This is a genomic window from Acidaminococcus sp., from assembly GCF_057597765.1.
In genome coordinates this window covers 1-54606 of sequence record NZ_DBMBXK010000012.1, presented here as the reverse complement: position 1 = coordinate 54606, position 54606 = coordinate 1, and the positions used below count along the sequence as shown (strand labels likewise).

62 protein-coding genes, 3 tRNA genes, 3 pseudogenes and 1 other annotated feature (1 of these 69 only partly in view) are annotated in these 54606 nt (G+C 54.3%); of the genes and pseudogenes, 11 read left to right on the top strand and 57 right to left on the bottom strand.

The features are described 5' to 3' along the window. Nucleotides 1–250 carry the 5' portion of an Lrp/AsnC family transcriptional regulator gene (locus ACZOF8_RS08800; RefSeq protein WP_022488291.1) on the bottom strand. 212 nt of this gene lie to the left of the window's left edge, so 250 of the gene's 462 nt are visible here — the first part of the coding sequence; its start codon is at nucleotides 248–250; the stop codon falls past the left edge of the window. Between the two features lie 136 nt (nucleotides 251–386). Here ACZOF8_RS08800 and ACZOF8_RS08795 point away from each other — a divergent pair, with 136 nt between their 5' ends. The 3 genes from ACZOF8_RS08795 (at nucleotide 387) to ACZOF8_RS08785 (ending at nucleotide 2337) form a co-directional block, all read left to right on the top strand. Next, on the top strand, nucleotides 387–1247 hold the full coding sequence (locus tag ACZOF8_RS08795; RefSeq protein ID WP_154488276.1) for an MBL fold metallo-hydrolase: 861 nt from the start codon (nucleotides 387–389) through the stop codon (nucleotides 1245–1247). A 549-nt stretch (nucleotides 1248–1796) separates the two neighbouring features. Next, nucleotides 1797–2066 (top strand): type II toxin-antitoxin system RelB/DinJ family antitoxin, encoded by a 270-nt coding sequence (locus ACZOF8_RS08790; RefSeq protein WP_154488275.1) that lies wholly within the window; start codon nucleotides 1797–1799, stop codon nucleotides 2064–2066. Further along, nucleotides 2059–2337, top strand: a complete 279-nt coding sequence (locus tag ACZOF8_RS08785; protein WP_154488274.1) for a type II toxin-antitoxin system YafQ family toxin — start codon at nucleotides 2059–2061, stop codon at nucleotides 2335–2337. The genes ACZOF8_RS08790 and ACZOF8_RS08785 overlap by 8 nt, the downstream gene beginning before the upstream one ends. Nucleotides 2338–2606: 269 nt before the next feature. On the opposite strand, the gene ACZOF8_RS08780 is transcribed toward ACZOF8_RS08785, so the two are convergent. Next, entirely contained in the window at nucleotides 2607–3032 is a 426-nt protein-coding gene (locus tag ACZOF8_RS08780) for a hypothetical protein (protein WP_487426788.1), read from the bottom strand. 69 nt (nucleotides 3033–3101) lie between these two features. Next, nucleotides 3102–3209, bottom strand: a pseudogene (locus ACZOF8_RS08775) (ATP-grasp domain-containing protein); the annotation flags it as partial. Between the two features lie 395 nt (nucleotides 3210–3604). Here ACZOF8_RS08775 and ACZOF8_RS08770 point away from each other — a divergent pair. The 3 genes and pseudogenes from ACZOF8_RS08770 to ACZOF8_RS08760 all read left to right on the top strand — a co-directional run. Next, nucleotides 3605–3757 (top strand): annotated as a pseudogene (locus ACZOF8_RS08770) (DUF1659 domain-containing protein); the annotation flags it as partial. 14 nt (nucleotides 3758–3771) lie between these two features. After that, nucleotides 3772–3957 (top strand): annotated as a pseudogene (locus ACZOF8_RS08765) (DUF2922 domain-containing protein); the annotation flags it as partial. A gap of 46 nt (nucleotides 3958–4003) precedes the next feature. After that, nucleotides 4004–4153 carry a YvrJ family protein gene (locus ACZOF8_RS08760; RefSeq protein ID WP_083236257.1) on the top strand — a complete coding sequence of 50 codons (150 nt, stop codon included), beginning with the start codon at nucleotides 4004–4006 and terminating at the stop codon, nucleotides 4151–4153. A gap of 131 nt (nucleotides 4154–4284) precedes the next feature. Here the strand turns inward: ACZOF8_RS08760 and ACZOF8_RS08755 are convergent, their stop codons facing one another. Continuing rightward, nucleotides 4285–5085 (bottom strand): DAPG hydrolase family protein, encoded by an 801-nt coding sequence (locus ACZOF8_RS08755; RefSeq protein ID WP_022488296.1) that lies wholly within the window; start codon nucleotides 5083–5085, stop codon nucleotides 4285–4287. A 107-nt stretch (nucleotides 5086–5192) separates the two neighbouring features. On the opposite strand from ACZOF8_RS08755, the gene ACZOF8_RS08750 reads away from it, so the two are divergent. Beyond that, nucleotides 5193–5747 carry a TetR/AcrR family transcriptional regulator gene (locus tag ACZOF8_RS08750; protein WP_022488297.1) on the top strand — a complete coding sequence of 185 codons (555 nt, stop codon included), beginning with the start codon at nucleotides 5193–5195 and terminating at the stop codon, nucleotides 5745–5747. 92 nt (nucleotides 5748–5839) lie between these two features. On the opposite strand, the gene ACZOF8_RS08745 is transcribed toward ACZOF8_RS08750, so the two are convergent. From ACZOF8_RS08745 to ACZOF8_RS08690, 12 genes are all read right to left on the bottom strand, one after another. Next, nucleotides 5840–6142, bottom strand: a complete 303-nt coding sequence (locus tag ACZOF8_RS08745; RefSeq protein WP_487426787.1) for a nucleotidyltransferase domain-containing protein — start codon at nucleotides 6140–6142, stop codon at nucleotides 5840–5842. Further along, entirely contained in the window at nucleotides 6121–6447 is a 327-nt protein-coding gene (locus ACZOF8_RS08740) for a hypothetical protein (RefSeq protein ID WP_487426791.1), read from the bottom strand. Before ACZOF8_RS08740 ends, ACZOF8_RS08745 begins: the two co-directional genes overlap by 22 nt. Nucleotides 6448–6708: 261 nt before the next feature. After that, nucleotides 6709–7413, bottom strand: a complete 705-nt coding sequence (locus ACZOF8_RS08735) for a radical SAM protein (protein ID WP_487426785.1) — start codon at nucleotides 7411–7413, stop codon at nucleotides 6709–6711. A 298-nt stretch (nucleotides 7414–7711) separates the two neighbouring features. Then, nucleotides 7712–7993 carry a peptide deformylase gene (locus ACZOF8_RS08730; protein ID WP_022487524.1) on the bottom strand — a complete coding sequence of 94 codons (282 nt, stop codon included), beginning with the start codon at nucleotides 7991–7993 and terminating at the stop codon, nucleotides 7712–7714. Nucleotides 7994–8441: 448 nt separating this feature from the next. Next, on the bottom strand, nucleotides 8442–8783 hold the full coding sequence (locus tag ACZOF8_RS08725) for a hypothetical protein (protein WP_154488270.1): 342 nt from the start codon (nucleotides 8781–8783) through the stop codon (nucleotides 8442–8444). 438 nt (nucleotides 8784–9221) lie between these two features. Next, on the bottom strand, nucleotides 9222–9464 hold the full coding sequence (locus tag ACZOF8_RS08720; protein ID WP_154488269.1) for a hypothetical protein: 243 nt from the start codon (nucleotides 9462–9464) through the stop codon (nucleotides 9222–9224). Nucleotides 9465–9558: 94 nt separating this feature from the next. Beyond that, entirely contained in the window at nucleotides 9559–10092 is a 534-nt protein-coding gene (locus ACZOF8_RS08715) for a hypothetical protein (protein WP_154488268.1), read from the bottom strand. After that, nucleotides 10082–10426, bottom strand: a complete 345-nt coding sequence (locus ACZOF8_RS08710) for a DUF8054 domain-containing protein (protein WP_487426784.1) — start codon at nucleotides 10424–10426, stop codon at nucleotides 10082–10084. Before ACZOF8_RS08710 ends, ACZOF8_RS08715 begins: the two co-directional genes overlap by 11 nt. Nucleotides 10427–10731: 305 nt before the next feature. Continuing rightward, nucleotides 10732–11235, bottom strand: coding sequence for a flavin reductase (locus ACZOF8_RS08705; protein ID WP_487426783.1), 504 nt, complete (start codon nucleotides 11233–11235; stop codon nucleotides 10732–10734). 28 nt (nucleotides 11236–11263) lie between these two features. Further along, entirely contained in the window at nucleotides 11264–11908 is a 645-nt protein-coding gene (locus tag ACZOF8_RS08700) for a flavodoxin family protein (protein ID WP_022487521.1), read from the bottom strand. Between the two features lie 75 nt (nucleotides 11909–11983). Next, the gene (locus ACZOF8_RS08695; RefSeq protein WP_022487520.1) at nucleotides 11984–12310 is read right to left on the bottom strand and encodes a cupin domain-containing protein; all 327 of its coding nucleotides are present in this window, start codon (nucleotides 12308–12310) and stop codon (nucleotides 11984–11986) included. A gap of 132 nt (nucleotides 12311–12442) precedes the next feature. Next, nucleotides 12443–12991, bottom strand: a complete 549-nt coding sequence (locus ACZOF8_RS08690; protein WP_487426782.1) for a TetR/AcrR family transcriptional regulator C-terminal domain-containing protein — start codon at nucleotides 12989–12991, stop codon at nucleotides 12443–12445. 477 nt (nucleotides 12992–13468) lie between these two features. On the opposite strand from ACZOF8_RS08690, the gene ACZOF8_RS08685 reads away from it, so the two are divergent. Both ACZOF8_RS08685 and ACZOF8_RS08680 read left to right on the top strand, forming a co-directional pair. After that, nucleotides 13469–13834, top strand: a complete 366-nt coding sequence (locus ACZOF8_RS08685; protein WP_487426781.1) for an ACT domain-containing protein — start codon at nucleotides 13469–13471, stop codon at nucleotides 13832–13834. Between the two features lie 508 nt (nucleotides 13835–14342). Further along, nucleotides 14343–14753 carry a peptide deformylase gene (locus tag ACZOF8_RS08680; protein WP_487426779.1) on the top strand — a complete coding sequence of 137 codons (411 nt, stop codon included), beginning with the start codon at nucleotides 14343–14345 and terminating at the stop codon, nucleotides 14751–14753. 417 nt (nucleotides 14754–15170) lie between these two features. Here the strand turns inward: ACZOF8_RS08680 and ACZOF8_RS08675 are convergent, their stop codons facing one another. The 36 genes from ACZOF8_RS08675 to pheS all read right to left on the bottom strand — a co-directional run bounded on the left by ACZOF8_RS08675 (nucleotide 15171) and on the right by pheS (nucleotide 46566). Next, on the bottom strand, nucleotides 15171–15584 hold the full coding sequence (locus tag ACZOF8_RS08675) for an amino acid-binding ACT domain protein (protein WP_022488105.1): 414 nt from the start codon (nucleotides 15582–15584) through the stop codon (nucleotides 15171–15173). 19 nt (nucleotides 15585–15603) lie between these two features. Further along, nucleotides 15604–16644 (bottom strand): 3-deoxy-7-phosphoheptulonate synthase, encoded by a 1041-nt coding sequence (locus ACZOF8_RS08670; RefSeq protein WP_022488106.1) that lies wholly within the window; start codon nucleotides 16642–16644, stop codon nucleotides 15604–15606. Nucleotides 16645–17163: 519 nt separating this feature from the next. Then, on the bottom strand, nucleotides 17164–20091 hold the full coding sequence (locus ACZOF8_RS08665; RefSeq protein ID WP_487426778.1) for an insulinase family protein: 2928 nt from the start codon (nucleotides 20089–20091) through the stop codon (nucleotides 17164–17166). A gap of 86 nt (nucleotides 20092–20177) precedes the next feature. Then, complete coding sequence (locus ACZOF8_RS08660; RefSeq protein WP_487426776.1) at nucleotides 20178–23954, bottom strand: phosphoribosylformylglycinamidine synthase; 3777 nt, start codon at nucleotides 23952–23954, stop codon at nucleotides 20178–20180. Between the two features lie 11 nt (nucleotides 23955–23965). Next, complete coding sequence (locus ACZOF8_RS08655; protein ID WP_487426775.1) at nucleotides 23966–25147, bottom strand: GNAT family N-acetyltransferase; 1182 nt, start codon at nucleotides 25145–25147, stop codon at nucleotides 23966–23968. Nucleotides 25148–25159: 12 nt separating this feature from the next. Next, nucleotides 25160–26008 carry a DUF2156 domain-containing protein gene (locus tag ACZOF8_RS08650; protein ID WP_487426789.1) on the bottom strand — a complete coding sequence of 283 codons (849 nt, stop codon included), beginning with the start codon at nucleotides 26006–26008 and terminating at the stop codon, nucleotides 25160–25162. A 106-nt stretch (nucleotides 26009–26114) separates the two neighbouring features. Beyond that, on the bottom strand, nucleotides 26115–26723 hold the full coding sequence (locus ACZOF8_RS08645) for a histidine phosphatase family protein (RefSeq protein ID WP_288311032.1): 609 nt from the start codon (nucleotides 26721–26723) through the stop codon (nucleotides 26115–26117). Between the two features lie 93 nt (nucleotides 26724–26816). Continuing rightward, nucleotides 26817–27374 (bottom strand): elongation factor P, encoded by a 558-nt coding sequence (gene efp / locus ACZOF8_RS08640; protein WP_022487620.1) that lies wholly within the window; start codon nucleotides 27372–27374, stop codon nucleotides 26817–26819. Between the two features lie 39 nt (nucleotides 27375–27413). Further along, nucleotides 27414–28463 (bottom strand): M24 family metallopeptidase, encoded by a 1050-nt coding sequence (locus tag ACZOF8_RS08635; protein WP_487426774.1) that lies wholly within the window; start codon nucleotides 28461–28463, stop codon nucleotides 27414–27416. A gap of 113 nt (nucleotides 28464–28576) precedes the next feature. Beyond that, entirely contained in the window at nucleotides 28577–29797 is a 1221-nt protein-coding gene (locus tag ACZOF8_RS08630) for a peptidase U32 family protein (RefSeq protein WP_279127640.1), read from the bottom strand. Beyond that, nucleotides 29794–30822 carry an endolytic transglycosylase MltG gene (gene mltG / locus ACZOF8_RS08625; RefSeq protein ID WP_154488258.1) on the bottom strand — a complete coding sequence of 343 codons (1029 nt, stop codon included), beginning with the start codon at nucleotides 30820–30822 and terminating at the stop codon, nucleotides 29794–29796. Before mltG ends, ACZOF8_RS08630 begins: the two co-directional genes overlap by 4 nt. 15 nt (nucleotides 30823–30837) lie before the next feature. Beyond that, complete coding sequence (locus ACZOF8_RS08620; RefSeq protein WP_022487616.1) at nucleotides 30838–31152, bottom strand: DUF1292 domain-containing protein; 315 nt, start codon at nucleotides 31150–31152, stop codon at nucleotides 30838–30840. Between the two features lie 2 nt (nucleotides 31153–31154). Beyond that, nucleotides 31155–31574, bottom strand: coding sequence for a Holliday junction resolvase RuvX (gene ruvX / locus ACZOF8_RS08615; RefSeq protein WP_022487615.1), 420 nt, complete (start codon nucleotides 31572–31574; stop codon nucleotides 31155–31157). Continuing rightward, complete coding sequence (locus ACZOF8_RS08610; protein WP_279127644.1) at nucleotides 31574–31834, bottom strand: IreB family regulatory phosphoprotein; 261 nt, start codon at nucleotides 31832–31834, stop codon at nucleotides 31574–31576. Before ACZOF8_RS08610 ends, ruvX begins: the two co-directional genes overlap by 1 nt. 56 nt (nucleotides 31835–31890) lie before the next feature. After that, nucleotides 31891–32421, bottom strand: a complete 531-nt coding sequence (locus ACZOF8_RS08605) for a TetR/AcrR family transcriptional regulator (RefSeq protein ID WP_154488256.1) — start codon at nucleotides 32419–32421, stop codon at nucleotides 31891–31893. Nucleotides 32422–32467: 46 nt separating this feature from the next. Continuing rightward, on the bottom strand, nucleotides 32468–35095 hold the full coding sequence (gene alaS / locus ACZOF8_RS08600; RefSeq protein WP_154488255.1) for an alanine--tRNA ligase: 2628 nt from the start codon (nucleotides 35093–35095) through the stop codon (nucleotides 32468–32470). Nucleotides 35096–35235: 140 nt separating this feature from the next. Continuing rightward, the gene (gene radA / locus ACZOF8_RS08595) at nucleotides 35236–36609 is read right to left on the bottom strand and encodes a DNA repair protein RadA (protein WP_487426773.1); all 1374 of its coding nucleotides are present in this window, start codon (nucleotides 36607–36609) and stop codon (nucleotides 35236–35238) included. Next, the gene (locus ACZOF8_RS08590) at nucleotides 36610–37044 is read right to left on the bottom strand and encodes a CtsR family transcriptional regulator (RefSeq protein ID WP_022487610.1); all 435 of its coding nucleotides are present in this window, start codon (nucleotides 37042–37044) and stop codon (nucleotides 36610–36612) included. It lies immediately after the preceding gene. Nucleotides 37045–37127: 83 nt separating this feature from the next. Then, on the bottom strand, nucleotides 37128–37400 hold the full coding sequence (locus ACZOF8_RS08585; RefSeq protein ID WP_441368625.1) for a DUF1294 domain-containing protein: 273 nt from the start codon (nucleotides 37398–37400) through the stop codon (nucleotides 37128–37130). Nucleotides 37401–37659: 259 nt separating this feature from the next. Next, nucleotides 37660–37809, bottom strand: a complete 150-nt coding sequence (locus tag ACZOF8_RS08580) for a hypothetical protein (RefSeq protein WP_441368624.1) — start codon at nucleotides 37807–37809, stop codon at nucleotides 37660–37662. A gap of 428 nt (nucleotides 37810–38237) precedes the next feature. After that, nucleotides 38238–38453 (bottom strand): hypothetical protein, encoded by a 216-nt coding sequence (locus ACZOF8_RS08575; protein WP_288174580.1) that lies wholly within the window; start codon nucleotides 38451–38453, stop codon nucleotides 38238–38240. A 95-nt stretch (nucleotides 38454–38548) separates the two neighbouring features. Further along, nucleotides 38549–38785, bottom strand: coding sequence for a hypothetical protein (locus ACZOF8_RS08570; RefSeq protein WP_288174581.1), 237 nt, complete (start codon nucleotides 38783–38785; stop codon nucleotides 38549–38551). After that, complete coding sequence (locus ACZOF8_RS08565) at nucleotides 38782–39171, bottom strand: hypothetical protein (protein ID WP_288174582.1); 390 nt, start codon at nucleotides 39169–39171, stop codon at nucleotides 38782–38784. The genes ACZOF8_RS08570 and ACZOF8_RS08565 overlap by 4 nt, the downstream gene beginning before the upstream one ends. Before the next feature lie 2 nt (nucleotides 39172–39173). Beyond that, complete coding sequence (locus ACZOF8_RS08560) at nucleotides 39174–39521, bottom strand: putative phage head morphogenesis protein (RefSeq protein WP_022487553.1); 348 nt, start codon at nucleotides 39519–39521, stop codon at nucleotides 39174–39176. Beyond that, nucleotides 39518–39814 carry a hypothetical protein gene (locus tag ACZOF8_RS08555; protein ID WP_441368623.1) on the bottom strand — a complete coding sequence of 99 codons (297 nt, stop codon included), beginning with the start codon at nucleotides 39812–39814 and terminating at the stop codon, nucleotides 39518–39520. Before ACZOF8_RS08555 ends, ACZOF8_RS08560 begins: the two co-directional genes overlap by 4 nt. A 148-nt stretch (nucleotides 39815–39962) precedes the next feature. Next, the gene (locus ACZOF8_RS08550) at nucleotides 39963–40166 is read right to left on the bottom strand and encodes a CPCC family cysteine-rich protein (protein ID WP_279128333.1); all 204 of its coding nucleotides are present in this window, start codon (nucleotides 40164–40166) and stop codon (nucleotides 39963–39965) included. Further along, the gene (locus ACZOF8_RS08545) at nucleotides 40150–40356 is read right to left on the bottom strand and encodes a hypothetical protein (RefSeq protein WP_441368622.1); all 207 of its coding nucleotides are present in this window, start codon (nucleotides 40354–40356) and stop codon (nucleotides 40150–40152) included. Before ACZOF8_RS08545 ends, ACZOF8_RS08550 begins: the two co-directional genes overlap by 17 nt. A gap of 490 nt (nucleotides 40357–40846) precedes the next feature. After that, nucleotides 40847–41077: a hypothetical protein gene (locus ACZOF8_RS08540; RefSeq protein WP_022487554.1), complete on the bottom strand. Its 231-nt coding sequence runs from the start codon at nucleotides 41075–41077 to the stop codon at nucleotides 40847–40849. 278 nt (nucleotides 41078–41355) lie between these two features. After that, entirely contained in the window at nucleotides 41356–41568 is a 213-nt protein-coding gene (locus ACZOF8_RS08535; protein ID WP_022487555.1) for a DUF7675 family protein, read from the bottom strand. 350 nt (nucleotides 41569–41918) lie between these two features. Next, the gene (locus tag ACZOF8_RS08530) at nucleotides 41919–42155 is read right to left on the bottom strand and encodes a hypothetical protein (RefSeq protein WP_288174585.1); all 237 of its coding nucleotides are present in this window, start codon (nucleotides 42153–42155) and stop codon (nucleotides 41919–41921) included. A gap of 186 nt (nucleotides 42156–42341) precedes the next feature. Beyond that, nucleotides 42342–42641, bottom strand: coding sequence for an HIRAN domain-containing protein (locus ACZOF8_RS08525; protein WP_022487557.1), 300 nt, complete (start codon nucleotides 42639–42641; stop codon nucleotides 42342–42344). A gap of 112 nt (nucleotides 42642–42753) precedes the next feature. Then, nucleotides 42754–42827: transfer RNA gene (locus ACZOF8_RS08520), tRNA-Trp, on the bottom strand. A 1-nt stretch (nucleotide 42828) separates the two neighbouring features. Then, a tRNA-Gly gene (locus ACZOF8_RS08515) sits at nucleotides 42829–42903 on the bottom strand. A 2-nt stretch (nucleotides 42904–42905) separates the two neighbouring features. Beyond that, nucleotides 42906–42982, bottom strand: a tRNA-Asp gene (locus tag ACZOF8_RS08510). A gap of 105 nt (nucleotides 42983–43087) precedes the next feature. After that, on the bottom strand, nucleotides 43088–45526 hold the full coding sequence (pheT, locus tag ACZOF8_RS08505; RefSeq protein ID WP_487426769.1) for a phenylalanine--tRNA ligase subunit beta: 2439 nt from the start codon (nucleotides 45524–45526) through the stop codon (nucleotides 43088–43090). Between the two features lie 17 nt (nucleotides 45527–45543). Then, the gene (gene pheS / locus ACZOF8_RS08500) at nucleotides 45544–46566 is read right to left on the bottom strand and encodes a phenylalanine--tRNA ligase subunit alpha (RefSeq protein ID WP_303225959.1); all 1023 of its coding nucleotides are present in this window, start codon (nucleotides 46564–46566) and stop codon (nucleotides 45544–45546) included. A gap of 36 nt (nucleotides 46567–46602) precedes the next feature. Continuing rightward, nucleotides 46603–46797, bottom strand: a binding site (T-box leader). 92 nt (nucleotides 46798–46889) lie between these two features. Here pheS and ACZOF8_RS08495 point away from each other — a divergent pair. Further along, complete coding sequence (locus ACZOF8_RS08495) at nucleotides 46890–47906, top strand: hypothetical protein (protein ID WP_022487560.1); 1017 nt, start codon at nucleotides 46890–46892, stop codon at nucleotides 47904–47906. A 76-nt stretch (nucleotides 47907–47982) separates the two neighbouring features. On the opposite strand, the gene ACZOF8_RS08490 is transcribed toward ACZOF8_RS08495, so the two are convergent. From ACZOF8_RS08490 to ACZOF8_RS08475, 4 genes are all read right to left on the bottom strand, one after another. After that, nucleotides 47983–49623, bottom strand: coding sequence for an ABC transporter ATP-binding protein (locus ACZOF8_RS08490; protein WP_487426768.1), 1641 nt, complete (start codon nucleotides 49621–49623; stop codon nucleotides 47983–47985). Then, nucleotides 49616–51373 (bottom strand): ABC transporter ATP-binding protein, encoded by a 1758-nt coding sequence (locus tag ACZOF8_RS08485; RefSeq protein ID WP_487426767.1) that lies wholly within the window; start codon nucleotides 51371–51373, stop codon nucleotides 49616–49618. Before ACZOF8_RS08485 ends, ACZOF8_RS08490 begins: the two co-directional genes overlap by 8 nt. A gap of 278 nt (nucleotides 51374–51651) precedes the next feature. Next, complete coding sequence (locus ACZOF8_RS08480) at nucleotides 51652–52239, bottom strand: hypothetical protein (RefSeq protein ID WP_487426766.1); 588 nt, start codon at nucleotides 52237–52239, stop codon at nucleotides 51652–51654. A gap of 308 nt (nucleotides 52240–52547) precedes the next feature. Further along, on the bottom strand, nucleotides 52548–52991 hold the full coding sequence (locus tag ACZOF8_RS08475; protein ID WP_022488013.1) for a hypothetical protein: 444 nt from the start codon (nucleotides 52989–52991) through the stop codon (nucleotides 52548–52550). 593 nt (nucleotides 52992–53584) lie between these two features. Here ACZOF8_RS08475 and ACZOF8_RS08470 point away from each other — a divergent pair. After that, on the top strand, nucleotides 53585–54010 hold the full coding sequence (locus ACZOF8_RS08470) for a hypothetical protein (protein WP_487426765.1): 426 nt from the start codon (nucleotides 53585–53587) through the stop codon (nucleotides 54008–54010). A 385-nt stretch (nucleotides 54011–54395) separates the two neighbouring features. On the opposite strand, the gene ACZOF8_RS08465 is transcribed toward ACZOF8_RS08470, so the two are convergent. Continuing rightward, nucleotides 54396–54606 (bottom strand): hypothetical protein (locus ACZOF8_RS08465; protein ID WP_487426764.1); only part of this gene is annotated, 211 nt, incomplete at its 5' end.

Genomic DNA, 54606 nt, shown 5'->3' with positions numbered 1-54606 from the left:
CGCTGTGTGGGGTTATTTTTATAAGGGCATGTGTTTTATAACCATATATGGGGCAGTTGACATTCACGGTATAGTGATGGACAACGCCCAAATCAGTCAGGCGGTCAAGACGATTCTTGACCGCCTGACTGGTTAAGTGAACGCGTTTTCCCAGTTCAGTCATGGAAATTCTGGCCTCTTTATGCAGAATGCTGAGGATTTCATGGTCAGTTTTGTCAATTTTTTTGTTGTTGGCAGGTAAAAAATTCATGGCAATGCTCCTAACTTGAAAACTTGAAAATTTCAAGTGATTTGTATGCATCTCTTGAAATCCTGTATCGTAAGTAAAATTCTAGCAAAGTATAATCACAATGTAAATTAAATTGTGATTCAGAGGAGGAAATGAAATGAAGTGGAGAAAAACTTTAATGGCTGCATTCTTGGGAATGACGATGATGACGGGCAGTGCCTTTGCACAGGTTTCTTACCAGCATGTACGCAATGCTACGGGCAAATTGGCGTACAACGATACGGTATTTTTGATAGACCCCATGCTGGCAGAAAAAGGCCGTTATGAAGGCTTTGCTGGTTCTTTTAACAGTGAGGTGCGCAATCCCAAGGTGGACTTGCCCGAATCAAAGGAGGATGTATTAAAGAATGTTGATGCGTTAATTGTCACGCATACCCATCTTGACCATTGGGATGAAGTAGCTCAGCAGTTCATCAACAAAGATATTCCTGTATTTGTGCAGGATGATAAGGACGCTACTGAAATTCGCAAGGAAGGTTTCCGCAATGTTCAGGTGCTGGATCGGGATATCGAGTTCCAAGGGGTGCGCCTGACCAGAGTAGAAGGCACGCATGGTACGGAAGAGATGTATGCCAATCCCGCTTATAGCGTACTGCTCGGAGAAAGTATGGGCGTGGTCTTTGCTGCTCCCGGTGAAAAAACTACTTACCTGATGGGCGATACGGTCTGGACGGCCCGGGTTGATAAAACGCTACAAAATCGTCAGCCCGATATTCTAATTATGAATACTGGTTATGCTAAGTCCATCTGCTACAATGATTCCATTATTATGGGTACAGAAGATGTAGGCAGAGCGGCAACGAGAATGCCAAAGGCCAAAATTGTAGCGGTGCATATGGATGCCATTAACCATTGCACAGTATCACGCAAAAATATGCGCGACTTTGTCCATAGCAGAAAGTTAGACAAACAGGTAGCTGTACCGGATGATGGACAGATCATAAATTTTGATAAATAAGAACGTAACAAAGTGAGCTGTTGCATGTGAAATCGCGTGCAACAGCGTGATAAAATGGGGCTGTTGCACGTAATGTGACGTGCAGCAGTCCTTTTTCATGTACAAAAAGATAATCCCGGGGCTTAAATACCTCGGGCTGTTGCCGGATAATTACAGAGCAGGCCCGCAATCTTCTTAAGACGGCGGGCCTGCTTTTTTGCCCTCTGGGCGGCCGGGGATGGGCTCCCCTGCGGGGAGCCCCTACCACGTTGACGTCGGTGGCTCGTGCATCTGGCGGGCCTCCCGGCGTGAGGCCCCTACGGCATCGCAATGGACCATTTGCACCTTCCGTCCCGCTCTGCACTCTTCGCTCTTCACTCTGCACTTAGCTTTGGCAACCGGATTACCTTGGGCTGGATCTCGCCCACCTGCTCCAGTTCTTTCCGTTATATCCCTATTGTCTTCCAAAAAAACTGACAAAAAGAAGACTTGCAGGCACGCGATAAAAAGTAATTTTCTTTACATTTTCCTTAATTAACGTTACAATAGCTATGAAAGGAGATGATTGCTATGTCCGATACAAAGACCCTGAATCTTCGTGTCGATGCGGATCTGAAGCATCAGGCGGAATTGATTTTTTCTGACCTTGGTATTCCTACCTCTACGGCCATCAATATGTTCCTGCGTTCGGTTGTACGTCATGGAGGAATTCCTTTTGACTTGCGTCTTTCTGCCAACCAACTGGAGACTCTGCAGGCAATCGATGACGTAAATCATCATCGGAACCTGAGTAAAACCTATGATTCCGTAAAAGACCTTATGGAGGATCTGAATGCTTAAGATCCGCTACCGCAAGCAATTCAAAAAGGATTATAAAAGGACTGTCCAGCGTCCAGGACATAAACCAGAGCTTTTCCAGGATGTTCTTGAAATCCTGGTTAAAGAACAGGTACTGCCGGTTAAATATCGAGATCATGCCTTGTCTGGAGATTATATCGGATTCTGGGAATGCCATATACTGCCGGATTGGCTGCTGATTTACAAAATCGAAGAAGATATCCTGACATTGACTCTCACCCGTACAGGAAGCCACAGTGATTTGTTCGGATAATCAGCAGGTACTCTTTGTGACACAATATTTACCAAGATAAAATCCCTGTTGATAAAATGGGCTGACCTCCAATCATCAAGAATAGCTCCATGTCTTTTCTTGCAAAAAAAGGTCCGCAATCTTCTCAAGACTGCGGACCTGCTTTTTTTGCCCTCTGGGCGGCCGGGACGGGCTCCCCTCCGGGTAGCCCCTACGCCGTTGGGGTCAAAGAACCAACGGAAAATCAGAGAAACGGGATCGTCGAAACATCCGTTTTTAAGACGGCTGGATCAAACATTCGATTGCAGCGCCGTAGGGGCGTGCCGCAGGCCCGCCCTTCCCCGGCCCTCCCGGAGGGTTCTGTTCGGGAAAATCCCCTGGATTTTTGTCCTTTTGTTTTCCTGAACGCTGCTGTAAAATAGTATATCAACGATACCTTTCAATAAATGCCTCATAAAATCGCTACGCCGGCCTAGATCTTCAATATCTGCATCAATGAAAGCCTGTAAATCTTTTTTCATCATTTCATAAAGATGCTGGGATACTAAAGGATCCGAATAGACAGTATGCACCATGTCACCATATACACCACAAGTAATGGCATCATATGGCCGACAGCGTTCCAATGTTATGCGGCACGAACCTTCATATTCTTCATCCTGAAGAATGATTCCACCCTCTGAACCAATAAGATCATTTTTAATTGACTTCCACATTTCATTTTCTCCCTTACTCGGTTCGCAAAAATAATTCATGATAGGCGGTTATCTCAACAGCTCAGATATTTAAAAATCTTCATACTCATCCTTCGTCCCGGTCAATTCTGCCCACCGGGCTGCCAGAAGTTTTGCATAGTCAACATAGAACAGCCCGTAACTCCCCAGTGCATATCCAAACTTTCATTTTGTTCACTTCCCTTGCTTTCTGGTGATATCCAAATCTTTCTTATTCTCAGTATATCATATGAGCTGTGCAAAAAAGTGGACAGAAAGCAGGCCCGCAATCACTACGACTGCGGGCCTGCTTTTTTTGCCCTCTGGGCGGCCGGTAGGGGCTCCCCTGTGGGGAGCCCCTACGGCGTTGGGGGCGGTCCCTCTCGTTTGATCGATTGGATGGTGATTACGTGAGAACCGGCGTTGGCAGCCGGCCCGCATGGGCCGCCTCCTTACACTCTCTGTCCTGAATCATCTTGTAAACAAAGGAGGAATGAACCAATGGCAGCAGCGAAAGACCTGACTGCAGTGACCCTGCAGCTGGAAATCAGCAACGGGGTGGACAAAATGACCAGCCCAAATTCAAGAACATCAGCTATGACAACCTGGACACCAAGGCCACAGCGGGCCAGCTGGCGGAAATGGGCAAAGAATTCGGCGGGCTGATGGAAGAAGCTCCCCACGGACTGTACGTGGTGGAACGGCATCAGCTCACGGAAAAAGCGTAAAGGAGGCATGACAGATGGCAGATTCCCGGAAATTGGACCTGATTTTCAAAGACAGCAAAAAAGCCACCAAGAACATCCGCATCCCCAATCCCCGTACGGACGTGGATAAGGAAGCGGTGCTCCCGGTGATGGAAAAAGTATTGGAAAGCAAGATTTTCCTCTCCCGGAACAACCTTCCGGTGGAAACCGTCCAGGCAGCCAAGGTGACGGACGTACAGGACCTGTTGGCGGACCCGGCCGCTGACCATGGACGACCTGACCCTGCTGGCCGGCCAGGCTGCTCAGTACGGCTTCCCCATGGTCATCTCCTGGTACCTGTTGGTACGGATGGAAGAGAAACTGGAGAACCTGACCCAGAGCATCGAACGGCTGCGCATGGCAGTGAAGATGGAATAGAGAAAAAGCGTGCTGCGAAAAAAAATCGCAGCACGCTTTTTTGTCAATGGTCAAGAGAGATATCGGACCGGCTCTTGCGGGCCTATCAGATTTAAGATGTCAGACCGGCCCTACCGGACCTGACGTCTTGTTCAAAAATTCTCCTTATTCTCCCTGTAAACTTCCGGCAAAATAGCGGCCAGGTTGGTAAATTCCTTGATATTGTGGGCAAAAAGGCCCCGAGCCACTTCCACCGGTACCGAATCCCCTTCCGGCAGAGCCTTGATAATCTCCCCCTGGTGCAGGGCATATCCAATCCAGAACCGGGAGCAGAACAGGACACCCTCTTTATACGGGAACCATTTATGGGTCATGGCCGCCCCGCAATCCCCTGCCCCAATGGCGCAGACCAAGGACTGACAGGCTGCAGTCCCCATCAGGGATTCATCATACCCGAAATCTCTGGGCCGCTTGAACTGCAAATGCAGGAAGGACGGTCCGAAGCCGATATCTTCCATAATGTAATGATCCACATCCCAAGTCTTTTGGGAAACAGGGACGGAAGGGTCGCAAACGTATGCCGCATTGTTGGCACGGGCAAAATAATGATCCTCCGGGTCCCAGATTTTGTAACGGAGGTCAGAGCCTACGCTGTGCCAGGGGAACCACCAGTCCAGCATATCGCCGGTCACTCCGGGCATATAGGTTGCATTGCAGACAAACCCTGTCCCGTCAGCAGCCACGCCATAGCCCACCTGACAGAATTCCTTGTCCATCCCCTGGAGGAAACGGTTCCGCTCTGCAAAAGGAACGGCAGGGACCGGAGAAGGTTCCTCGATCAGGGCCAGTTTCGCAGCCGGCACCTCCGTCATTTTCCGCTGGAACAGGGGATAATAGGAAAGGGTTTTCTCTTCCTTGCTGACGCCCACTTTTTTCCCAGTATACAATGTCATAAAAAGACCGCCTTTCTTGTTCTATTTGCTGACTTGTGATACGATTGTATCACAGTAAGCAGGCTCCAACTACCCACTCCTGGGATATAGAACAGAAAGGCGTAAAAATGTATCATATTGCAAATGATCCCCGGGCCAGGAAAAGTGCGGAACTGATTGCCCAAAGCGTCCTGGCTCTTTCCAAGAACAAACCGGCCGACCGGCTTTCCATTGCAGCCATCCAGCGGGCATCCTCGGTCAGCCGCAGCACTTTTTACCGTCTCTTCGACACCCCGGTAGATGTGCTGCTTTGGCAGATGGACCAACTTTTTGCCGGTTTTGTCAGGGAATTGCCCAAACAAGGAACCCGGAAAGCCGTTCTTTTCTCGTTTTTCCAAACCATTATGGAACATGCAGAATTGTTCGCCGCACTGGAAAAATGCAACCGGCTGGATGCCCTGGCCCAGAATCATCGGCGGTATTTCAAAGATATGGGCTCTTTGCTCGGCATTCCTTCCCAACTGGAAGAGGCAAGTCGAGAATACCTCATTGACATCATGAGTTACCTGCTGCCGGTTGCCATTTCCACCTGGATCCATCGGGGACAAAAAGATACTCCCGAAGAAGTCTATCACTACTTTTGGCAAAGCATCCGTACCATCGCCAACCTGGATGCATTGTAAGCCGGAGGGGAATAAGACGTCAGAAACGGTCCTGCGAGCCTTGAGATGTCAGACGTCAGCTTTGTTCTGACTAAGTAGAAAGACCGATCTGCTCATCGCCAACCAGCTGACGTCTGACATCTGATAGGCCCGGATGAGCCGGTCTGACTTCTTTCTATTCCATCCTCTAAACCAAACGTGTAAGGCAATTGACTGTCTTCCAATGCCGTCTGCAAAGGAGTGAGTATATCTGTTTTACTGGCAATCGCCAAATCCACATCCGAAGTTGTTTTGTAATCTCCTCTGGCTCTGGAACCAAATAGTTTGACCCATGATAACGTATCTCGAAATCGGTCAAAAATGCGGCCGGGATGGGCTTCCCTGCGGGGAGCCCCTACACCATTGGGGTCGGGCACTCTCGTTTGATCTGTTGGACGATGACAATATGGGCATCGGGGGTACGATAAAAAACGAAACTCCCTGCCCTCCCTGGTCCCCCGACCCTGACGCTGTAGGGGCGCGCCGCAGGCCCGCCCTTCCCGGCCGTCGGTTTTCCCACGTTCAGAAGCATCTGCCCCCGGCAGATGGTCTCCTTCTTCCCAAAGTCACTCTCCTCCGGCAGCCATCTGGCCCTGATGATATCCCCGGTTTCAGAACGGATGACCATTGGTTTTATCCTGACGATTTTTCCAATTAGATTTTCCAGACCCTCTATGCTCATGGTTCTTTTCCTTTTCTACCGTTTTTAGAATATTGTCTTTCCAACTTTTCCTGCAAATCCTATTCTCTAATGAATATTATGTGTATTGTCAAAGAATAATTGCAAACATACATAGTTAAATACAGTATAACATATTATCATGGTGCCATGGTGCTGGGAACGGTGCGGCTCTCCTTCCATTACCGTGGAGTCCATCCTTTGTTTCCATAAAAATGGAAGCTGTGAAAAAATGGGCATCCCATTTTTCACGGCTCCCTGTATTCATGCGCCAAGGCTCTTTTGCAGCTTCCCGGCAATCGCCTCCAGTCTGTCCTGGGGAAGTCCCAGTACTTTGTCGAAGGGGGCTTCCGGAGTGACGACCTGGAGCACATCCGGCTTGATGGCAGCTACGGCATCTCGGAAGACACTGAGGGATGCGGAATCGTCGCTGTACCCTCTGACTACAGTGATTTCCAGGTGGAAGCGGCCCGGGTAGGATTTCCGGAATTCTGCCATATTCTCAATATGCTGACGGACCGTATAGCCTGCAAGAGGTCTCTGGGCTTTCTGGAAAGCTTCTTCCCGGCCCATTTTCAGTTCACCGATTACTTCTTCACAGGTGCCGGCGAGGGCCGCGTACTTCTGGTTTCCGTACAGATAGCCATTCGACAGGAGGCGAACAGGGACATTTTCCTTGTGGATGGTATGGATCACCTTTTCTAGGCCTATTAGAAGCAGTGCCTCGCCCAGTGAATTGATGAAAACCAGGTCCGGCTTCACCGCACGGATCTTCTGCTGCAGGTCCAGAATGGCCGCGTCCAGATTCCCCACATTCACCGGGTCCTGGGTCTGCTGATGGGGCAGCTTCCGGCTCACAGGGCAGAAAATGCAGTTAAAATTGCAGTATTTGCCAGGGAACAGGTTCAGTTCGAGAATGGTTTTCCCGTTTTCTTCATAGGGATCTTTGTAAAAAAATGATTCCATCATGACCTCCTGTAATAAAAAATGCCGCATCCTCATCTGCTAAGACCTGACGATGGGGATACGGCCCTACTTCTGACGACTCGGCAGCCGTCAGCACCGGATTTTTCAGTTACCGAAAGAGATTATAGCAGATTCTCCTTCTAAATTCAAAGGAAATTAGAAAAATTGGTTTTTGCAGATTGCTAGCGTTCATTTTCCTGGTACTCAGTCCTGTATCAGTCCCTCAAACCCATGGCTCTCGCCTGTTCCAGGTCTTTCTGTGACTGTTTGGCCGGATATCTGTCGACCGCTGACAAGACTGTTAAATCAATACGCCCTCCAAATGATCCACTTCATGCTGGATAATCTCTGCCGGGGAATCTTTGAAAGTCTTTTTCTGCTTTTTGAATTTCATATCCTGGAATTCCACTTTGATTTCCTGATACCTGGTGACTTTTCGGGTCCCTGTGAGAGACAGACAGCCTTCTTCTGTTTCGTAAGGCCCTTTCTTCTGTGTGATTGCCGGGTTGAACATCACCAGGTCCATGATTCCCAGGCTCACCACAATGATGGTCTTTGGTACTCCGATCATATTGGCTGCCATTGCGAGAAAACAAAATAAAAAAGCCTTGGCAGGAACTCCCACCACGGCTATCTTTCTTGCTGCAATCTTATACGAGCAAGTTTTTCTCTATCTGAATGTAAATTTATTTCATTACAAAAGTAACCCAAGAAGAGCTTTTTTCTCCCATTATTTGCAATGTTTTATGAACAGTTTGGGGCATACACAAGATGTGGTTGTTCGTAATTTATTAGCTACCATATCTTGTATTCAGCAGTAAAACGGACTGTTCTTACTACTGCACTTTTTGTGGGGTGAAATTTTCTCTGTTATTATAGCAGAAAAGGAGGGGGTATGGGCAGGCGGGAATGAGTCGAATGTGAAGAATACCGGCCCGTAGGGGGCGCCCGGAGAGCAGAATTTTCTTACACTCGTCCAACCGTGCATAATAATCACTCTGCAGAAGTTGGAGTGCATAAATCGATGATTTTTATCTAAAGATATCCTTCAAGTCTTTAAACTGATATTTAATAATGCCAAGTATTCTTTCATTCGAACCATGATATTTTTCTACTTCTAATATATCTAAAGCTGCTATAGCGTATTCTGCTACAACTCCGCCATAACTTGCAAAATCCGTACCTTTGGCAATCTCTTTTAAAAGACTAACGCACTCATCAGATCTATTATTATAGATGATGGCAGCTATAATACCAATGATTTTAGTTTCCGGTGATCCCTTTAAATATTGTAAAAGAACATTGGAATCTCCACGTTTGAGACCCGCAAATATATTCTGTGTTTTTTCTTGTTTTAATTGTGTTGATTTCATTTTCTCCAACACCTCGATTTTTTATATGCAGTCTTTTTAATTTTCTACTTCCTGAAGGTTTTTCTTGCTTTATGTTCATTATAGCAAATGCCCTATCCAAAAATCACGACAGAAAAAAGCCCGTAATCCCTCGACTGCAGGCCTGCTTTTTGCCCCCTGGGCGGCCGGGGATGGGCTTCCCTGCGGGGAGCCCCTACACCGTTGGGGTCATAGGTTCGTGCATCTAACGGGAACGCCGGGCCTGCGAGTCCTACGGCATTGCAATGGCTCGCGGCTCGTCTTTCTGCACCCAACTCCGACGCAGACGTGGTAGGGGTTCAACCAAGGCAAATCAATCCTGGCCACCACAAACTCAAAGTCAAAGATTCAGAATTAGGAATGCCAGTTTTCCTGTCTTTCGCCAGGTCAATCATGGATGTTCACCGTAATCTTTTTTGTTCAATACCAGAGAACCGTATATTTTTCAGGGTAAAATCCCTGTTTGTAAAATTTATGAATCGTTAAAACTGCATGCCTTGCATAAGCATCCCACTTCTGTGGATCTCGTTGAACCAGTTCTAGTTCGCCGGTTGTTTTATCGATAGCAATCAATCCATACCCGTATTCATTCTCTTTACCTTCTGGGACATATTTATAGGCAACTTTTTCCTCCGTAATTTCCTGCAAAAATAAATCGACCATTTTGCTATGCTCCTGCTTGACACGCCTTACCCTGGCCGGCCAGCGGCCGAAAGTCTTTATTCGATTGAGGTCCTAGTAACTGAGTGGCGAAGATTTACAATCCTATCGTTGGGTCTGCCCCATACCAGGTTTCAACATCCCGTTTACGATTGTCTTCAGTATGATCGTTCCAGACTGCGTTATCAATCCAGGATATCCCAAACACATAGCGCTCTGTTTGTGTATTCCTGTCAATCAAGAAAGCCATTCCATTAGCCAGATAATCTGAATCATAGTCATATTCATTGGAGAACCGCTTGCCATCGACATATCCTCCCTCACATTCAAGGCCGATGGACATTTTAAACCCGCAATCATTATAAAAGCTTTGACATTCCAGCCGATCACCACTTTCCGGCGTTCTTTCATAGGATAAACCAGTTTCAAAAACACATGCCAGGGTATGATTCTCTCCATCAGGGATAAAATGGATGGCAATCTGATATCTTCCCAGAACATGAGGACACATTCCTTCCAAATTCCTTCCCCTTTGTGCAACATAGGGGATTGGTTTTCCATCGACCAGGATTTTGATCTCACCAAAAGGTGTTAGAAGCGTTTTCGTTTTCTTTCCATCATCAGCCGTCATTAAATTCACCGTCCTCCTGTAAATACTTTGGCACCAGGAGACACTTATCCCCATGAGATCGAGCCCCACATTGCCGGCATTCTATGGTGAGGCAGGATTCCGATTTTTCAAATCTTACCGTTAAGGGTCCACCGCACTTGGGACATTTTAAATTTTCAACATCTTGGGCAGACCCATAAAAAATCGTATTTTCCAATTCGTCCCATGGATTCAATGAAGCACCTTTTTCCTGTTCAATAGAGTAGATTTGATGATCCGTCAGACTCTTAACCTGCTGTGAAGGTCCAACATATCTTACCTTCATTTTTCTCTCCCTCTGGTTCTTTTTACCCACAGCTGAATTTATCTTCCTGCGTTATGTCATTATAGCAAATGCCCTATCCAAAAATCCCGATAGAAAAAGGTCCGCAATCTTCTCAAGATTGCGGACCTGCTTTTTTGCCCCCTGGGCGGCCGGGATGGGCTTCCCTGCGGGTAGCCCCTACACCGTTGGGGTCGGGCACTCTCGTTTGATCTGTTGGACGGTGACAATATGGGAATCGGGGGTGCGATAAAAAACGAAACTCCCTGCCCTCCCTGGTCCCCCGACCCTGACGGAGATTATGATTATGTGAAGCTTATAGGATTGATGGCCGGGATTTACCGGATGGTCTCGATGATTTCTCCGATATACATCGTGTGCGGCACACGGCCTTTGGTATAGAATCCTTCGATGACATCCGCTGGCATTTGCCCCAGCTGAAGCTCATGGCGGTAGATTTTCCGGATGACAAAAGTAATCTCTGCTTCTTTGTAGGTCACGCCATGCTCCAGATGTTTTGGGGTGAGACCGCTGGCCTTTGCTTTATCCATATCCCGGCCGGATTTGCTTCCCATGATACCGAGAGCTTTCTGATACTTCTTGTTGTCAAAGAACGAGACAGTGTAGTAGTCGCTCTTTTCCATGAAACCATACGTATAACGCGCCGGATTGACAAATACTGCGCAGACATTCTTCCCCTTGTGAGGCATACACCAGAGTGTTCCCAGCATACCCCAGCTAATCGTCATCGAATTGAAGGCACCTTTATCGCCGGCGGTCAGGATGCCCCACTGGTCATCAAAGAGTTTGAAAATCTCTGGCTGAAAATCTTTTGTATTCATAAAAGTTTATCCTTTCACAACAAAACAGTTACTGCTGACTGGCCAGTCTCTTTCCAAGATCAAATGCCGCCTGCAGGTCTTTCGGGAATTGCTCGGCGTGATGCGCTTTCTTTTTCGTTTCATCCCACGATGCCATACGGTATCGGCTGTAATCCGGTACCTGCAGCGTATCGCAGGAAGCCAGTATTTCCGTTTTCCCGTTCAGGAAATGGAACGGCCAGAAGTATTCTTCCATGCGCGGTTTGTAGTGCTCATCGTAGTAGTTCTGGTCTGCATTCATCGTAAGGATAATGCCGACATCGATTTTTCCCGTAAACGTGCTCTTATAATCATCATAGGATAGTGCCGGAAAGGTCGAGCGGACCATAAAGGAACGGACCTCGCCCGTTGGTTCCCCGAAGTAAATTGGCGAGCCGATGATAATTGCATCTGCCTCATAGACTTTCTCCAGCGTTTCCGTCAAGCCGTCCTTCCAATAGCATTTCCAAGGCACGGCAATCTTTTTATTCTTACATGCCAGGCAGCTGCGACAGTCGGTAAAGTTCAGATTATATAAGTCAATAGTCTCGACGCTGGCTCCGGCAGAAACAGCACCTTCCCTGGCAGATGCCAGGAGTTTTGCAGTGTTGTTGTTCTTCCGGGGGCCACCATCCAGTATCAGTATCTTTTTCATAGGAATCTCTCCTCCTCTATGATTTTTTGTTGATATCGCCAATGTACTCATAACCGCAGGCCGCGCAAAAATAGATTATGCTTCGCCGTCACACGGATCGTCGACGTAATCAACTTCCGCATAGCCAGCGCAAAGTGTGATTTGATGTTTCTTATTGCCTGGGATGACGTATGTATCGCCCTGCTGATACGTCCTGGTTGCGCCATCCATTGTCAACAGGCATTTACCGCTGACAACAATTGTCCACTGTTCCGCATGGGCATGCTCTGGGAAATGGACTTCTTTTTCCGCACTGACGAAGTAGACCGTGCCTGTAGACGTATGGTCCACGCGAACCGTCAGCCCTTCTATACCATAGTCACGTTGTGGAACATGGCGGATGATTTCTGGAAAAACAGACATATGGATAATCCTCCTGAGTAAGTTTCTTGTTTTTTTCAACTGAATTATAGCACGGGAGAAAGGCAGAATCTCGTTAGAAAATCGTGTGTTTCTAAACGAACTTGTCATTTTGTGCAGAATGCCAACCTGCCATTAAAGCAGACGCTTCTTTAATGGTTCTGGCATGGCGAGGACAAGCAGTTCGATAAAATTATCGAGAGGAATTTTTTGCCCACCAATAAACCAGTCCTGAATCATCTCAGAGATAGAACGCATATAGTACTTAGCCAAAAAATCGATTTCTGTAGGAAGTGCATCTTCTTTACCTAAAATACGCAGGCGCTCACGCAGTAAATCAATGGCGTAGTCATTAGTCGCATAGCGGAAGGAGGTCTGCCCTGCTGTGTTTTTCAACGCATTTAGGAAAAATGACTGTTTATCCGAAAGGGTAGTGCAGAATACACGCAACGCATCACGCCAGCTGATTTTATTGCCGAGTTGGCTGAAAGCCGGCTCAATTTCTTTGTTATAGATAGAAGCCAGTAGTACATATTTATCCGCAAAATGATTATAAAAGGTTGTCGTTGTCATGCCGCAGTTGGTGACAATTTCTTTGACCGAAATCTTGTCAACGGATTTCTTCCCAGCAAGTTCAATGAGGGAAGCAGCCAATAACTGCTTCGTGGTAGGCCGTTCAATCATAAAAGTCTCCCCTTCATTCATGGATGAAAATAGTAAAACGGGTTCTTCCTACTGCCAAACTTTTTGTAGGGTGAAACTTTCCCTATAATTTATAATTATAGCAGAAAAGAGGGGGATGGGCAGGTGGGAAATGGGGCATAAGTGCAGAGTGAAGAGCGCAGAGTGCAGAGCATCCCCCTGGGCGGCCGGGACGGGCTCCCCTGCGGGGAGCCCCTACGCCGTTGGGGTCAAAGAACCAACGGAAAATCAGAGCAACGGGATCGTCGAAATATTCGTTTTTAAGACGGCTGGATCAAACGTTCGATTGCAGCGCTGTAGGGGCGAGCCGCAGGCCCGCCCTTCTCCGGCCTCCCGGAGGGTTCCCTTCGGGGTAAATCTGTATGATCTTTTTCTTCTCCTCTATCTTGCTTTCTTTTCTCACTGCCGATATACTAAATTATTAATGACATTTCATATTTAACTGCAAAGGAGCCTGCCATGGAACTGAAAAAAATCCCTTATAATCTGACGGTATGCAAGGTCAGCCAGCTGTCCGATATCCGTTTGGATGCTGATTTTTATTTTATTGGAAAAACCGATGAGGAACTGTCCCTGGTTTGCCGGACGAAAGATGCTCCTCTCCAGACTCTGGAACGGGATGATGGCTGGAAAGGGTTCCGGATCCAGGGCATCCTGGATTTTTCTCTGATTGGGATCCTGTCCCAGGTGTCCGGCATCCTGGCCGAACACAAGATCAGTATTTTCGCCGTTTCCACGTTCAATACCGATTACATCCTGGTGAAAAAGGAAAACTTCGACCGATCTCTGGAAGTGCTGACGGAAGCCGGATATACGGTTGTTTGAAAGAAGCTTCGGGCCCCCTGGGCGGCCGGGACGGGCTTCCCTGCAGGGAGCCCCTACCACGTTGGGGGCAGAGGATTTCCTTCGTTCGGTATGACTTGGTTGGCGTAGGGATGATTATCATTACGCCCGTACATTCGGTGTGTTTGCGGGCCTCCCGGCGTGAGGCCCCTACGGTGCCGATTTATGCACCAAAATACGGGCCGTGCACAAAGCCATAGGGACGGCAGGCCCGCTCATCGAAGATTCGATGAAAGCCGAAACTCCCTGCCTCCCCGTTTCTCCGACCCTGACGCTGTAGGGGCGAGCCCCGGGCCCGCCCTTCCCGGCCACCCGACGGGTATCCATTCGGGAAAAATCCCCTGGATTTTTGTCCTTTTGTTTTCCTGGATGTTACTGCAACAGGTTGAATTTATCCTATCTATGGTCTATCATTGATTCATCAAACTTTAAGGATGATTGTTCTTTCAAAAAATCAGAATCTTTTCCTGCAAGAAAGAAGGTATCCGTTATGATCAAAGAAATCGTCCACGATATTGTTTTCCTCCAGCAAAAAGCCCTTCCTGCTTTTCCCGGAGACCGGCAGACGGCCCTGGACCTGCTGGACACGCTGGCCGCCCATCGGCAGGAATGTGTGGGCATGGCTGCCAATATGATCGGAGTCCCCAAAGCCATTATCGTAGTGAATCTGGGGATGATGGATCTGATCATGTTCAATCCGGTGATTCTCAAAAAGAAACATCCCTACGAAACCGAAGAAGGCTGCCTGTCCCTATCCGGAACCCGAAAAACCACCCGGTACAGGGAAATCCAGGTAGAATTCCAGGATATGGAATTCAAAAAGCAAAAACCGACATTCAAAGATTTTACGGCAGAAATCATCCAGCACGAGGTGGATCATTTGCAGGGAATTGTGATATAAAAGAACGGATACAATATAGTCTGTACAAAAAAAGGCCCGCAGTCGATGTGACTGCGGGCCTGATTTTTTTGCGACCTGGGGGGCCGGGATGGAAGGAAAGATGGATGGAACCCGTAACCGGTTTCCTCTGAATAAGGACGCAGCTGACGCTGCTAACCCACCACCAGCCTATCGGCCGGTCCCCCGCCCTTGTAAAGGGCGGATAGTGGGTACGCGGGCTTACGCCCTGGCACCCACATAAAGCAATGGGGCAAAGCCCCGAGCGTATATCCGCCCTTTTCAAGGGCGGGGGACCGTTGCGCTTGCGCAATGGTGGTGGGTTAGCAGCCCCTGGCTGCGTTTCCCTTCAGAACCATCTGCCTCCGGCAGATGGTCTCCTTCTGCGTAAGACGGAAAAGCAACCCCTGCCCTGTTCCCTCAGAACCGGTCCAGCAGAGTATACCCTTTTCCCTGGAGGAAGGTTTCAGTTTCGGGTTCGTCGGTTTTCAGCACCACAATAGGGCTGGAGGTTTTCCGGTCGAAGGAGATGTACAGGTACCGGACGAACACGTTGGCGTCTTTCAGATGGGTCAGGATCTTGTCCAGGGTCCCGGGTTGGTCGCTGCCCATGTCCACAGCCAGCACATAGTCGATCCGGCACTGGTAGCCGGCTTTCTGGAGCACCTCCAGGGCCTTGTCCGGATTGTCCACGATCAGCCGGATGATGCCAAATTCGGCGCTGTCGGTGGCCAGCATGGTGTAGATGTTGATGTTCTCCCGGGCCAGGTCGTTGGTGATCTTCCCCAGAGCCCCTTTATGGTTGGCTGCAAAAAGCGAAATCTGTTTCAGCATGGTACTTCCTCCCTGTTTCTCAATAATCCACCCGGCCGGCCAGTTCCAAAATCAGATCTTTGGTTTTGGCCCAGCCCAGGCAGGGATCGGTGATGGATTTTCCGTAGACCCCTTCGCCGATTTTCTGGCTGCCGTCTTCGATGTAGCTTTCGATCATCAGGCCCTTCACCATCTTTTTCAGGTCCGGGTTCATATGGCGGCTGTAGAGCACGTCGTTGGAGATCCGGATCTGTTCCAGGTACTTTTTCCCGGAATTGGCGTGGTTGGCGTCGATGACCACCGCCGGGTTCACCAGATCCCGTTTCCCGTATTCCTCGTGGAGCCGGACCAGGTCTTCATAATGGTAGTTGGGCAGGCTCTTGCCGAACTTGTCCACATACCCCCGAAGGATGGCATGGGCCAGCGGGTTCCCTTTGGTCCGGACTTCCCAGCCCCGGAACAGGAACTGCTGCTCATGCTGGGCGGCGGCAATGGAGTTGAGCATAACGGAAATGTCCCCGGAAGTGGGGTTCTTCATCCCCACCGGGATCCCCACCCCGCTGGCCATCATCCGGTGGAGCTGGTCTTCCACGGACCGGGCCCCGATGGCCGCATAGGAAATCAGGTCGGACAGGTACCGGTGGTTTTCCGGGTAAAGGATCTCTTCAGCACAGGTGAAGCCGGTTTCCCGGATCACCCGGATGTGCATGTTCCGGCAGGCGATGATCCCGGCCAGCATGTCCTCCTTCCCTTCCGGGTCGGGCTGGTGGGCCATGCCTTTGTACCCCACCCCAATGGTCCGGGGCTTGTTGGTGTAGACCCGGGGAATGATGTACAGGGTATCCTTCACCTGTTCCTGGACTTCTGCCAACCGGTGGCAGTAGTCCACCACAGCGTCCTCATTGTCCGCAGAACAGGGACCGATGATCAGCAAAAAACGGTTGTCCTTCCCGGTGAGGATGTCCCGGATCTCCCCATCCCGGCGCCGTTTGGTCTCATAAATGGCCGGCTCCACAGGATGTTCCACCTTCAGTTCCTGGGGAGAAGGCATTTTCCGGATGAATTCCATTTCCAGTTCCATTGTATCCCTCCGTTTGGTGTAAATTGTATTCATTATACCACAAATTTGCAACAAGGACGATTGTATCTGTAAAAATTACAAAAGATACAATCATCCTTGTTGCTGTCAATGGTCAATGGTCAATTGTCAATGGGCGAAGGAAGGGACCCGGTGCACGGGTCCCCTTGAGAAAAACGCAGCTGTCGCTGCTAACCCACCACCAGCCTTGCGGCTGGTCCCCCGCCCTTGAAAAGGGCGGATAGTGACACTAGGGCATAGCCCGCGTGTCACAAAAGCAATGGGGCGGAGCCCCGAGCGTATATCCGCCCTTGTAAAGGGCGGATATACGCTCGGGGCTAACGGCCCATTGCATAAGACAGGGGCAAGGGCGTAAGCCCGCGTACCTGTTATCCGCCCTTTTCAAGGGCGGGGGACCGTTGCGCTTGCGGAATGGTGGTGGGTTAGCAGCCCCCTGGGCTGCGTTTCCCTTCAAAACCATCTGCCCCCGGCAGATGGTCTCCTTCACCCGCTGACTGCCTTTTACGCCTTGATCACCTGTTCAAACAATCCCTTGTTTTCCTGGATCTTCCCTTCTCCCCCGACTACGCACAGGTAGCCGTCGGAGAGCACGTCCCGTACCAGGGGCGCCAGGGCCCGGATGTCTTCGGCTGTGCAGTCGATAATCTGGTCCCGCTTTTTCTGGGCGATGGCTTCCGGGGTCCCCTTCATCTGGGCGGTGATGGCCTTTTCCAGGTGCATGGCCGGGGTAAGGGGCGTATCCACCAGGCTGATGGTGCCGATCACGTACTTGGTCATTTCCCGGTCGGAGGCCTGGAATTTTTCCAGGTAGTCCGGCAGATCCCGGTAGGCCTGAAGGCTTTCCGCCAGTTTGGGATCCCGGTAGCTGGACAGGTAGAAGGTGCCGCTGGGATCGAACCGGGTGCCGGCCCCGTAGGCCCCGCCCTGGACCCGGATCTTGGTCCACAGGTACCCGTACCGGAGGATGGTTTCCAGCACTTTCATGGCTCCCGTATAGTGGTAGCCGTGGTCATGGAAATTGCCCCCGGCCAGTACATACTGGACCTTCCCGGAGGTGGTGATCCCTTCGTTCTTCCCGGGAGCCGTCAGAACGGGCATGGCCTTCCCTGCATAGGGGGAATGGGGCAACTGGGCGGTAAAGGCTTCCATCCTGGCCAGGGCTTCCTGTTCCATGTCCTTGTCGCAGGACAGGGACTGGAGCTGGGCATCCTGGTGGAAGAAGGCGGGCACCAGAGCCTTCAGGTTGGCCGCCACTTCATCGGCCTTTTCGTCGAAATGGGCCCACAGATCCTGGAGGAACTGGTAATAGGTCAGCTGGTCGTGTTCCATGCTCCGGGCGGATTTGGAGAAGTAGCTCATAAGCCGCAGGGTGGCCACGGTCATCCCCCGGGCAAAAAAGTTGTTGTCCCAGTCGGTCTTCACTTCGCTGATGATTTCCTTCAGCCGCTTTTTGTCCTCCACATGGCTCCGGAGGGCGATGCTGCTGAGGATATCGAACAGCTTGTCCTCGTTCTTTTCCAGTACCTTGGCGGACACCTTGAACACGTTCCGGTAGGTGTTGGTGTCGTTGTACCGGCTGTAAGGCTTCACTTCAAAGTTCAGGCCTCCCAGGTACAGATCCGCCAGGGTGGTCAGTTCCTCATAGGAATAATCGTCGGTGTCCACCTTCCCCAGCACGTCGGTGAGAAGGTAAGCATAGCACAGCTTGTCTTCCGGCAGACCGGTAAGATCGAAGCACCAGTCGAAATAGGCGATCTTGTTGGTGAACTGATGGAGCACCAGATGGGTGTGGTCCCCCGCTTCCGTTACCTGGGGATGCTCGAAATCGTTTTTCCGGGTAATGTCGGACCGCTGGAGGAGCGGGATGGAGGCCAAGGCTTCCGGGGTGTCGGGGGCTGCCTGCCGGGCATGGAGCTCGTCGGCGATGGCTTCCACTTCCTTCAGCTGGTCTGCATCCATCTGGCTCTTCTTTTCCGCCATGGCCTGGGCGAACTGTTCCGCGTCCCGGGCTTCCTTCCCCGGTTCCGGGGTCAGGGTCACCAGGCATTTTTGGGTGTTGTCCAGAAGTACGCTTTCGATGAGCTGTTCATAATATCCCTTGTCGATGGCGCTCCGGAGGAAGTCCAGGCAGTCGGTGAACCGAAGACAGGCGGTGGGGTCTCCTCCGTAGAGCCAGGTTTCCATTACGTTCAGCCCGTAGATCAGGCCTTTGGGATAGATGTTGAAATCCGCTTCCCGCATCTTGAATTCTTCGGAGTTCAGTTCCGCTTCCAGGAGCCGGCGGGGAATCCCGTTCCGGGACAGATCCTGGAGGGTCCGGTACAGCACCTTTACGAACTGGTCTTCCTTGTCCGGGTCGGAACCGCTGACTTCCACAGAAAACACCGGCTGGAGCTGGGAGCCGTTCAGGCTGCCGGACACGTCGCTGCCGATGCCTGCCCGGAGCAGGGCCAGCCGCAGGGGAGCGTTGTTCCCGTCCAGGAGCACATGGGTCAAAAGCTTCAGGGCCATAATCCGCTTCTGGTCCAGGGCGGACCCCACCACGATGTTCATGGACAGGTAGGTCTTTTTGGCCGTGTCATCCCCTTCCGGCACCGGGTAGGAGGCTTTCACTTCCCGGGTCTGGTCGAAGGGAGCCTGGAGGGGGATTTCCACCTTCAGGGTGCCGGTCTTGGGGAACCGGCTGAGATATTCCCGGTCCATGTAGTCCAGCCAGTCGGCGATGTCCACATCCCCGTACAGGTAGATGTAGGCGTTTTCCGGGCTGTAGTATTTTTTGTGGAAGGCCACGAACCCTTCCTGGGTCAGCTGGGGAATGGCGGAAGGCAGGCCGCCGGATTCGAACCGGTAAGGGGAATCCGGGAACAGGGCCTTCATCACTTCATGTTCCTCGATGGCATCCGGGGAGGAATAGACCCCCTTCATTTCGTTGTACACCACCCCGTTGTAAAGGAGAGGTTTGTCCCCTTCTTTCCCCAGTTCGTAATGCCAGCCTTCCTGGCGGAGGGTAAAGGGGTTCTCTCCGATGAGAGGATAGAACACCGCATCCAGGTACACGTCCACCAGGTTCCGGAAGTCCTTGGCATTCCGGCTGGCCACCGGGTACACAGTTTTGTCCGTGTAGGTCATGGCGTTCAGGAAGGTGTTCAGGGAGCCTTTCACCAGTTCCACGAAAGGTTCCTTCAGACGGTATTTCCGGCTGCCGCAAAGGACGGAATGTTCGGTGATGTGGGCCACCCCGGTGTCGTCCTGGCTGGGAGTCCGGAAGCCGATAGTGAACACCTTGTTGTCGTCTTTTGAGGACAGGTAGAACAGTTTGGCCCCGCTGGCCTCATGGATCATTTCGTAAGCCGTGGCTTCGATATCCGGCAGAGGGGTGATTTTTTGTACGGCAAAGCCGTGGAGTTTCGTTCCAACAGAAAGTTCCATGCAGAATCTTCTCCTTTGTTTTCTTTTCTATTAAGGGCAAAAGAAAGGGGAGCTGCCCCTGGCAGTCTCCCCTTCCCTGTTGAATCTTACTTGAAGTACTGCACGCCGCCCAGGAACAGAGGCTGCAGTTTGTTCCCCGGGATGTTCTTCATGAGACCATCGGTGAACCGTTCGGTGTGGCCCATTTTGCCCAGGACCCGCCCGTCCGGGCTGGTGATGCTTTCAATGGCATACAGGGAGCCGTTGGGGTTGTAGGGGCTTTCCATGGTGGGATCCCCAGCCTGGTTTACATACTGGGTTGCCACCTGGCCGTTGGCAAAGAGTTTCTTGATCTCTTCTTCGGTGGCCACGAACCGGCCTTCCCCGTGAGAAACGGCGATGGTGTGGATGTCTCCCGGTTCAGTGAGGGCCAGCCACGGAGATTTGTTGGAAACCACTTTCGTTTCCACCATCCGGGAAATGTGCCGGCCAATGGTGTTGAAGGTCAGAGTGGGAGAGGTTTCCGTCAGAGGACGGATGTCTCCATAGGGCACCAGACCCAGTTTGATCAGGGCCTGGAAGCCGTTGCAGATCCCCAGTGCCAGGCCGTCCCGGTTATACAACAGGTCCATGACCGCTTCCTTCAGGGACGGATTCCGGAACATGGTGGCAATGAATTTGCCGGAGCCTTCCGGTTCGTCGCTGGCGGAGAACCCGCCGGGGATGGCCAGGATCTGGGCTTCCTTGATCCGTTTGGCCATTTCTTCCACGCTTTCCCTGATGGCGTCCGGAGTCAGGTTACGGATCACGAAGATGTCCGCCTTGGCACCGGCTGCTTCAAAGGCCGCAGCGGTGTCGAATTCGCAGTTCAGGCCCGGGAACACAGGGATGAACACCCGGGGCTGGGCCACGTTGTAGGGAGCGGTGAGAGGCAGGTCGTTCCGGTAGTAGGGCATCCGGCAGATGTCCTTGCCGGAATCCTTCACCACAGAGGGGAATACCCCTTCCAGGGTCCGGGTATAGGCCGCCTTGATTTCGTCCAGGCTGATGGCAGTGTCGTTGACAGTGACTTTTCCATCGTCGGTGAGTTTGCCCAACACCAGGAAGTCACTGCCGGCGAAGACTTTCTCCGCATCGGCACCGGGAGCCAGTTCCACCAGGAAGCCGCCGGGCTGGAGGGTAAACAGGCATTCCTCGTGGAGGAAGGGCTTCACAAAGCCAAAGCCCAGTCCGTTGCCCAGGCACATGGAGGAGATGGCTGCGGCCACGCCCCCTTCTTTCACCACGCCGGCAGTAAGGATCCGTTTGCCCAGGATGGCCTTGTGGACGCTGTCCAGGAGGGTCCGGAGGGCAGGGTAATCCACCACTTCGTGTTCATCGCAGGGTACGGGGATGAACACCACGGTGTTGCCGGCCTGTTTGAATTCGTTGGAGATGGTGTCACGGCCGTCCATGACCCCTACTGCAAAGCAGATCAGGGAAGGCGGGACTTCCAGGTCCATGAAGGTGCCGCTCATGGAGTCTTTGCCGCCGATGGCCGGCAGTTCCAGTTCGCAGCAGGCTTTATAGGCACCCAGGAGAGCGGCGAAAGGCCGGCCCCAGGTATGTTCCGTATGGAGTTTGGGGAAGTATTCCTGCATGGAAAGACGCAGTTTCTTCGGATCGGCGCCCATGGCCGCAGCCCGGCACACGGCTTCCACCACCGCGTACATGGCCCCATGGTACGGGCTCCAGCAGCACACGTTGGGATCATAGCCGCTGGCCATGACGGAGGTGGCGTTGGTCTTGCCGTGGAGTACCGGCAGACGGGCGGCCATGCCTTCGGTGCGGGTCAGCTGGTTCCGGCCGCCGTAGGGCATCAGTACGCTGCCCCGGCCGATGGAGCCGTCGAACCGTTCACCCAGCCCTTCTTCGCTGCACACGTTCAGCCGGTCCAGGTTGGCCAGCCAGGCTTCTTTGATATCCTTCTTCCCTTCCACTTCTGCAGGAGTGCTGTTGAAGGGAGAGGTTTCTTCCACTCCGTCCACTACCACGTTGGATTTCTGGGGAATGCCGTTGGTGTCCAGGAAAGCCCGGGACAGGTCCACGATCTTTTCCCCTCTCCAGTACATCACCAGACGGGGATCTTCCGCCACTTCCGCCACCACCGTGGCTTCCAGGTTTTCCTTGGCGGCAGCGGCCATGAATTTGTCCAGATCTTTGGCAGCGATGCACACCGCCATCCGTTCCTGGGATTCACTGATGGCCAGTTCCGTGCCGTCCAGGCCTTCGTACTTCTTGGGCACCTTGTCCAGGTTGATCACCAGGCCCGGAGCCAGTTCCCCGATGGCCACGGAAACACCGCCGGCCCCGAAGTCGTTGCACCGTTTGATGAGACGGGTCACTTCCGGATTCCGGAACAGCCGCTGGATCTTCCGTTCGTTGGGGGCGTTCCCCTTCTGGACTTCCGCACCGCATTCGCTGAGGGATTTGGTGGTATGTTCCTTGGAGGCACCGGTGGCGCCGCCCATGCCGTCACGGCCGGTACGGCCGCCCAAAAGAACGATCAGATCGCCGGCAGCCGGACGTTCCCGGACTACAGCGTCCCGGGGAGCAGCCCCGATGACAGCCCCCACTTCCATTCTCTTGGCCACGAATTTGGGATGATAGTACTCTTCCACGGATCCGGTGGCCAGACCGATCTGGTTCCCGTAGGAGCTGTACCCGGCAGCGGCACCCAGAGTGATCTTCCGCTGGGGCAGTTTGCCCTTCAGGGTCTGTTCATAGGGAGTCCGGGGATCTGCGGCCCCGGTGACCCGCATGGCCTGGTACACATAGCTCCGGCCGCTGAGGGGATCCCGGATGGCCCCGCCCAGACAGGTGGCAGCGCCCCCGAAAGGTTCTATTTCAGTGGGATGGTTGTGGGTTTCGTTCTTGAACATCACCAGCCAGTCTTCTTTTTTGCCGTCCACGTCAATGGGGGCCACGATGCTGCAGGCGTTGATTTCTTCCGAAGCATCCAGATCGGGGATTTTCCCTTCCTTCTTCAGCTTCTTGGTGGCCAGGCAGGCCATATCCATCAGGGTAATGGGCCGCTGGGTGTCTTTCCCGTAAACGAAATCCCGGTCTTTTTTGTACAGGTCGTAGGCTTCCGCCACCGGCTGGGTGTAGACACCGTCGGTAATGGAAACGTTTTCCAGTTTGGTTTCAAAGGTGGTGTGCCGGCAGTGGTCGGACCAGTAGGTATCCAGCACCTTGATTTCCGTAATGGAAGGATCCCGGTCTTCCTTCTTGAAATATTCCTGGATGAAAGCCAGATCTTCCAGGCTCATGGCCAGTTCCTGTTTGTTCAGGAAGTCTTCCAGGCCCTTTCTGTCCAGGGCACGGAAGCCGTCCAGCACAGCCACCGGTTTGGGCACATCCCAGGTCATGTCCAGGGTGTCAGGCTTGTCGATGGCCGCTTCCTGGGCTTCCACCGGGTTGATGCAGTAGTGTTTGATCTTTTCAAAGTCGGCGTCGGACAGGTCCCCTTCCAGCAGGAACACCTTGGCAGCAGCCACAATGGGCCGCTGGCCCTGGGTGATGGCCTGGATGCACTGAGCGGCAAAATCTTCTCTCTGGTCATACTGGCCGGGGAGCAGTTCCACGGCAAAGCTCCGGAAACCGGCAGGGATCTCCAGTTCTTCGTCCCGGACCACATCCACCGGGGCTTCGCTGAGTACCAGGCTTCTGGCCTGTTGGTATTCTTCGTCGGTGAGCCCTTCCAGGTCGTACCGGTTCACGATCCGGACGCTTTTCAGGTTCTTCAGCCCCAGGGTCTGCTGGAGATCGGAACACAGACCTGCTGCTTCCACAGCATATTCTTTCTTCTTCTCCACAAATACACGTCTAATTTTGTCGCTCATGACAGCCTCCCTTAAAAATACTCGTTGATAAAATTATTCTCCCGCGGGAACAATTTGTCAAGGATTTCCCATGCATTTTCACTGTCCACATAGATCATACCGGCTTTCTGGAGCTGTTCCGGTCCGTAGAGGCCGAAGAACAGCTGGGTGAAGGTCCCCACATCCAGCAGCACCTCCGGGTCGTCCAGGGTGTTCAGCAGCTGGATCCCCTCCCGGGTGAAGTTCAGCTTCACCAGCATGGTGTTGAGGGCGATCTGTTCGTCCTTCAGGGCCAGCACCAGGGTCTTCCCCACCAGGCTCTCCGGTACGGAAAGAGCCTTCAGGCAGGCCGCGGCGTTGATCACCCGGCCCATCATGAAGGGGGCCTCCCGGGGCGCCAGGGCCTGGTCCGGCAATTGGGTCCAGGTCAGGTCGTCTTCCGGCGCCAGCCAGTCCAGGGTCTTGTAGGTGCCCGCCAGCCCCTTGAAGTACTGGAGCAGACGGATTTTGGCCGGGGGTTCTGCAGCAGCCATTTCCTGGACGGTCACTTTGTCTCCCTCTCTATTATACAACGCGTAAGCCTTTGGTGCACCGTCATTCCGGATGATTACCGTCTCAAAATTTTCCTGGGCGGCTGTCAGAAGGGTGTTCTCCCACACCCGGTGGTCCCGGACCACATAGCCGTGGTACCCGGCCATGGCTTTTTCATAGACGGGAGCCACCAGTTTTTCCCCGCTCCGGGTGTCCACCCGTTCCGGTTCGTACCCGTCCAGAGGGTGTCCCGCCAGATCCAGTCCGGCCAGAGGCAGGGTGTAATGCTTCCGGAGATGGGTCCAGGCAAAGCCGTAGGGCTGGTAGATCCCGGCGTAAATGGGCATGAGGATCACAAAAGGCACCTTCAGGGCCCGGAGGGTGGTGAAGGCGGTTTCCATCAGGTCCCCCATCACATGGTGTCCCCGGGCCACCGGATCCGTGGCCACCCCCACAATGTAGGGTACCTTCCAGTCCCGTTCCCGGAGCCGGAGCACATAGGGGTTCAGATGGAGCATGGTCAGCAGCTTCCCGTCCTGGAATCCACCCAGGATCCGGTTCTGCTTCAGGGCATATTCCCCGAAATACCATTCATAAAAAGGCGTCCCCTTCTTTTCAAAGCAGTAATCCCACAGGTCCGCCGCCTGGGACAGGGTATCCTGCTGGAGCAAACGAAAATCCATGGCAATCCTCCTTCAGCGGATGATGGTATTGTATTTTTTCACCATGAACACAGGCTTGTAGGATTCCTTGGCTTCCCGGAGTCCTTCCTTGCCCATGTCCTCTTCCCGGTTGATGTAGGTCACATCGGGCCATTCATGAGCGATATATTCCTTGTTGATGGCGGTGTACAGTCCCCGGATGTCCGGATCCGCCTTTTCCACATGGATCACCGCCGTGTTCTTCCCGGCCCGTTCCCCGAAGGTGAAGGCCTTCACCTGGCCGTCCAGCCGGATCAGACCGCCCCGGAGCTGGAGTTCATCCAGATGGTTCAGCCCTTCCTGGATGGCGTCGAATTCTGCCACAATGGAAGGATCGGTGAGTTCCCGCTGTTCCACCCACTGTTTCCCGTAGGCAATGCATTCGTCCTTGTTGGCCGGGGTAATGGGCTCGTAGACGAATTCCGGGTTGTCCTTCAGGAACTGGTTGTAGTGGTTCTTCTTTCCGTGGAGCTTCCGGCCGCTGAGGCTGGCCAGGCTGGCCCGCTGGTACACATAGTCCCAGTTGTCCCGGTCCGGGGTGAAGGTGTTCACCTGGGGCAGGTATTTCTGGAACCGTTCGATGGTATGCTCGTAGATCCCGTGCATTTCGAAAGGTTCCCCTTTGAAATACTGCTTCAGGGCGCAGATCACTTTTGGCAGGTCTTCATTGATCCCGCCGAATGGAGGCAGCACGAAAGTGGTGCCGTTGACGGTGACCTTGATGATGAGACAGCCGTGGCTGATGGCCCAGTAGCTGTCATACTGCTTCCGCCAGATAAAGATGGACCCGAAACAGCATTCCGAGGCATGGTAGTCCTCTTCGGTAAAGTAATCATCGAATATCGGCTTGTCGTCGATGCTGATATGCTTGAATTCTAAAATAAGAATCGCTCCCTCATTTGTAAGATGTTTATATGTATCTATTATTATAACAGATGAGTCAAGAGGCTTACAGCATCCCCATATCGTTCAGTTTGTCCACCCGGAATCCGTAGTCGGCGGTCTGGACCACCTGGACGAAGGCCGTGTTGGCCAGGCTCATCCGCCACATGTTGTCTATGGGGAACCCCAGGATCTGACACACCAGGAGCCGGATCAGGCCCCCGTGGCTGACGCACAGGATGGTACCTTCCGGTTCCATTTGGTCCACCAGTTCCCGGAAGGTTTCCCATCCTCTTTTTTGGGAAGCGGCCAGGTCTTCCTCCGCTTCCAGGTCCACCTGTCCCGGCTTCAGGAAAATATCCCGGAGGGTATCCGGATCCTTTTCCTGGATCTCCCGGAGATGATGGCCGTCCCATTTCCCGAAGGAAATCTCCCGGAGCCCGGGAAGGGCCTTTGCTTCCATGCCCCGGGCCGCCGCCAGAGGGGCAGCCGTTTCCCGGGTCCGGATCAGGTCCGAAGTATAGAGGGCATCCAAAGGCACCCGGGCAGCCCGGGTCACCAGGGCGGATGCCTGTTTCCGGCCGGTGTCGTCCAGGGGGTTGTTGGACCAGCCCTGGAGGATCCCCTGCCGGTTGGCCAGGGTTTCCCCATGGCGCACCAGATAGATTGTCTTCATGTTTCTTTCCTTTATTCCACCGTCCGGCCGGGTTTCAAAAACCGCCGGAATACAAAATGGGGCTGTCCTGCGACAGCCCCCATTTTCTCCCTGTTATGCTCTGGCAATATAATCCCCGGTACGGGTATCGATTTGCAGAACGTCCCCTTCGTTGATGAACAGAGGCACTTTGACCACATAACCGGTATCCATTTTGGCGTTCTTGCTGCCGCCGGTAGCGGTGTCCCCTTTGATCCCCGGTTCGGTTTCCACTACGGTCAGTTCCACCGTGTTGGGCAGTTCCACACCCAGGATCCGGTCCTTGAAGGTGATGACCTTAACGTCCATGTTTTCCTTCAGGAAGTTCACGGCCTTGCCCAGCTGATCCTTGTTCAGTTCCAGCTGATCATAGGTTTCGTTGTCCATGAACACATAGGTGCCATCGGCTTCGTACAGGTACTGCATGCCTTTTCTTTCCACAATGGCGTTTTCCAGACGTTCAGCCGCGTTGAAAGTCCGTTCCACCACAGCGCCGGTGCACAGGTTGCGCATTTTGGCCCGTACGAAAGCAGCGCCTTTACCCGGTTTTACATGCTGGAATTCAACGACCTGCCAAGCATCGCCGTCAATTTCAACCGTTACGCCAGTTTTAAAATCGTTCGTAGAAATCATGAAAACAACCTCCAAAAAAATATAGTTTATATGGGTAAATCAGAGTTCCTTCAGTTCCTTGGGCACGGAAGTGAGCCGTTCGCAGCCCGTTTCCGTGACCAGTACCGTATCCTCGATCCGGACACCGCCCTGATCAGGGAGATAGATGCCCGGTTCGATGGTCACCACCGCACCAGCCGGCAGAGGCTGGTCATTGGCCCGGTTCAGCACCGGTTTTTCGTGGATGTCCAGGCCCACGCCGTGGCCCAGGCCATGGCCGAAGTTGGGGCCGTAGCCTTTGCCGGTGATGAAGTCCCGGACGGCTCCGTCCACCTGGATACCGGTAAGCCCGGCCTTCAGGGTCTTTTCTCCCAGCAGGTTGGCACGGAGTACAATATCATAGATTTCCTTCTGCCAGGGAGCAGCCTTCCCCACCACCACCGTCCGGGTGATGTCGGAGCAGTAGCCCCCATAGGTGGCCCCGAAGTCGAACGTGATGAAATCGCCTGCTTCTACCACCTTGTCAGAAGCCACCCCGTGAGGCAGGGCGCTCCGTTTGCCGGAGGCACAGATGGTTTCGAAAGAAGGCTTGGTGGACCCCAGCTTCCGCATGTTGTATTCCAGTTCCGCCGCCAGATCGCTTTCCGTCCGGCCAGCCCGGATATGGGGCAGCAGCTGGAGGAAGGCTTCGTCGGAAATGGCCACTGCCTTCCGGATCAGGGCCATCTCTTCCGGGGTCTTCACCGCCCGCAGGCCCACCAGGTTCACATTCTTCCAGGTGGCATGGGGCAGGGCCGCTGCCAGGGCCCGCTGTTCCGTATAGGAGAAATAATCCCCGTCCAGGGCCAGGTTGTCCGACTGGGGCAGTTTGGCCGCTTCCGGCCAGAACCCGTGGAGATGTTCCACCAGTTCGCAGTCCGGAGCCTGCTGGCGCACCTGGAGGGTATACCGGGAATCGGTGATGATCACCGCCCGGTGGGCATCCACATACAGCAGGCTGTCCCCGCCGGTGAAGCCGGTGAAATACCGGATGGAAGAATCTCCCTTGATGAAGATCCCATCCACTTTTTCCTGTTCCAGAAAACTCCGGAGTCTTTCCAGTGCCTTCATCCTATCGTCTCCTTGTGCTTCGTCCAACAAAATCAGTTCGACTAATCTATTGTACTCTTAAACCCCGAAAAAAAGCAAGGGTTTCTATATACTTTGTTACAAATTGTTTTGTTTTATTTCTTCAGGCGGCGGACCAGGGAGAAGGGAGCCATCCGTCCGTCCCCTTTGGCGGTGAACACCATCTGAGCATGGGGAGCGGCGGTAAGAGGGTTCCCCTCTCCGTCCTTCATGTCCTCCAGGGTCCAGGGGAAGATTTCTCCCCCAGGAGTCAGTACTTCCAGCACTTCCCCTGCCTTCACATGGTTCCGCTGTTCCAGGGTCACCCGTCCCCCGGCCGGGTCAAAGTCCTTCACTAGAGCCACGAAATCCGCGCTCTGTTCATAGGAACTGGTGGTGTACACCTGGTCTTCCGGGCCGGTCTTCCCAAGGGCAAACCCGGTGGTATAGGGCCGGTGGGAGACTTTTTCCAGTTCCTGTCGGAGACTTTCCGGCACGGTGAAATGTTCCGGATCCTCCCAGCACAGATCGATGGCTTTCCGGTAGGCGCTGACCACGGTGGCCACATAATGGACGCTTTTCATCCGGCCTTCGATTTTCAGGCTGGTGACCCCTGCCTCCATCAGCTGGGGCAGATAATCAATGAGGCACAGATCCTTGGAATTCATAATATAAGTGCCCCGTTCATCCTCTGCCATGGGGAACACTTCCCCGGGCCGGTTCTTTTCCGTCAGGCCGAATTCCCACCGGCACACCTGGGCACAGGCCCCCCGGTTGCTGTCCCGTCCGGTGAAGTAGTTGCTCAGCAGGCACCGTCCGGAATAGGAAATGCACATGGCCCCGTGGACGAACACTTCCAGGTCCGCGGTGATCTTTTCCCGGATCTCCCGGATTTCCTGGAAGGACAGTTCCCGGGCCAGCACCACCCGTTCCGCTCCCAGGTCTTCCCAGGCTTTGGCGGTGGCCCAGTTGGTCACGTTGGCCTGGGTGCTTACATGGAGCCCCAGACCGGGGACCACTTTCCGGGCCGTCATCCACACTCCCAGGTCGGACACCAGCAGGGCATCCACCCCTGCGGCCTCCAGATCCCGGAGATAATCCGGCAGAGGCGGCAGGTCGCTGTTGTGAGGGAAAATGTTCACGGTCACATAGACCTTTTTCCCCAGGCTGTGGGCAAAGGCCGTGATCTCCCGGATCTCTTCCAGGGAGAAATTGGCGGCAAAGGCCCGGAGCCCGAAGGCCCGGCCTCCCAGATAAATGGCGTCAGCTCCGTACAACAGGGCCATCCGGCCCTTTTCCAGGCTCCCGGCGGGAGCCAGCAGTTCAGGTTTGTTCACTGTGCTTCTCCTATGACTTCTCCAGGGTTCAGTTTCTGGATCATGGCCACATGTTCTTCGTAGGTTTTGGTAAAGTGATGGTAACCTTCCTTATCCGCCACAAAGTACAGATAATCGGTCATCACCGGATGGATCACTGCACGGATGGCATCCATGCTGGGGTTCCCCACCGGTCCCGGAGGCAGGCCCTTGTTCAGGTAGGTGTTGTAGGGAGATTCCAGCTCCAGGTCGTCGTAGGTGACTTCCTTCTTCTGGGCTCCCAGGATGTACTGGATGGTGGTGTCGGACTGGATGGGCATCCCCATCTGAAGGCGTTTTTCAAACACCCCGGCAATAAGAGGCATTTCCTCCTTGTGGGTGGCTTCCCGTTCCACCATGGAAGCCAGGGTCACAATGTCCCGGAGGGGCAGATAGCTTTTCTGGATGTCCCTGCGCAGGTCCGGGGTCAGCTTTTTGTTGAACTCCTGGACCATCATGGCCACCATGTCCTTGGCGGTGGCCTTTTCCGGGATGTTGTAGGTGGCCGGGCAGATGAACCCTTCCGCCTTGTACACCACATCCGGATTGCGGCTTTCCATGTAGGTGTAGGGAGTATAGTTCCGGCAGGCATCCTTGAAGGCCTGGGCGGTGGTCAGGTGTTCCCGTTCCAGCTTCAGGGCGATTTCGTTGATGGTGGCCCCTTCCGGCACCGCAAAGCTGTTGGAATGGACCTTCCCTTTGGACAGGATGTTGATGATCTCCCCGTCGCTCATGCCGGCGGTGATTTCGTAGGTGCCGGCCTGGAGATGGTTTTCCAGACCTTTCACCCGAGCTGCCAGCCGGAAGGATTCCGGAGTCTGGATCAGCTTTTTGTCGTGGAGCAGGGTGGCAATGTCAGAGGTGGTCATGCCTTCCGTAACTGTGAACCGGACCTTCTGACCGGTGGCCAGGCTGGTGTTGGTGTTGAAGTAGTCCAGGTACCAGTAGCCTCCGAACAGAAGGGCCAGCACCAGGGCGATCCCGATGGGTAAGAATTTTTTCCGCATAATGGGCCTTCCTGGTTACTGGGCATCCATTTCGTCCATGATTTCCTCATAGGCTTTCCGGACTGCTTCGAATTCTTCATCGGTGGGATCCAGGTACACCGGGTCCCCCTTGTCATCAAAATCCACCCGGGCGATGATCACATTGTCCTCTTCCTCCGGGTCCGTGTCGTCCTCTTCCGGGATCTGGGTCAGAAGGGCGAAGTTCTTCCCATCCATGGGGATCACCATTTCTTCCAGATAATAGGATTCGTTGCCTTTTTCGTCGGTGATCACCACCACCGCTTCCTGGTCTTCCGTTGCCAGCAGCTTTTCGTCGTCGTTCTTGGCCATTGTCATTTCCTCCTCGGGCTGTCCAGGTAATTCTGCAGGATGACCACAGCGGCCATCATGTCGATGATTTTCTTCCGTTTCTTCCTCTGGAGATCCGCCTCGATCAGGACTTTTTCCGCTGCTACCGTAGAGAGCCGCTCATCCCAAAGGACAACCGGGATGGACGGGAAACGTTCCTCCAGGATGGTTTTGAATTCTTCACTGGCCCTGGCTCTGTCGCCAATGGACCCGTTCATGTTCTTGGGGTAGCCCAATACGAACTGCCCCACTTCTTCCGCCTCCACCAGTTCCGTGAGACGGTTCAGGTCGTTTTCCAGCCCCTTCCGGCGGATGGTCTCCACCCCCCGGGCGATGAAGCCGGTTTCGTCGCTGACGGCCACCCCGATGGTCCGGGTGCCCAGATCCAAGCCCATGATCCTCATCAGCGTTCTGATTCCTCCAGGTAGGCCTGGAGCAGGGCTTCGATCAGTTCGTACCGTTCAAAACGGCGGATCTTCAGCCGGGCGTCCTTGTAGCTGGTCACATAAGCCGGATCCCCGCTCAGGAGATACCCGGCCAGCTGGTCGATGGGGTTGTACCCTTTTTCCTTCAGGGCCTCTGCCACCTCCCGGATGGTTTCCGCCACACTTTTGGTTTCCGGAACCGGTTTGAACATGGTGGTTTCCTGTGTAGTACGAGACATGTTTCTCCCTCCTTTGTAAAGAAGGGGCTGTTGCACGGCAACACCCCCCGCTTTATTCAATAAAAATACTGACTGATGATCAGGGGAATGGATTCCTGGAACAGGACCAGCATCACCTCGATGGGGACTTCCATCCCTTCCAGGATCCACCGCATGGTCATTTCTTCCCCACCGTAGATCACCATTTCCGTGGCGAACTGGATGTGGGGGTTCGTCAGATCCGCTCCCGCTTTTTTCAGCATCAGGTGATAGGCATCCCGGACGAACCGCCGGTTGGTCTGGCGGATGTCTTCCACATCACAGCTGGTGTACAGGTTCTGCAGGAACTTCAGGTTGGCCTTGTACAGCAGGAACTTTTTGTACAGAGCCTCGGACCAACAGTGGCTTTTCAGGATATCCCGGCCGTGACGGGCCAGGATATGGAGATACACCCAGTGGGCCAGTTCCTTCTTGTTCTTGCAGCAGCGTTCAAAATCTTCCTTGGTCAGCCCCGCATCCCGGACGATTTCGTCCACTGTGATGTCGTGGAGGTGTTTTTTCTCCAGCAGATGGTACAGGGCTTTTCCCAGTTTTTCCTTTGGATCCATTTCCACACCTTCTTGTCAACCCAATCTTTCCTGTTGGTTGGTTTTCTCAGTTCAGCTGGCCTTCCACCAGTTCCAGAGCCTTGGCCAGGCCTGCCTGGACCTTGGAGGCATCCTTGCCCCCGGCCTGGGCCATATCCGGCCGGCCGCCGCCGTTGCCGCCCATGGCCTGGGCAACTCCCTTGGCGATCTTCCCGGCATGGATGCCTTTCTGGACTGCTTCCTTGGAAGCCATCACCAGGATGTTCACCTTGTCGGCGCTCATAGGTGCAGCCAGCACCACCACCCCGCCGGTCTTGTCCCGGAGGGTGTCCCCCATTTTCCGCAGGGCATCCACATCCTGTACCTTCACTTCCTGAGCCAGGAAGGGCACACCCTTCACCTCTTTGGCATCTGCCGTTACGCTGGCAGCCTGGGCAGCCACCAGTTTCTTTTCCATTTCATCAGCCCGGTGTTTTTCCGCCCGCAGGTCTTCCTGGAGGGCATTGATCCGGGTCACCAGGTTGTTGGGACGGCCCTTCACCGCAGCGGAAGCTTCCCCGATCAGATTTTCCAGTTCCCGGGTGTAAGCCAGGGCGCCCCGGCCGGTCACCGCTTCGATCCGCCGCACCCCGGCGCCAACGCTGGATTCAGACAGGATCTTGAACAGGCCGATGTGGCTGGTGTTGGACACATGGACACCGCCGCACAGTTCCATGCTGTAACCGGGCACATTCACCACCCGGACAATCTTGCCGTATTTTTCCCCAAACAGGGCCATAGCGCCCATTTCCTTGGCTTTTTCCAGATCCTGCTGGGAGATTTCCACATCCACTGCATCCAGAATCTTTTCGTTGACAATGTCTTCCACCTGGGCCAGTTCTTCTTCCGTCAGCGGAGAGAAATGGGAGAAGTCGAACCGGAGACGGTCCGGCCCCACATAGCTGCCGGCCTGGTTCACGTGGCTGCCCAGCACCTGTTTCAGGGCTGCATGGAGCAGATGGGTGGCCGTATGGTTCCGGGCAATGTCCCCCCGGCGTTTCAGGTTCACTTCGAATTCCACTTCGTCCCCTACGGCCAGGGTTCCCTGTTCCAGGGTGCCCAGCTGGATGGTGTACCCATCGGGCAGCTTTTTGGTGTCAGTAACGTTGAAAATGCCCTTGTCGGACACCAGCCGGCCGGTGTCTCCCAGCTGGCCGCCCCCTTCTGCATGGAAGGCGGTGTTAGTGAGGATCACTGCCAGTTCATCCCCGCTTTTGGCGTTCTGGATGGGCTGGGTATCGTGAGCCGGGAAGATGGCGGCCACTTTGCCGTTTTTGCTGGCTTCGTCCACCGTCAGGTTCCCCAGTTTCAGATGACGGGTTTCGTAGAGCACCGGTTTGCCCTCTTTGTCATTCCGGGCGGCACGGGCTCTTTCCCGCTGGGCTTCCATGGCTTTTTCAAAGCCTTCCTTGTCCATGGTGAAGCCCTGTTCTTCCAGGATTTCTTCCGTCAGTTCCCAGGGGAAACCGAAGGTGTCATACAGCTGGAAGGCGTCTTCCCCGTTCAGCACGGTGCTGCCGGCTTTCCGCATGGCATCGATCTTCTGGTTCAGGAGATCCGTGCCCTGTTCCAGGGTCTGAAGGAAGGAGTTTTCTTCCATGGCGATGACTTTTTCAATGTAGCTTTTCTTTTCCCGCAGGTCCGTGTAATGGTCCCCGTACATGTCGATGACCAGGTCCGCAGCCCCCACCAGGAATTCCTTCCGGATGCCCAGGAGACGGCCGTGACGGATGGCCCGGCGGAGCACCCGGCGCAGGATGTAGCCCCGGCCTTCGTTGGAGGGCAGGATCCCGTCCCCGATCATGAAGGTGACGGAACGGGCATGGTCGGCGATGACCTTCAGGGAAATATCATCCTTGGGGTCCGCATTGTAGGTTTTGCCGGACACTTTGCAGGCGTATTCGATAATGGGGAAAATCAGGTCCGTTTCAAAGTTGCTGGGTTTTTCCTGGAGCACGGAAGCCACCCGTTCCAGGCCCAGGCCCGTATCGATGTTCTTGTGTTGGAGAGGAGTGTAGCTGCCGTCCGCTTCCTTGTTGTACTGGGTGAACACCAGGTTCCACAGTTCCAGGAACCGGCCGCAGTCACAGCCGGGCCCGCAGTCAGGACTGCCGCAGCCCCGTTCTTCTCCCAGGTCGATATGGATTTCGGAATCCGGGCCGCAGGGACCGCCGCTGGCGATTTCCCACCAGTTGTCTTCCAGCTTCACGATCCGTTCCGCCGGCACCCCGCACACATCGTGCCACAGGTCATAGGCTTCCTGGTCCTTGGGGTACACAGTGATCCACAGTTTGTCCGCCGGCAGTTCCAGCACCTTGGTGAGGAATTCCCAGGCCCAGGGAATCACTTCTTTCTTGAAGTAGTCCCCAAAGGAGAAGTTCCCCAGCATTTCGAAATAAGTATGGTGCCGGGCCGTACGGCCCACGTTTTCAATATCCCCGGTCCGGACACATTTCTGGCAGGTGGTGATCCGGGTGGCAGGCGGTTTCACCTTGCCGGTAAAATACGGCTTGAACGGAGCCATGCCTGCGCCAATCAGAAGCAGCGTAGGGTCATCATGAGGAATCAGGGACGCACTGGGCAGTACCAGATGGCCCCGTTCCTTAAAGAAATCAAGATACTTCTGCCGAATCTCATTACCAGTTAAATATTTCATTACCAACTCTCCCAAATTCCCTCCAGCAAAAAGGAAAAAATCCCATCAGCCAGAAAATTAATTTCTCTTTCGTATCCCATAAATTATATAAAAAGAGAAGAAGACTGTCAAATAAATAAGGGGCTGCTGACCAGCAGCCCCTATTCCCCGTACATCCCTGCTATGGCCTCTTCCACAGTCCTGGCCTGGATGATGGTGACTCCTTTGGGTTCTTTTCCTGGTGGGAAACTTCCTTTGGGGACGATGAACCGGTGGAATCCCAGCTGGGCCGCTTCTTTGATCCGCCGGTCCGCCAGGCCCACCCGGCGCAGTTCCCCGGTAAGGCCCACTTCGCCCACCGCCAGCACCCCCATGGACACCGGCCGGTTCCGGTAACTGGAAACCAGGGCTCCCAGAATGGCCAGGTCCGCCGCTGGTTCCTTCACCTTCATGCCCCCTACGGCGCACACATAGGCATCCTGATCCCCGAAGTTCATGCCGCAGCGCTTTTCCAGCACCGCCAGCAGCATGTTCACCCGGTTGAAGTCCACCCCCACCACCGTCCTCCGGGGCAGCCCGAAGGGGGTGTGGGACACCAGGGCCTGGATTTCCGTCAAAATGGGCCGGTTCCCTTCCATGGCGGCAGTGATCACCGACCCGGATACCGGTTCTTCCTTGGCTTCCAGGAACAGTCCGGAAGGGTTGGCCACTTCCCGGAGCCCTTCCTCTTCCATGGAAAAGATCCCGCATTCACTGGTGGAGCCGAACCGGTTCTTCAGAGCCCGGAGCACCCTGTAGGTGTAGGACCGGTCCCCTTCGAACTGGAGCACCACGTCCACCATGTGTTCCAGCAGCCGGGGGCCTGCAATGTTCCCTTCCTTGGTCACGTGGCCGATGATGATCACCGCGATCCCTGTTTCCTTGGCAAAGGTCAGCAGCTTGGCGGTGCATTCCCGCACCTGGCCCACACTGCCGGCGGCGCTTTCCAGTTCCTGGTTGTACATGGTCTGGATGGAGTCGATGACCAGGAGACGGGGCTTCACCTGTCTGGCCTGGACCAGGATGGTGCCCAGTTCCGTGGCCGTCATGATCTGCAGAGCATCCGTTGCCTGTCCCAGCCGCTCTGCCCGCATGGCCGTCTGGGCTTCGCTCTCTTCCCCGGATACATAGAGCACCCGGGCACCCCGGGCCGCCGCCTTCATGGAAACGTCCAGGGTGATGGTGCTTTTGCCGATGCCGGGGGCCCCGCCCAAAAGGACCAGGGACCCGGGGACGATGCCGCCCCCCAGCACCCGGTCGAACTCATGGATGCCGGTGGTCATCCGCTGGACCTTCACCTTTTCCACCTGTTTCAGGGTCTTGGGGGTGGGGGCTTCCGTAATGGCAAGATAAGACGGCCGCTGCCGGCTGGGAGCCGGAGCCGCCGTTTCTTCCACCAGGGTATCCCACTGGCCGCATTCCGGGCATTTGCCCAGCCATTTGGGAGTGGAATACCCGCAGTTCTGGCAGACGTAATGGGTTTGTGTCTTGGCCACTTACTCCTCCTCCTGGAGCAGCTGGTACGCATTCCGCACGATCTGTTCCTTGTTTTCTTCGCTTACATGGTCCCCCAGCACATGGAGGAAATAATCCAGCAGCCGGGCCTCCCGGCCGGTGATCAGTTTGTGGGCCGCCAGCAGCTGGACCAGCTGGCCGGAGGATTTCACGTCCTTCCCCGCAGGAAGCTGGGGCTGGACATGGGGTTCCCGGGGCAGCCGGATGATCCGGATAAAGCCCCCGTTCCCCCGTTTGGATTCCACTTCATACCCCCGTTCCGGGGTGAAGCGGGTAGTCAGGGTGTAGGTGATCTGGCTGGGAGCACAGGACAGCTTTTCCGCCAGCTGGCTCCGTTTCACATCCACCCGGTCCTGTTCGTTGGCGAACAGCTCGCTGATGATGAATTGCTCTATGGCATCTGCAATATTGCGCATGATGATTACCTCCTACGGGACAGACAGGTTCTCCCATGCTCTATTATATTTGACAATTTGACGTTTGGCAAGAGGGAATTGTTTCACCCCAACACCCTGGCCCCCACTAAAACCTGCAGTCCCAGGATCACCGGCACCCCGATGGTGAATTTCAGATGCTTCGTCTTGTGCCGGAACAGGAACATGGCCAAAAGAGCCCCCACACTGCCCCCCAGGGCCGCCAGCCCCAGCAGCCGGATTTCCGGCACCCGCCAGGCCCCCCGTTTGGCACAGAATTTGTCATAGCCGTACACGGCAAAAGTAATAACATTGATCAAAAGAAGTCCCGCTGTAAGCGGGGTAAGTTGGAAAGACATGATATTGAGCTCCTTTATGGTTCATCGTTTAAGAAAGAAAGCAGACCGGCCCTGCCGGGAGGCCGGGACGGGCTCCCCTGCGGGCAGCCCCTACGGCAGGGAACAACGGTGTTCTCCGGCAGTGCATCCACCTTTATATATCCGCCCTTTTCAAGGGCGGGGGACCGTTGCGCTTGCGCAATGGTGGTGGGTTAGCAGCCCCGCTGCGTTTCTATTCAGGATCATCTGCCCTTGGCAGATGATTTCATTCGGCTAGAGACTAGAGACTAGTGACTGTAAGCTCCCTGATCCTTACCGGCGACGCCCCGGTCTTTCCGTCCCGCTGCCTCTGGTCCACCCTGCACCCTGCCAGAAGGACCAGCAGCAGGCACAGGGCTGCCAGGGCCGTGGTTTTTCCCAGACATTTCATCGTGGCCGCCCTCCTTGTTTCTTTCTATTGTAGCATACAAAGGAAACATTGACTCTTTCTCTTCTTTTCCTACGATGAAATTACCTGCAGTATAGTGGAAGAAATGCTGTCCCATGCCCAGGACGCCCCCACAGACCGAACCCTGCCGGGAGGCCGGGACGGGCTTCCCTGCGGGCAGCCCCTACGCCGTTGCTGTCGAAGGACCGATGCAACAACGGTGTTCTCCGGTTGTTGTCCCAGGCAGACCGGCCGCTGGCCGGACCTCTTGCACGGACAACCGCAGATCCCGTCCACCCGATTGAACAATCACCATCTGACCCTAACGTGGTAGGGGCGTGCCGCAGGCCCGCCCGTCCCGGCCTGCGGTTTCATACGTTTATGGAAACCCGCCCAGCGGGTTTCCACCACAGGTCTCATTTCCCGTTTCCTCAATCAAAATGTCTCCAGCTGCCACATCGTGGACAGGGCCGGATTTCTCCTGTTGCAGCGTAAGCAATGGTATTTAGGGAAGACGGCCCACCTCCGGCCGAATGTGAAAACTGCCCATTGTTCGCTCTCGGGTGCTTGCTTTCTTCCCATGCGTCCAGGGTCCGCTGCAGCCTGCCCAGCTTGATTCCGATCGCCAGTGCATCTTTTGTTTTCATCCTGTTCCCTCCTGTTTTCGGGTATAAAAATGCAGCCCCGCTAGGGACGGCTGGTGCTTTTATTCAAATTTCTATCTGATACGAAACAAATCCTATCATAATCGACGATAATGGATATCTTCCTCAGCAAGCTGTACCGCATATAGAATAGCATCATCACTGGTTACAATATCTCCATCCTTAATGGCATCAGCCATTTCTTGACGAAGTTCATCCGTTTTCAACGTCACTCTGATTCCAAATATAAAATCATCATGGTTCCATATCTTGCTAAGAACATCCATCATCTTTCTTTCAGTTGGCGTTGGCTCTGGTAATGTATGCTCATTCATTTTATTTTTTCCTTTCTAATGAATTCATACTGATTAAATCCTATATTTTTAAAAGTATAGCAATAATTTTCCACAGCTTTCTGCAACCATTTTTTCTTTCGTTCTTCTTTCGTAAGGTTTGTGTTAAGGACACTGACTACTTCAGCATACTCTTTTGGAGATAGGCGTATTGTGGTATGTTGCCGTTTTACATGTCTATCCCTTTTTAGGTTATCATTTTTTTGCTTGTCTATCAACTTGTTTTCAATACCTGGTGATTTAGAAAATCTTCCCCTAATTTCTGGGTCTCCCCCACGTGGATGCGCTGCTTTATTAAATTTGTCCATGGTGGCTACCCGCAGCATCATGGTCTTTAGTTTCAGCAGGATTCGGCCTTTATTCTCCATCGTCACATCATCCTCTCAAATTCTTTTTCCCGTATGGTCTGAATCCTGTTCCCCATGTAAATCCTGGCCGGGAAGGTCACCTGATCCAGGTCGATAACCGGCTCCGGGTAGCACCGGCAGTTGGGGCAGCAGCCCGCATGGTAATGGCCCAGGGTGTTCCGGCGGGGCTTCCCGTCTGCGTTGGGAATCGGGAATAGATCCTCCGGCGCTGGTGGATGGTTCCAGTTCACCAGGACCCCTTCAATCTTTTCGTGGCTGTGCCGGGTCCTGGCATCTCCGACGGCCCGCCAGATATACCAATGGGCCCCCAGTCGATTGGACCGCTGCCAGGTCAGGCTGGTGCTTGTCATGGAGGTCTGGGTCCGGGCGGATCAGTTCGGCCCTGGCCGTCGTTTTCTCTGGGAACATTTTTTGGATCTCTTCCGCGATGTCGGAGGCCCATCACCATCTTCATGGCAGCGGACTGGCACAGCTTCTGATATTCTTTTGTCCGGGTGATCTGGAGCAGGATCCGCTGGATTTCGTCCGGGTCATTCGTTTCTTTCACTTTCCGCACGATGGTCCTGGCAATGGCCAGCAGCCGGCGCCGGAACGCTGCCTCAATGCGGCGTTTGGGCTCCCAGAGAGAACGGTTCTTTTTCATGGTTGCTCACTTTCAGACATGAAAAAACCGCCGACGTTTCCACGAAGGCGGTTATATTAAATTCCAGGTACGCAATCTTTGATACCCTTGGCCATTCTCATGGCCATCTGCATCAATAGGATACGGTAAATGATTCGGATGTTATCCATCAGTAAATTTGCTTCCTTTCTTTCCAAGCCTTACGGGCTTCATCCAGGGACATTTTATTGGCGCCTCCAGAAAATTCAGGATTTCCTGCCTGTACTGGGTCATCTTCCCAACCACAAATACTGCAAATATCATAGAGTTGGTTGCCTTCCACAATCCCTTTTCCACAACAAAGACACTTGTGGTAGTTATTTTTTTCCTCCATGTTCCAAATCCCCTTTCTTCATTTCTTTATAATACTCTAGCTCCTTTACCGGTCTAAAATACGTATATATTCCACGATCTGGACGTCCTTTGGCAAACTCATTTTTCTCCACATCGTGCCTTGTTAAAATATTGTTTTTGTCGACATGCCCCAAAATGCCATTTCCAGTCCCAGATTGGACAAGCTCCATCCCTCTTTTAATATACTCTTCTCTGGTAATATTGCCAAACTCTGCAATCGGGGGTAAGAGTACGCTTTGCCATAGTATTCCACTCCTTTGCCTTTGGTCCCTTTCAGTATGAGGTATAAATAGATTTTGAGCAAGAAGCTTATGCATTTACACAAAATATTTTACACTCTCGATCATTCCGTTATCCAAGGGGATCATCTCCCCTGTCTTCACAAATTTGGTTCGCATATAGAATCATATCAGAAGGAGTGGTAATCTTTCCAGATTCGATAGCTTCTATGACTTCCCTACGCTCATCGTCTGTTTTTATGACCAGTCTATTTCCAAATATGAATTCATCGTTATTCCATACTGTACGCAGCTTATCTACCATCTTCTTTTCCAGTCCCTTTGGCTGAGGCATCCTTTAGTTCCAATCAGTCATTTGATTTTAACCCTCCTGTAGCACAGGCAGTTTGGACAGCAGCCGGCATGCTAATGATCCAGCTGTTTATCCATGGGAAGCTCCTTCATTATCCAGTTGAAGAGCATAATAGATGGCGTCTTCTTCTGTCTGGACATCGCCGTCTTCAATGGCATCACGCATTTCCTGGCGCAGCTCATCTGTTTCCAGGGTTGCACAGATTCCAAACAGAAATTTTTCATCTTTGGATATGCGTTCAAGGGACTCTATCATTTTTTGTTCGATGACCGTAGGCTTCGGCAGCTTATATCCGTTCATTTCAATTTCTTCTCCCTATAAAAGCGATATCCTCCGCCAGTTCACCGTCCCTATGAGACCAGGGACTTGCCCGCCAGGCCGGAGATTCTGTAGAGTACCGTCCATACGGCCCGTTCTACCGTCCCGCACTTCACGCTGCACTCTTCACTTTTCCTTTTTCACCTGTGCCACCACGTCCCGGTCGGTGACCGCCACTACTTTGGCAGGGGCTTTTTTCCCGAGTTTGCAGACGGAAGATATTTCTCCATTAGAAGCGGTTTAAGTTTAATATATTTTATTCACGGTTCGAAAAACTTTTTCCATTCCGGGTTCTCCCGATCAAATAAAGACTTTTGCTCATGCGTCAGTTTTTGGGGGTAGTCCGTCCACAAATTAAATTCATGGACCCGATCAAAGCTGAAGATCATTTCCCCAAGAGAATCGCCGTCTTTCCACCAGACCTTATCCAGGGGGTTGTTCTTGTACCAGGGATAATTATACTTACTTTTCATAGCCCCGTTCCCCTTTCTTCTGCTCATTCTTGTCAGTATTGATATGAGCCAGAATCTCTTTAAGAGTAGATTCTTCCGTCGTTTGGATAATTATCGTACACCTTCTCGTATCCTGGACTGTTTCCAGCGCCTTTCCCATCGTTGACCACAGCAAGCACACGGATTTTTAAATCCAGTTTTTTCCCATTCGAAGAGCTAATGAATGCCTCAGGGCAATAGTCCCCTGCACTCATTGCTTCCGGTGTGTGTCCAATTCAGGTATAGGATTTCTCCGTATACACTCAGCCCATTTTTCTTCCAGGATTTTTCTTTCCTTTTCATCTGTACATTTTTTTAATTTCTCGCATATTTCATATTCTTCTTTTGACGGTTGCATCATCATTTTCTTTCCCTCCATCAAAATGTCTCCAGCTGCCACATTTCCTGCAAACCAGGGTAATGGATTTTCTGCCTTTATCCAAAACAGTTATTTCTATATCCCTGCTGCCACATCGTGGACAGGGCCGGATTTCTCCTGTTTCAGCGTAAGCGACAGCATTGTCCAGCCAGGGGATATTTTTCCTTTTCCTCATTTTTTCTTTTTCCAATCCAAAAATCTGCAAAACATATAAATAACATACAAGCCCCAGATGATATAACTCAACGTGTCAATCTTGTGAGTGGATCCCAGTACACAAATTGTCATAAGGATATCAGTGGTTTTCAGTTTCATGCAGGATTCCTCTTTTTCATTTTATACAAAGGAGGCCGGGACGGGCTCCCCTCTCCACTCTTCACTTTTCCCTCTTCACCCGTGCCACTACGCCCCGTTCGGTGACCAGAACCACCTTGGCATGGGCTTTTTTCCCGATTTTGTCGTAGATCCGTCCGGCGCTGCAGGTGTCCCCCAGCACAGTGTGGGTACTGTTGGCCACGTATCCCACTTTCCCGATCCCCGGGATCTCCGCCCGGATGGCTTCTTTATCGTATTCGTTGTCCGGTTCCTTCCGCAGCACCAGTTCCATTTTCCGATGGAACACCTCATACCCCAGATAATGATTGCAGCCGGTAATGGTAATGAAAATCTTTTTCATAGAACTCCCACCTTTCCTTTTCTTACTTCCATTATAAGAAAGTATGTGGGTAAAATGGGGGACAGAATACACGAAAAAGGACTTCCCTTTCGGGAAGTCCTCTCAAATTCTCTGGCAGGAGTACTAGGATTCGAACCCAGATCGACGGTTTTGGAGACCGTTGCTCTACCATTGAACTATACTCCTATGGAGCGGAAAACGAGATTCGAACTCGCGACCCCCACCTTGGCAAGGTGATGCTCTACCACTGAGCTACTTCCGCATTGGCGACCCAGGACGGACTCGAACCGACGATCTCCGCCGTGACAGGGCGGCATTCTAACCAACTGAACTACTGGGCCGTTGTCGCTTTGCTTTCCAGCGCCGCTGACTTGTTTAGTATACGATAGAAAGGGATTTTTGTCAACAGGTTTTTGGAAAAACCTGTCAGCAGAGGCAGCAGCCTCCTACTCTCTCAGCTCTGCTTCAAACCGTTCCTGGACTTTCTTCACCACCTGGTTGATGATGTCGTTGATTTCCTTGTCCTGGAGGGTCCGGGTGAGATCCTGGAAGGTAAGACTGAAGGCCACGCTCTTGCAGCCGTTCTTCACCTGCTTGCCGCTGTACACGTCGAACAGCCGCACATCCTTCAGCAGGGGGCCGGCCTGATTGCGGATCTCCGCCATCAGGTCAACGGCGCTGACGGTCTTGGGCACCACCACAGCAATATCCCGGCTGGTGCTGGGGAACTGGGGAATATGGGTGAACTGGGGAATCCGTTCTGCTTCTTCCACAAAGCTGCTCAGATCCATTTCCAGCACATAGGTTTCGGCGCTGAGACCGAACCGTTCCTGTACCTGGGGATGGAGGGCCCCCATAAAGCCCACGGCCTTTCCGTTGTGGAGCACCGTGCAGCTCTTCCCGGGATGGAGGAATTTCTCTTCCGGTTTGGCGTAGGTCACGTTCCGGGCCTGAAGCACGTCCAGCACCCCTTCCAGATCCCCTTTCAGGTCGAAGAAATCCACCGCATCCTTGCTTTCGGTCCAGTTCAGCTCGTTCCGTTTCCCGGCCAGCACCACGCACAAACGGGTCTTTTCCGCCGGCTGTTCCGTAAGAGGCAGGGCTTTGGGCAGGAACACCCGCCCCACTTCGAACAGGGCCACCCGGTCGTTCTGCCGGGCCAGGTTGTAGGCGGCTGTGTTCAGCAGGCTGGGCACCATGGTGGTCCGCATGGTCCGGAAGTCGTCGCTGATGGGGTTAATGATCTGGACGGCCTGCCGGCGGCTGTCTTCGGCAACCAGGCCCAGTTTGTCAAAGTCCCCGGCGTTGATGAAGGTGTAGGTCATCACTTCGTCCAGTCCGGCGTCAGCCAGCCAGTTCCGTACCTTGTCCTTTACATCTTCCATGGGAGCCTGTCCCCCACGGGCCATATCCAGCTGGGGCAGGGTGGAGGGGATCTTGTCATAGCCGTACATCCGGGCCACTTCTTCGGAAAGGTCCGCATCGCAGGTGCAGTCGTTCCGCCAGGTGGGGACGGTCACCAGCCAGCTGCCGTCGGCCTGGGGTTCCACCTGGAACCGGAGCCCTTCCAGTATGGTCCGCATCTGTTCGTCGGTGATTTCTTCCGTGCCGATCCGCCGGCGGAGGGCTTCCGGCACCGCCTTGATCTTTACCGGTTCCTGGGGCACCGGGTAGTCTTCCACCACACCGGCTACGGCCTTGCAGGCCCCCATTTCTTCCAGCAGATGGACGGCCCGGTCCAGGGCGTCATGGTCCCGGATGGTGTCCACGCCCCGTTCGAACCGCTGGGAGGCTTCACTGCGCAGGCCCAGGTCCTTGGAGGTGTGCCGGATGCTGGGACCGTAGAAGGTGGCGGATTCCAGCATGACGTTTACGGTCTTGCCGGTGACTTCCGTAGCCAGGCCCCCCATGACACCGGCCAGGCCGATGGCCTTTTCCGGATCGGCGATGACAATCATGTTGGGGTTCAGGTCCCGTTTCTGGCCGTCCAGGGTCACCAGGGTCTCCCCTTCTTCCGCCCGGCGGACGATCCAGGTGTGGTCCTTCACCGTGTCATAGTCGTAGGCATGCATGGGCTGGCCCAGTTCCATCATCACATAGTTGGTCACGTCCACCACATTGTTGATGGGACGGATGTTCACAGCCCGGAGCAGTTTCTGCATCCATTCCGGAGATTCCGTCACCTGGATATCCTTCACCATCCGCATGGCAAACCGGGTGCACAGGTCCGGACAGCCGATTTCCACTTTGGCGCAGTCAGCAACGTTCCCGGCGGCTTCGTCTTTGGTGGCCAGTTTGGGCAGGCGCAGGGTCTGTCCCAGCACGGCGGCAGTTTCCCGGGCCAGGCCCAGCATGTTGAAGCAGTCGCTGCGGTTGGCGGTCAGGTCGATATCCAGTACCACATCGTCCAGCCCCAGCAGCTTCTTCACATCCACCCCGATGGGGGTGCTTTCCGGCAGGATGAAGATCCCGTCCCGCTGTTCCGGCAGCAGCAGTTTGGCGTCGATGCCCAGTTCCCCGGCGCTGCACAGCATGCCGTTGGAATCCAGGCCCCGCATCTTGGCCGGTTTCAGGGTCATGCCATTGGGCAGATGGGAGCCCACCACGGCTACAGGCACCAAGTCGTTCTGGTGCACATTCTGGGCCCCGGTGAGAATCTGGACCAGAGCATCCCCGCCCAGGTCCATCTGGCAGATCCACAGATGGTCAGAATTGGGATGCCGTTCAATCTGGGCCACCTTCCCGGTGATGACCCCTTCCAGGCCTTCTCCCAGATGGATCACCTGTTCCACTTCCAGGCCCACCCGGGTCAGTTTGTCCGCCAGCACTTCCGGCGTTACGGGAATATCCACATATTGTTTCAACCAATTAATAGAAGCTAACATATCTCTTTGCCTCCCTCTTAGAATTGACGGATGAACCGCAGGTCATTTTCGAAGAACAGACGGAGATCGTCGATGCCGTACCGCAGCATGGCAATCCGTTCCACGCCCATCCCGAAGGCAAAGCCCTTCATTTTGTCCGGGTCGTAGCCGCTCATCCGCAGCACGTTGGGATGCACCATCCCGGCCCCCAGGATTTCCAGCCAGCCGGAGTTCTTGCACACCCGGCAGCCTTTGCCCCCGCACATGACGCAGCTGATATCCACTTCGCAGGAGGGTTCTGTAAAGGGGAAGAAGCTGGGCCGCAGCCGGATCTTTACGCTGTCCCCGAACATTTCCTTGCAGAACAGTTCCAGGGTCCCTTTCAGGTCCGCCAGAGAAATGTCCTTGTCCACCACCAGCCCTTCCACCTGATGGAACATGGGGGAATGAGTGGCGTCATAGTCGTTCCGGTACACGGTGCCCGGGCAGATCATCCGGATAGGGCTGTTGGGTTCCCGGCTCTGCATGGTGCGGGCCTGTACCCCGGAAGTCTGGGTCCGGAGCAGGATGTCGTCAGTGATGTAGAAGGTGTCCTGCATGTCCCGGGCCGGATGGTCCTTGGGCAGGTTCAGGGCTTCAAAGTTGAAGTAGTCCGTTTCGATTTCCGGTCCTTCCACCACTTCGAATCCCATGCGCATGAAGACTTTCTTGATGTCCCGGAGGGTCTGGGTCACAGGATGGAGATGGCCCAGGGCCGGTTTCCGTCCCGGCAGGGTAAAGTCCAGGGTTTCACTGGCCAGTTTTTCTTCCATCTGATGGGCTTCCAGGAGCTTCATCTGTTCGTTGATCCGCTGTTCCACCTTGGCCCGGACTTCGTTGACCATTTTGCCGATTTTCGGCCGTTCTTCCGCCGCCACGTCTCCCAGGCTCCGGAGAATGGAGGTAAGAGCCCCCTTCTTGCCCAGGTACTGGACCCGGATATTCTTCAGATCTTCCACACTTTTGACTTCGCTCAGATCCTTCTGGATCTTCTCCCGCAGTTCCTGCAGTTTGTCACTCATGTTCACGCCTCCTAAAAAAATAGAACCTCCATCCCCACAAGGGGCGAAGGTTCGCGGTACCACCCTATTTTTTCACTCATCTGGCCGATAACGCTGCCGGCGCCGGGCCTACTCCGTTCAGTCCGGTTGCTCCCAGGTGAACTTCCCCATCTCTTTCCGTACGGGGCTCCCACCTGCTCCCCACTCTCTGTGACCTCCGGAAATGCGTACTCTCCTGTTCATGGCAAGGTATGGAATTGAATGGAACCATTATAGCACAGTTGAAGGAAGGGGGCAAGGGCTGTATAATAGTAGATACATTGCCACGAATCGGAGGAAAAATCATGGAACAACTGGAATCCATTGTAAAATCCATCCGGGAGAACCTGACCGGGAACTCCCAGAAAGACATCAAATACCTGCAGGGGTGCATGGAACTGTACCGGGACCACCCTCTCCACCGGGAAATCGCCCGGTTCTGCAGCCAGCTGCTGTACAAGCTGATGCCGGAGGAAAGCCGCCAGCATTTTGCAGACATGTTCAGCCAGGCTTTCGACAAATTCCGGGCTCATCTGGAAGAAGCCCGGAAGCTGACCGCTGCCCGGGATTTTGACAAGGCCCGGGAGCTGCTGGCCCCCCATATCCAGGAAGCGGAACATTCCGCCCTGTTCCAGCCGGATTCGGAAGTGGAATTCCGGTCCTTTGCAGAGCCCATGGAAATGGTGCTGTTCCAGCAGTTTTACCAGCCGAAAAAGAACGTCCAGCAGGCCCCCTTCCCCTTCCACCTGCTGTATCTGGTCCAGGGGGAACTGGAACTGGCCCAGGGGAACCTGAAAAACGCCCGGAAGGCCCTGGAAAAAGGGCTCCGGTGGGATCCGGCCAGCGCCCCGGTGCGGGCGGCCTATCTGGCGGTGCTGAAGGATGAGGCCGACTGGGAAAGCTTCGGCCGGGTGAACCGGGAAGCGTTCCGTGAGGCCTTCCGTCCTGCTGACCTGGCCCGGTGCTACCGGAACCAGGGAGCCCTGCTGCTCCATAAGGAAGACTGGCAGGGAGCCCGGTACGCCTATCTCATGAGCCTGAACTTCCAGGATTCGGAAGAAGCCAAAAAACAGCTCCAGACCCTGGCGGAAAACCAGAAGCTGGACGGGAAACCGGCCACCCGGGAAGAACTGGCCGCCTTCGCCCAGAAGGAAGCCATCCCCCTGGGCCCCAATCCGGAAGTCCTCCGGCTGGCCGCCGGAGGAGCCCAGGCCTGTCACAAAGCCGGCCGGGAAAAAGAAGCGGAATACTACCTGGGCCTGATCCGGCCCTTCCTGACGGAAAAGGATATGGAAGAGCTGAAGAAAAAGTTGGGATATTAAAAAAAGGTGCCTCCGGGCACCTTTTTTTGTCAATGGTCACTGGATCGTCCAGAGACCAGTGACCATTGACAGCCCGTTACCCCATCCTGATGATCCTCTGCCCTTCCATCATCCGGGAGAACCGGTGGGAGATGCTGAGGACGCTGCGGCCCTGGGCGGCCCTTTCCAGGGCTTTCAGTACCTTTTCTTCCGTCTGGCTGTCCAGGTTGGCAGTGATTTCGTCCAAGAGCAGCAGCCGGGGTTCTTTGGCCACGGCCCGGGCAATGTTCAGCAGCTGGAGTTCTCCCTGGGAGAACAGTCCGTCCGCCATGGGGGTGTCCTTCCCCTGGGGCAGCCGGTCCACCGCCTCCTGCAGGCCCACCAGTTCCAGGGCCCGGTCCGTCTGGTCCGCAGTCACCGACCCATCTCCCAGGGTCACCTGGTCCCCTACGGTACCGGGTACCGGAGAAAATTCCTGTTCAACGCAGCCGTACAGGCTCCGTTTCTCCTCTTCCGGCAGGCTCCCGGCCCGGTACCCCATCAGGGCCACCGTCCCCTGCTGGGGGCCGTACAGCCCCAGGAGCAGCTTGAACAGTGTGCTTTTGCCGCAGCCGCTGGGCCCCATAAGGATCACCTGTTCCCCCTGCTCCAGGCTGCAGGAAAAGTCCTTCAAAATGAGTCGGGCCGGGTCATACCCGAAGGTCACATGGGAAAAAGCCACTGCCTTGTCCCGGATTCCTTCCGGCAAAGGGTCCCGGCTCACAGAAGTCCGCTCCTCTTCGTCCAGGAATTCCCCGATATGCTGGATCCCGGCCATGGCGCTCTGGATGCTCTGGATTTCCATGCCGATGCTCTCCAGGGGCCCGAAGATTTTCCCCACATAAGCAATCACCGCCACGGCGGACCCTACGGAAAGGCCGAAGAGATCCGCCCAGGCGGGCCCCAGGGCCGCCCCCACCATGATCACCGCCACCACTGCCGCCTGAGTCACCAGGATAATGGGAGAATAGATCCCGTCGAACACATTGGCCCGGTTGATGGCCCGGAAGCTGTCGGTGATCAGGGTATCGTACCGGTCTTCCATATACTGTTCCTTCCCCAGGGAATGGATGGTCCGGATGTTCCGGATGGTTTCCGGCACATGGCTGTTCACCCGTCCGATGGCCCGGCGGTTTTCCCGCTGGGCGGCCAGGGTCCCCTTCTGGAAGTGCCGGGTGAGCCCAAACAGCAGGGGCAGCAAAAGGCACAGGATCCAGAACAGCCCCTGGCTCCGGCTCCACAGGATCCACAGAATCCCCAGCAGCTTGCAGGCATCCGCCAGCATCCCCACGATCCCGTCAGAATACAGGGCATCGATGGTGTCCCCGTCGTTGACAAAAATGGACGTGGTCTGGCCGCTGGGATGGCCGGTGAAGTACCGGGCCGGCAGCCGATCCAGTTTGGCGCACAGGGTGGACCGGAGACCGTGGGTCACCTTCTGTCCGAACAGGGTAATGGCCCCGTTCTGGGCGGTTTCGCAGCAGTCCGACAGCACCGTAAGACCGATGTACAAAAGGCCCAGCTGCCAGGGAATCCCCCGTCCTTCCGTCAGGCTGTTCACCGCCCGTTCCAGCACCAGGGGCGGCAAAAGGGAAGTGAACACAGAAAGGACCACCAGCACCGCCACCAGGGCTCCGGACCGGGGATGGGCCCGGAGAGTTCCCTTGACACTTTCCCAAACAGGATTCTTCCTATTCATCCAGATCCACCCCTTCCTGCTGAAGCTTTACCAGCCGGGCATAGCCGAGCTCCTGCTCCATGAGCTTTGCATGGGTCCCGAAGACCCCCCGTCCCCCTTCCAGGAACAGGACCCCGGTAAATTCCGGGAAATGGGTGAGCCGATGGGAAATCAAAAGGATCACCCGGTCCGGGAAAGCCCGGCGGATGTTCTCCAGGATCTTTGTTTCCCCTTTCCGGTCCACTGCCGCAAAAGGATCGTCCAGCACCAGCACCGACCGGGCATGGGCCAGGGTCCGGGCCAGGGCGATCCGGGCCTGCTGCCCGCCGGAAAGCCGGGTGCCTTCGCTGCCCACCGGAGTATCCACTCCCTGGGGCATGGCCGCCACCTCTTCTGCCAGATTGGTCATGGCCAGGTATTTTTCCACATCCACCGGGTCTCCCAGGGCAATGTTCTCCCCAATGGAAGTGCTGAGGAGCTCCGGATCGTGGCCCAGATAGGAAACAAGGCTCCGGCGCCGGTTCCGGTCCAGGGTATGGAAATCCTCCCCATGGCACAGCAGGGTCCCGGTCCAGGGCACTTCATCCAGGAACACCTTCCCCAGAAGGCTCTTCCCGCAGGCCACAGGTCCCGTAATGCCGATAATGTCCCCGGGATGAGCGGCAAAAGAAATCCCGGAAAGGCCTTCCTCCTGGCCCGGATAATGGCAGGCCAGGTCCCGGACTTCCAGATCCGCCGGTTCCACCGGCCCCAGTGGCTGTTCTTCCCCTTCCGGAGCCGCCTGCTGGAGCAGGGGCTTGATCCGCTGCCAGGAAACCTGGGCCTTCTGGACCGCATTGAACAGTTTGGCCGCATGGCTGGTCTTTACCGCCAGTTTGGTGAAGCAGGCCAAAAAGGTGGTGAAACTGGCAATGTTCCACAGTTCCCACCCGGTGCCCTGGACATTTTTCGCCCCGAACCAGAAGATCATCCCGGTGCCCGCCATGGCAATGGCATCGTACAAAGGCCCCAGGGCCCCTTCAAAGATGTTGGCCCGGGCGCTGGCCTTTTCGTAGGCGGTCAGCTGGTTTTCGTAGGCGGCATCCCGGTTCTGTTCCTGGCCGTAGATCCGGTAGGTCAGAGCATGGCTCACCCGGTCCAGGGTCAGGGTGTTCAGCCGGGCTTCCGTGGCCTTGTAGACCCCGTTGGCCTGGGCCACCTGCTTTTTCAGCCGGTTGGCGATCCAGTAGGCCGCCGGGGTGAAGCTGCAGGCCAGCAGGGTCAGCCGCCAGTCGTAGGCCAGCAGCAGGCTCAGGTACACCACCATCACCACCCCGGTGTCGAACACTTCCGTGGTGAATTTCCGCATCCCTTCCGCACAGGCATCCACGTCCCCCATGGCCTTGGTCATCAGGTTCCCCAGGTTTTCCTGCTGGAGCTGCCGGGCTTCCAGGCGCACCAGGCTGTGGTACAGGGTATGGCGCATGGTCCGGCTCACCCGGTTGGAAAACAGCCGCACACTGTAGCGCTTCCCGGCCCGGGACAACTGGACCAGGAAGATCACCCCCACATACAAAGCTGCCAGACGGATCATGTCCCCGGCAGTGGCTTTGCCCTGGAAAATGTCGTAGAGGCACTGGGCCAGCTGGCCTTCAAAATAGGGCCCCGCCCCCATGCCCAGGTTGTACAGGATGCCGGTGACCGTCACCACCAGCAGGACGGCCTTTTCCTGTCCAAAATAGGAAAGGATCCGATCCGGCCGCTCCACCTCCCGGATTCTGCCTTCAAACATAAAAAAACCGCCCCCCAGTGCTGTCGTTGTATCTTTATAGTATACAGCACTGGAAGGCGGGGAAAGATAAACTTTTTGAAAAGGAAGGAAAACCCTCAGGCGTTTTCAACTCTTCACTCTTTACTCTTTACTCTTCACTCTGCACTATCTCTTCCTCACCGGCATCTTCTTATAGATCTCCTGGAGCCGTTCCAGGGCTGCTTCCAGTACCTCCGGGTCAAAGTGGTAATCCGGGGGCACCAGGGGCACGTAAATGGGGGCTGTTTTCGCACCCCTTTCTACTCCGCCTGATGCACGTGGATCTCCCGGATCACGCCCTGCCTTACCTTGAAGGCCAGGGTGGTGGTTTTGTTGGCATGGTATTCATAGATGGTTTCGTCCAGCCGGTCGTGGTTCTTCTGGTTGTCCTCTTCCGGAATCTTGGGAGATTCGTACTCTTTGGTCCAGACGGCGTCCGCCTGGCCGTACACATCGTTCAGCACCGTTTCCGCCATCCCTGGCCGGACCCCGTCCACTGTGGCATCTTCCCGGTTGGTGGTTTTGATGTCCATGAGCAGATAGGGCATTTCCGGGCTGAAATGCACCAAAAGCAGCGTACGGGAAGGATAGGAATATTCCATGGTCCCCCGGCCGTATTTCACCGACTGGGGCGCCCCCAGCACCTCCTCCACCTGGCTCTGGGAAATGCCGGTACGCACCCCCGCCACCCCGGCCTGGCTTGGGTAGATGGAACAGCTGATGGTAATGGCTCCCAGATTGGACATGATCTCCGGTTCCCGGGCCAGGGCCGTTCCCCCAACCGCCAGAGAAAGCAGCAAACACCCGGCCAAAAGCCCCCGGGTGATCCGTCGTTTTTTCAGCACCATGGTTAAACACCTCCTGAAATGTGGTTCATTGTTGGTCATTTATCGTTGGTCGTTTTGGATAAAATTTGCAGGCAAATTTTAGGGAAATGCATACCGATACCGTAGGGGCGGCAGGCCCGGCCGCCCGTCTCCGAAGGATCCAACAAAAAATTCCAGAAACGGAACTGCCGAAAAATCCGTTCCTGTGACCGTAAAATCGAGCGTTCGATCCCAACGGCGTAGGGGCGAGCCGAAGGCCCGCCCTTCCCGGCCTGGGGTTTGGCAGGTTCCCCCCAGCGGCTAGTGGCTGCCAGAGACTGCCCCTGGGCCTACTCCCTCCCATCCAACCTCTTCAGCTGCAGAGTAACGATATTGCCGAAATCACACTGGTCGGCCACCAGGTCGCAGGCCACATGCCGCTTCCCTTCCGGATCCATTTCATCGATGAACTTCAGAGCATCCCCTTCACTCTTCCATTCCCCGTCAATGGCCACCGGCCCCAGGAGACAGGCGGTGAACACAATAGTCCCCTGGTTGTCCTCGTCCCCCTCCTGGTAAATGACCTGATCCAACGGCTGCGCCTGAGGGTCCAGCTTTTTCAGCACCCCATCGAGCCCCGCCAGGGCCTTGTCGATTTTTTCCATAAAAGGCCGTGCCGCCTCCGGACTCATCCGGAACTCATAAAAATCCGGTCCCTGGCAGAAATTCACGTACCCATAAACCGCCGTCTCCACCGTACCAAAATCCATATCCTCCGCAAGAACAAAGCTCATGATCCCTACCTCCTTTTCTTTTCCTGGTTCCAGTATACCAAAAGAGGTGGGAAATTTTGGGGACAGAATGTCGTTCATCGTGAAGGATACCAGATGCTGCCCCATCTGCTTTTGAACGTAAAACCGGCGGCCGGGATGGGCTTGCCTCCGGCGAGCCCCTACGCCGTCGCTGTCGGGCAGCCGTGAACAACGGGGTTCTCCGAAATCCCCGTCCAACTGACCGTACAAACAACATCCCGACCCCAACGCCGTAGGGGCGGACCGCAGGCCCGCCCGTCCGTGGCCTGGGGGTCTTTTCGCTCTTTTCCGGATGCCTCCAGTCTTTTAAGTATAACAAAATTATCTGATTTTTCAACATAAAAAAAAGGGGGCTGCTGCGCATGCGACAGCCCCCTTCATATTGTGTAAAACCGGCGGCCGGGATGGGCTTGCCTCCGGCGATCCCCTACGCAGTCGCTGATGAGCGGCCGTGAACAACGGGGTTCTCCGGTTGTGAGGCCGCTACGGCATCGCAATGAGTCGTCCGGCCCAGCCGTCCTTCACTCTGCACTCTTCCCTCTGCACTGGTTCCCTGTCGCCCAAAATATGATAAAATGAATTATGATATGGTGTCCATGATGATGATCTGCCTGGGGCAGCCGGACAGCAGGCAGGAGGATATTATCCACCTGCTCAGCGTCCTTCTGTCCACAGAAATGGACCCGGATGTGAAGAAAGATATCCTGGAGCGGGAATACAATATTCCCATGACCGTTGAAATGAAAAAGGAGGCGGAGACCATGTGCGGTATCGGACACGCCATTGCTAGAAAAAACCTGGAAAAGGGAATGGAACAAGGCCTGGTGAAAGGTCTTGAGAAAGGGCGCCTGGAAGGAAAACAGGAAGGCCGTCAGGAAGAACGGGAATCCAACATTGTTGCCATGCTGAAGGAAAAGATTCCCATGGAAACCATTTCCCGGATCACCCATTACTCCCTGGATCAGATCCAGAAACTGGGAAAGTTGCATGGATTGCTGTAGGTTGGAAAACGCCTTGGGCGTTTTCCTTCCCAATGATAAGGCCGCCGGATTTTCCGGCGGCCTTTTGGTTCATCGTTGGTCGTTGATCGTTCATCGTTTCGGATACCAGATGCTGACGCATCTGCCTTTGAACGTGAAACCCGCAGGCCGGGACGGGCTCCCCTGCGGGCAGCCCCTACCACGTTGAGGTCAGAGATGCAACAGAAAATCAGAGAAACGGGGTTGTCAAAAAATCCGTTCCTGTGACCGTTCTATCCAACATTCGACCCCAACGCCGTAGGGGCGGGCCGCAGGCCCGCCCTTCCCGGCCTGCGGTTTTTATACGTTCCCAGGAACCCGCCCGGCGGGTTCCCACCTTCCGCTAGAGACTAGAGACTAGTGACTGTCAGCTCATGACCATCTGCCCCCGGCAGATGGTCTCCATCGGCGTGAGACGGAAAAGCGGCGGGCCGCTTTTCCCCTGTGAAGTCAGTTGAGCCCTCTTCTTACACATCTGGGTAACGTCCATATAATGGTGTAAAAAGATAATTTCATAAAAATGAGCCATATGCTCATCCTTTAGGTATAATGTAAATCGACCAAAACCCACATAATAC

Bases quoted from the DNA above. Each gene is read 5' to 3' on its own strand.
- ACZOF8_RS08730 (WP_022487524.1), bottom strand. From the start codon at position 7,993: ATGGCAGCCAATATGATCGGAGTACCAAAGACCATCATTGTGGTGAGC.
- ACZOF8_RS08470 (WP_487426765.1), top strand. From the start codon at position 53,585: ATGAATTATGATATGGTGTCCATGATGATGATCTGCCTGGGGCAGCCG.
- alaS (WP_154488255.1), bottom strand. From the start codon at position 35,095: ATGAAATATTTAACTGGTAATGAGATTCGGCAGAAGTATCTTGATTTC.
- mltG (WP_154488258.1), bottom strand. From the start codon at position 30,822: ATGCGGAAAAAATTCTTACCCATCGGGATCGCCCTGGTGCTGGCCCTT.
- ACZOF8_RS08670 (WP_022488106.1), bottom strand. From the start codon at position 16,644: ATGGAACTGGAAATGGAATTCATCCGGAAAATGCCTTCTCCCCAGGAA.
- ruvX (WP_022487615.1), bottom strand. From the start codon at position 31,574: ATGAGGATCATGGGCTTGGATCTGGGCACCCGGACCATCGGGGTGGCC.
- pheT (WP_487426769.1), bottom strand. From the start codon at position 45,526: ATGTTAGCTTCTATTAATTGGTTGAAACAATATGTGGATATTCCCGTA.
- ACZOF8_RS08655 (WP_487426775.1), bottom strand. From the start codon at position 25,147: ATGGATTTTCGTTTGCTCCAGCAGGATACCCTGTCCCAGGCGGCGGAC.
- ACZOF8_RS08490 (WP_487426768.1), bottom strand. From the start codon at position 49,623: ATGAATAGGAAGAATCCTGTTTGGGAAAGTGTCAAGGGAACTCTCCGG.
- ACZOF8_RS08685 (WP_487426781.1), top strand. From the start codon at position 13,469: ATGGAACTGAAAAAAATCCCTTATAATCTGACGGTATGCAAGGTCAGC.
- ACZOF8_RS08755 (WP_022488296.1), bottom strand. From the start codon at position 5,085: ATGACATTGTATACTGGGAAAAAAGTGGGCGTCAGCAAGGAAGAGAAA.
- ACZOF8_RS08660 (WP_487426776.1), bottom strand. From the start codon at position 23,954: ATGAGCGACAAAATTAGACGTGTATTTGTGGAGAAGAAGAAAGAATAT.
- ACZOF8_RS08720 (WP_154488269.1), bottom strand. From the start codon at position 9,464: ATGGTCGATTTATTTTTGCAGGAAATTACGGAGGAAAAAGTTGCCTAT.
- ACZOF8_RS08570 (WP_288174581.1), bottom strand. From the start codon at position 38,785: ATGAATGAGCATACATTACCAGAGCCAACGCCAACTGAAAGAAAGATG.
- ACZOF8_RS08725 (WP_154488270.1), bottom strand. From the start codon at position 8,783: ATGAAATCAACACAATTAAAACAAGAAAAAACACAGAATATATTTGCG.
- ACZOF8_RS08665 (WP_487426778.1), bottom strand. From the start codon at position 20,091: ATGGAACTTTCTGTTGGAACGAAACTCCACGGCTTTGCCGTACAAAAA.
- ACZOF8_RS08785 (WP_154488274.1), top strand. From the start codon at position 2,059: ATGCTTAAGATCCGCTACCGCAAGCAATTCAAAAAGGATTATAAAAGG.
- ACZOF8_RS08480 (WP_487426766.1), bottom strand. From the start codon at position 52,239: ATGGTGCTGAAAAAACGACGGATCACCCGGGGGCTTTTGGCCGGGTGT.
- ACZOF8_RS08550 (WP_279128333.1), bottom strand. From the start codon at position 40,166: ATGGAGGAAAAAAATAACTACCACAAGTGTCTTTGTTGTGGAAAAGGG.
- pheS (WP_303225959.1), bottom strand. From the start codon at position 46,566: ATGAGTGACAAACTGCAGGAACTGCGGGAGAAGATCCAGAAGGATCTG.
- ACZOF8_RS08760 (WP_083236257.1), top strand. From the start codon at position 4,004: ATGGACGACCTGACCCTGCTGGCCGGCCAGGCTGCTCAGTACGGCTTC.
- ACZOF8_RS08605 (WP_154488256.1), bottom strand. From the start codon at position 32,421: ATGGATCCAAAGGAAAAACTGGGAAAAGCCCTGTACCATCTGCTGGAG.
- ACZOF8_RS08580 (WP_441368624.1), bottom strand. From the start codon at position 37,809: ATGAAATGTCTGGGAAAAACCACGGCCCTGGCAGCCCTGTGCCTGCTG.
- ACZOF8_RS08795 (WP_154488276.1), top strand. From the start codon at position 387: ATGAAGTGGAGAAAAACTTTAATGGCTGCATTCTTGGGAATGACGATG.
- ACZOF8_RS08690 (WP_487426782.1), bottom strand. From the start codon at position 12,991: ATGATTGAACGGCCTACCACGAAGCAGTTATTGGCTGCTTCCCTCATT.
- ACZOF8_RS08545 (WP_441368622.1), bottom strand. From the start codon at position 40,356: ATGGAGCTTGTCCAATCTGGGACTGGAAATGGCATTTTGGGGCATGTC.
- ACZOF8_RS08575 (WP_288174580.1), bottom strand. From the start codon at position 38,453: ATGAAAACAAAAGATGCACTGGCGATCGGAATCAAGCTGGGCAGGCTG.
- ACZOF8_RS08790 (WP_154488275.1), top strand. From the start codon at position 1,797: ATGTCCGATACAAAGACCCTGAATCTTCGTGTCGATGCGGATCTGAAG.
- ACZOF8_RS08780 (WP_487426788.1), bottom strand. From the start codon at position 3,032: ATGTGGAAGTCAATTAAAAATGATCTTATTGGTTCAGAGGGTGGAATC.
- ACZOF8_RS08485 (WP_487426767.1), bottom strand. From the start codon at position 51,373: ATGTTTGAAGGCAGAATCCGGGAGGTGGAGCGGCCGGATCGGATCCTT.
- ACZOF8_RS08565 (WP_288174582.1), bottom strand. From the start codon at position 39,171: ATGGAGAATAAAGGCCGAATCCTGCTGAAACTAAAGACCATGATGCTG.
- ACZOF8_RS08680 (WP_487426779.1), top strand. From the start codon at position 14,343: ATGATCAAAGAAATCGTCCACGATATTGTTTTCCTCCAGCAAAAAGCC.
- ACZOF8_RS08495 (WP_022487560.1), top strand. From the start codon at position 46,890: ATGGAACAACTGGAATCCATTGTAAAATCCATCCGGGAGAACCTGACC.
- ACZOF8_RS08695 (WP_022487520.1), bottom strand. From the start codon at position 12,310: ATGTCTGTTTTTCCAGAAATCATCCGCCATGTTCCACAACGTGACTAT.
- ACZOF8_RS08705 (WP_487426783.1), bottom strand. From the start codon at position 11,235: ATGAATACAAAAGATTTTCAGCCAGAGATTTTCAAACTCTTTGATGAC.
- ACZOF8_RS08525 (WP_022487557.1), bottom strand. From the start codon at position 42,641: ATGAAAAAGATTTTCATTACCATTACCGGCTGCAATCATTATCTGGGG.
- ACZOF8_RS08675 (WP_022488105.1), bottom strand. From the start codon at position 15,584: ATGCTGAAACAGATTTCGCTTTTTGCAGCCAACCATAAAGGGGCTCTG.
- ACZOF8_RS08740 (WP_487426791.1), bottom strand. From the start codon at position 6,447: ATGAGCATAGAGGGTCTGGAAAATCTAATTGGAAAAATCGTCAGGATA.
- ACZOF8_RS08750 (WP_022488297.1), top strand. From the start codon at position 5,193: ATGTATCATATTGCAAATGATCCCCGGGCCAGGAAAAGTGCGGAACTG.
- ACZOF8_RS08635 (WP_487426774.1), bottom strand. From the start codon at position 28,463: ATGAAGGCACTGGAAAGACTCCGGAGTTTTCTGGAACAGGAAAAAGTG.
- ACZOF8_RS08535 (WP_022487555.1), bottom strand. From the start codon at position 41,568: ATGAAAAGTAAGTATAATTATCCCTGGTACAAGAACAACCCCCTGGAT.
- ACZOF8_RS08585 (WP_441368625.1), bottom strand. From the start codon at position 37,400: ATGTCTTTCCAACTTACCCCGCTTACAGCGGGACTTCTTTTGATCAAT.
- ACZOF8_RS08560 (WP_022487553.1), bottom strand. From the start codon at position 39,521: ATGACAAGCACCAGCCTGACCTGGCAGCGGTCCAATCGACTGGGGGCC.
- ACZOF8_RS08735 (WP_487426785.1), bottom strand. From the start codon at position 7,413: ATGATGGAATCATTTTTTTACAAAGATCCCTATGAAGAAAACGGGAAA.
- ACZOF8_RS08715 (WP_154488268.1), bottom strand. From the start codon at position 10,092: ATGACGGCTGATGATGGAAAGAAAACGAAAACGCTTCTAACACCTTTT.
- ACZOF8_RS08645 (WP_288311032.1), bottom strand. From the start codon at position 26,723: ATGAAGACAATCTATCTGGTGCGCCATGGGGAAACCCTGGCCAACCGG.
- ACZOF8_RS08555 (WP_441368623.1), bottom strand. From the start codon at position 39,814: ATGAAAAAGAACCGTTCTCTCTGGGAGCCCAAACGCCGCATTGAGGCA.
- ACZOF8_RS08540 (WP_022487554.1), bottom strand. From the start codon at position 41,077: ATGAACGGATATAAGCTGCCGAAGCCTACGGTCATCGAACAAAAAATG.
- ACZOF8_RS08700 (WP_022487521.1), bottom strand. From the start codon at position 11,908: ATGAAAAAGATACTGATACTGGATGGTGGCCCCCGGAAGAACAACAAC.
- efp (WP_022487620.1), bottom strand. From the start codon at position 27,374: ATGATTTCTACGAACGATTTTAAAACTGGCGTAACGGTTGAAATTGAC.
- ACZOF8_RS08590 (WP_022487610.1), bottom strand. From the start codon at position 37,044: ATGCGCAATATTGCAGATGCCATAGAGCAATTCATCATCAGCGAGCTG.
- ACZOF8_RS08620 (WP_022487616.1), bottom strand. From the start codon at position 31,152: ATGGCCAAGAACGACGACGAAAAGCTGCTGGCAACGGAAGACCAGGAA.
- ACZOF8_RS08610 (WP_279127644.1), bottom strand. From the start codon at position 31,834: ATGTCTCGTACTACACAGGAAACCACCATGTTCAAACCGGTTCCGGAA.
- ACZOF8_RS08475 (WP_022488013.1), bottom strand. From the start codon at position 52,991: ATGAGCTTTGTTCTTGCGGAGGATATGGATTTTGGTACGGTGGAGACG.